45 protein-coding genes and 1 pseudogene (2 of these 46 running past the window's edge) are annotated in these 57,671 nt (G+C 68.7%); 20 read left to right on the top strand and 26 right to left on the bottom strand.

Annotation, left to right across the window (positions count from 1 at the left end; all coding sequences use genetic code 11):
• The 10 genes from HUA75_RS14830 to HUA75_RS14785 all read right to left on the bottom strand — a co-directional run.
• Positions 1 to 566, bottom strand: the 5' portion of a protein-coding gene (locus HUA75_RS14830; RefSeq protein WP_217439534.1) for a methyl-accepting chemotaxis protein. 760 nt of this gene lie to the left of the window's left edge; only the first 566 of its 1,326 coding nucleotides appear in the window; it begins with the start codon at positions 564 to 566; its stop codon lies off the left edge, out of view.
• Positions 567 to 699: 133 nt separating this feature from the next.
• Entirely contained in the window at positions 700 to 1,632 is a 933-nt protein-coding gene (gene thiL / locus HUA75_RS14825; RefSeq protein WP_174460862.1) for a thiamine-phosphate kinase, read from the bottom strand.
• Between the two features lie 55 nt (positions 1,633 to 1,687).
• Positions 1,688 to 3,217, bottom strand: coding sequence for a hypothetical protein (locus HUA75_RS14820; RefSeq protein WP_174486759.1), 1,530 nt, complete (start codon positions 3,215 to 3,217; stop codon positions 1,688 to 1,690).
• A gap of 139 nt (positions 3,218 to 3,356) precedes the next feature.
• On the bottom strand, positions 3,357 to 5,255 hold the full coding sequence (locus HUA75_RS14815; RefSeq protein ID WP_174486758.1) for a Hint domain-containing protein: 1,899 nt from the start codon (positions 5,253 to 5,255) through the stop codon (positions 3,357 to 3,359).
• A 221-nt stretch (positions 5,256 to 5,476) separates the two neighbouring features.
• Positions 5,477 to 7,090: a hypothetical protein gene (locus HUA75_RS14810; protein ID WP_141641974.1), complete on the bottom strand. Its 1,614-nt coding sequence runs from the start codon at positions 7,088 to 7,090 to the stop codon at positions 5,477 to 5,479.
• 316 nt (positions 7,091 to 7,406) lie between these two features.
• Positions 7,407 to 8,429, bottom strand: a complete 1,023-nt coding sequence (locus HUA75_RS14805) for a hypothetical protein (protein ID WP_141641973.1) — start codon at positions 8,427 to 8,429, stop codon at positions 7,407 to 7,409.
• Positions 8,430 to 8,517: 88 nt separating this feature from the next.
• Complete coding sequence (locus tag HUA75_RS14800; RefSeq protein ID WP_141641972.1) at positions 8,518 to 9,000, bottom strand: SRPBCC domain-containing protein; 483 nt, start codon at positions 8,998 to 9,000, stop codon at positions 8,518 to 8,520.
• A gap of 19 nt (positions 9,001 to 9,019) precedes the next feature.
• Positions 9,020 to 9,367, bottom strand: a complete 348-nt coding sequence (locus tag HUA75_RS14795; RefSeq protein ID WP_141641971.1) for a helix-turn-helix transcriptional regulator — start codon at positions 9,365 to 9,367, stop codon at positions 9,020 to 9,022.
• Positions 9,368 to 9,383: 16 nt separating this feature from the next.
• A complete protein-coding gene (locus tag HUA75_RS14790; protein ID WP_174486757.1) occupies positions 9,384 to 9,809 on the bottom strand; it encodes a VOC family protein in 426 nt (141 codons plus the stop codon).
• A gap of 145 nt (positions 9,810 to 9,954) precedes the next feature.
• Positions 9,955 to 12,816: a tetratricopeptide repeat protein gene (locus HUA75_RS14785; RefSeq protein ID WP_174486756.1), complete on the bottom strand. Its 2,862-nt coding sequence runs from the start codon at positions 12,814 to 12,816 to the stop codon at positions 9,955 to 9,957.
• Between the two features lie 26 nt (positions 12,817 to 12,842).
• Here HUA75_RS14785 and HUA75_RS14780 point away from each other — a divergent pair, with 26 nt between their 5' ends.
• On the top strand, positions 12,843 to 13,553 hold the full coding sequence (locus HUA75_RS14780; protein ID WP_141641968.1) for a sigma-70 family RNA polymerase sigma factor: 711 nt from the start codon (positions 12,843 to 12,845) through the stop codon (positions 13,551 to 13,553).
• 30 nt (positions 13,554 to 13,583) lie between these two features.
• Here the strand turns inward: HUA75_RS14780 and HUA75_RS14775 are convergent, their stop codons facing one another.
• The 3 genes from HUA75_RS14775 to HUA75_RS14765 all read right to left on the bottom strand — a co-directional run bounded on the left by HUA75_RS14775 (position 13,584) and on the right by HUA75_RS14765 (position 16,508).
• Positions 13,584 to 14,171, bottom strand: coding sequence for an NYN domain-containing protein (locus tag HUA75_RS14775; protein ID WP_141641967.1), 588 nt, complete (start codon positions 14,169 to 14,171; stop codon positions 13,584 to 13,586).
• 109 nt (positions 14,172 to 14,280) lie between these two features.
• Positions 14,281 to 15,792 (bottom strand): ATP-binding protein, encoded by a 1,512-nt coding sequence (locus HUA75_RS14770; RefSeq protein ID WP_141641966.1) that lies wholly within the window; start codon positions 15,790 to 15,792, stop codon positions 14,281 to 14,283.
• Positions 15,789 to 16,508: an ATP/GTP-binding protein gene (locus HUA75_RS14765; RefSeq protein WP_174486755.1), complete on the bottom strand. Its 720-nt coding sequence runs from the start codon at positions 16,506 to 16,508 to the stop codon at positions 15,789 to 15,791. Before HUA75_RS14765 ends, HUA75_RS14770 begins: the two co-directional genes overlap by 4 nt.
• A gap of 287 nt (positions 16,509 to 16,795) precedes the next feature.
• Here HUA75_RS14765 and HUA75_RS14760 point away from each other — a divergent pair, with 287 nt between their 5' ends.
• From HUA75_RS14760 to HUA75_RS14745, 4 genes are all read left to right on the top strand, one after another.
• Positions 16,796 to 17,335, top strand: coding sequence for an N-acetyltransferase (locus tag HUA75_RS14760; RefSeq protein WP_141641964.1), 540 nt, complete (start codon positions 16,796 to 16,798; stop codon positions 17,333 to 17,335).
• A 248-nt stretch (positions 17,336 to 17,583) separates the two neighbouring features.
• Positions 17,584 to 19,290 carry a type IV pilus twitching motility protein PilT gene (locus HUA75_RS14755; RefSeq protein ID WP_174486754.1) on the top strand — a complete coding sequence of 569 codons (1,707 nt, stop codon included), beginning with the start codon at positions 17,584 to 17,586 and terminating at the stop codon, positions 19,288 to 19,290.
• 1 nt (position 19,291) lies between these two features.
• Complete coding sequence (locus tag HUA75_RS14750) at positions 19,292 to 20,398, top strand: type IV pilus twitching motility protein PilT (protein WP_141649074.1); 1,107 nt, start codon at positions 19,292 to 19,294, stop codon at positions 20,396 to 20,398.
• 1,007 nt (positions 20,399 to 21,405) lie between these two features.
• Positions 21,406 to 21,936 (top strand): GNAT family N-acetyltransferase, encoded by a 531-nt coding sequence (locus HUA75_RS14745; protein WP_254627574.1) that lies wholly within the window; start codon positions 21,406 to 21,408, stop codon positions 21,934 to 21,936.
• 40 nt (positions 21,937 to 21,976) lie between these two features.
• Here HUA75_RS14745 and HUA75_RS14740 read toward each other — a convergent pair whose 3' ends face one another.
• The 4 genes from HUA75_RS14740 to map all read right to left on the bottom strand — a co-directional run bounded on the left by HUA75_RS14740 (position 21,977) and on the right by map (position 26,855).
• Entirely contained in the window at positions 21,977 to 22,624 is a 648-nt protein-coding gene (locus HUA75_RS14740) for a hypothetical protein (RefSeq protein WP_217446075.1), read from the bottom strand.
• Positions 22,625 to 23,292: 668 nt separating this feature from the next.
• Positions 23,293 to 25,056 carry a hypothetical protein gene (locus HUA75_RS14735; protein ID WP_174486752.1) on the bottom strand — a complete coding sequence of 588 codons (1,764 nt, stop codon included), beginning with the start codon at positions 25,054 to 25,056 and terminating at the stop codon, positions 23,293 to 23,295.
• The gene (locus tag HUA75_RS14730; protein WP_174486751.1) at positions 25,053 to 25,679 is read right to left on the bottom strand and encodes a hypothetical protein; all 627 of its coding nucleotides are present in this window, start codon (positions 25,677 to 25,679) and stop codon (positions 25,053 to 25,055) included. The genes HUA75_RS14735 and HUA75_RS14730 overlap by 4 nt, the downstream gene beginning before the upstream one ends.
• Positions 25,680 to 26,045: 366 nt before the next feature.
• Positions 26,046 to 26,855, bottom strand: a complete 810-nt coding sequence (gene map / locus HUA75_RS14725) for a type I methionyl aminopeptidase (protein WP_174486750.1) — start codon at positions 26,853 to 26,855, stop codon at positions 26,046 to 26,048.
• A gap of 104 nt (positions 26,856 to 26,959) precedes the next feature.
• Between map and HUA75_RS14720 the strand changes: the two genes are divergently transcribed.
• The 7 genes and pseudogenes from HUA75_RS14720 (at position 26,960) to HUA75_RS46195 (ending at position 36,097) form a co-directional block, all read left to right on the top strand.
• Positions 26,960 to 27,238 (top strand): LysR family transcriptional regulator, encoded by a 279-nt coding sequence (locus HUA75_RS14720; protein ID WP_141646277.1) that lies wholly within the window; start codon positions 26,960 to 26,962, stop codon positions 27,236 to 27,238.
• Between the two features lie 258 nt (positions 27,239 to 27,496).
• Complete coding sequence (locus HUA75_RS47520) at positions 27,497 to 28,363, top strand: hypothetical protein (protein ID WP_371746113.1); 867 nt, start codon at positions 27,497 to 27,499, stop codon at positions 28,361 to 28,363.
• Positions 28,350 to 29,771, top strand: a complete 1,422-nt coding sequence (locus HUA75_RS14710; protein WP_174486748.1) for an ATP-binding protein — start codon at positions 28,350 to 28,352, stop codon at positions 29,769 to 29,771. Before HUA75_RS47520 ends, HUA75_RS14710 begins: the two co-directional genes overlap by 14 nt.
• The gene (locus HUA75_RS14705; protein ID WP_174486747.1) at positions 29,768 to 32,308 is read left to right on the top strand and encodes an AAA family ATPase; all 2,541 of its coding nucleotides are present in this window, start codon (positions 29,768 to 29,770) and stop codon (positions 32,306 to 32,308) included. Before HUA75_RS14710 ends, HUA75_RS14705 begins: the two co-directional genes overlap by 4 nt.
• Positions 32,309 to 32,743: 435 nt before the next feature.
• Positions 32,744 to 34,666, top strand: a complete 1,923-nt coding sequence (locus tag HUA75_RS14700) for a TonB-dependent receptor (RefSeq protein WP_371746112.1) — start codon at positions 32,744 to 32,746, stop codon at positions 34,664 to 34,666.
• A 293-nt stretch (positions 34,667 to 34,959) separates the two neighbouring features.
• Positions 34,960 to 35,376 (top strand): annotated as a pseudogene (locus tag HUA75_RS47915) (DUF1016 N-terminal domain-containing protein); the annotation flags it as partial.
• 103 nt (positions 35,377 to 35,479) lie between these two features.
• Positions 35,480 to 36,097, top strand: a complete 618-nt coding sequence (locus tag HUA75_RS46195) for a PDDEXK nuclease domain-containing protein (RefSeq protein ID WP_217446074.1) — start codon at positions 35,480 to 35,482, stop codon at positions 36,095 to 36,097.
• A 3-nt stretch (positions 36,098 to 36,100) separates the two neighbouring features.
• On the opposite strand, the gene HUA75_RS14690 is transcribed toward HUA75_RS46195, so the two are convergent.
• The 4 genes from HUA75_RS14690 to HUA75_RS14675 all read right to left on the bottom strand — a co-directional run bounded on the left by HUA75_RS14690 (position 36,101) and on the right by HUA75_RS14675 (position 41,427).
• On the bottom strand, positions 36,101 to 37,441 hold the full coding sequence (locus HUA75_RS14690) for a hypothetical protein (protein WP_174486746.1): 1,341 nt from the start codon (positions 37,439 to 37,441) through the stop codon (positions 36,101 to 36,103).
• Positions 37,442 to 37,542: 101 nt separating this feature from the next.
• A complete protein-coding gene (locus tag HUA75_RS14685) occupies positions 37,543 to 39,540 on the bottom strand; it encodes an ATP-dependent DNA helicase (protein WP_141646281.1) in 1,998 nt (665 codons plus the stop codon).
• Positions 39,541 to 39,673: 133 nt separating this feature from the next.
• The gene (locus HUA75_RS14680) at positions 39,674 to 40,435 is read right to left on the bottom strand and encodes a hypothetical protein (RefSeq protein WP_141646282.1); all 762 of its coding nucleotides are present in this window, start codon (positions 40,433 to 40,435) and stop codon (positions 39,674 to 39,676) included.
• Positions 40,432 to 41,427 carry a site-2 protease family protein gene (locus HUA75_RS14675; protein WP_141646283.1) on the bottom strand — a complete coding sequence of 332 codons (996 nt, stop codon included), beginning with the start codon at positions 41,425 to 41,427 and terminating at the stop codon, positions 40,432 to 40,434. Before HUA75_RS14675 ends, HUA75_RS14680 begins: the two co-directional genes overlap by 4 nt.
• A gap of 215 nt (positions 41,428 to 41,642) precedes the next feature.
• On the opposite strand from HUA75_RS14675, the gene HUA75_RS14670 reads away from it, so the two are divergent.
• The 3 genes from HUA75_RS14670 to HUA75_RS14660 all read left to right on the top strand — a co-directional run bounded on the left by HUA75_RS14670 (position 41,643) and on the right by HUA75_RS14660 (position 43,654).
• Positions 41,643 to 41,990 carry a hypothetical protein gene (locus HUA75_RS14670; protein WP_141646284.1) on the top strand — a complete coding sequence of 116 codons (348 nt, stop codon included), beginning with the start codon at positions 41,643 to 41,645 and terminating at the stop codon, positions 41,988 to 41,990.
• 101 nt (positions 41,991 to 42,091) lie between these two features.
• Positions 42,092 to 42,892: a hypothetical protein gene (locus HUA75_RS14665; protein WP_141646285.1), complete on the top strand. Its 801-nt coding sequence runs from the start codon at positions 42,092 to 42,094 to the stop codon at positions 42,890 to 42,892.
• A gap of 42 nt (positions 42,893 to 42,934) precedes the next feature.
• Positions 42,935 to 43,654: an HAD family hydrolase gene (locus HUA75_RS14660; protein WP_174454102.1), complete on the top strand. Its 720-nt coding sequence runs from the start codon at positions 42,935 to 42,937 to the stop codon at positions 43,652 to 43,654.
• A 59-nt stretch (positions 43,655 to 43,713) separates the two neighbouring features.
• Here HUA75_RS14660 and HUA75_RS14655 read toward each other — a convergent pair whose 3' ends face one another.
• Positions 43,714 to 44,196, bottom strand: a complete 483-nt coding sequence (locus HUA75_RS14655) for a transcriptional regulator (protein ID WP_174454101.1) — start codon at positions 44,194 to 44,196, stop codon at positions 43,714 to 43,716.
• A gap of 185 nt (positions 44,197 to 44,381) precedes the next feature.
• Here HUA75_RS14655 and HUA75_RS14650 point away from each other — a divergent pair, with 185 nt between their 5' ends.
• Positions 44,382 to 45,251, top strand: coding sequence for a calcium-binding protein (locus tag HUA75_RS14650; protein WP_174486745.1), 870 nt, complete (start codon positions 44,382 to 44,384; stop codon positions 45,249 to 45,251).
• A gap of 131 nt (positions 45,252 to 45,382) precedes the next feature.
• Here the strand turns inward: HUA75_RS14650 and HUA75_RS14645 are convergent, their stop codons facing one another.
• Positions 45,383 to 46,225 (bottom strand): immunity 52 family protein, encoded by an 843-nt coding sequence (locus tag HUA75_RS14645; protein ID WP_371746111.1) that lies wholly within the window; start codon positions 46,223 to 46,225, stop codon positions 45,383 to 45,385.
• A 399-nt stretch (positions 46,226 to 46,624) separates the two neighbouring features.
• On the opposite strand from HUA75_RS14645, the gene HUA75_RS14640 reads away from it, so the two are divergent.
• Both HUA75_RS14640 and HUA75_RS14635 read left to right on the top strand, forming a co-directional pair.
• Complete coding sequence (locus HUA75_RS14640; RefSeq protein WP_246137550.1) at positions 46,625 to 47,536, top strand: lipid kinase; 912 nt, start codon at positions 46,625 to 46,627, stop codon at positions 47,534 to 47,536.
• 52 nt (positions 47,537 to 47,588) lie between these two features.
• A complete protein-coding gene (locus tag HUA75_RS14635) occupies positions 47,589 to 50,471 on the top strand; it encodes a carboxypeptidase regulatory-like domain-containing protein (protein ID WP_174486744.1) in 2,883 nt (960 codons plus the stop codon).
• 61 nt (positions 50,472 to 50,532) lie between these two features.
• Here the strand turns inward: HUA75_RS14635 and hrcA are convergent, their stop codons facing one another.
• Positions 50,533 to 51,564, bottom strand: a complete 1,032-nt coding sequence (hrcA, locus tag HUA75_RS14630; protein ID WP_141646294.1) for a heat-inducible transcriptional repressor HrcA — start codon at positions 51,562 to 51,564, stop codon at positions 50,533 to 50,535.
• Positions 51,565 to 51,849: 285 nt separating this feature from the next.
• On the opposite strand from hrcA, the gene yedA reads away from it, so the two are divergent.
• Both yedA and HUA75_RS14620 read left to right on the top strand, forming a co-directional pair.
• Positions 51,850 to 52,803, top strand: a complete 954-nt coding sequence (yedA, locus tag HUA75_RS14625; protein ID WP_371746110.1) for a drug/metabolite exporter YedA — start codon at positions 51,850 to 51,852, stop codon at positions 52,801 to 52,803.
• Positions 52,804 to 52,923: 120 nt separating this feature from the next.
• Entirely contained in the window at positions 52,924 to 55,215 is a 2,292-nt protein-coding gene (locus tag HUA75_RS14620) for a hypothetical protein (RefSeq protein ID WP_174460843.1), read from the top strand.
• Between the two features lie 26 nt (positions 55,216 to 55,241).
• Here HUA75_RS14620 and HUA75_RS14615 read toward each other — a convergent pair whose 3' ends face one another.
• Positions 55,242 to 57,227 carry a PAS domain S-box protein gene (locus tag HUA75_RS14615; protein WP_141646819.1) on the bottom strand — a complete coding sequence of 662 codons (1,986 nt, stop codon included), beginning with the start codon at positions 57,225 to 57,227 and terminating at the stop codon, positions 55,242 to 55,244.
• A 114-nt stretch (positions 57,228 to 57,341) separates the two neighbouring features.
• Positions 57,342 to 57,671, bottom strand: the end of a protein-coding gene (locus HUA75_RS14610; protein ID WP_217446117.1) for a HAMP domain-containing protein. The gene runs 6,849 nt beyond the window's last position; 330 of the gene's 7,179 nt are visible here — the last part of the coding sequence; its start codon lies beyond the right edge, outside the window; the stop codon is at positions 57,342 to 57,344.

Here is a 57,671-nt window from a genome sequence, read left to right as displayed (position 1 = left end):
ATGACCTTGGACGCCTTGGACACCAGCTGCGACTGCGACTCCGCGCCCCCGGCGATGATGTTCATCGACGAGCCCACTTCCTCCGTGGACCCGTTGACGTTCTCCGCCGAGCGCTGCAGGTCGATGGCGGTATCCGCCACGCTCTTGGCCGTCTCCTGAATCTTGCCCACCAGCTCCCGCAGGTTCTCCTGCATGCGGATGATGGCGCCCGTCAGCTCGTCGATTTCGTCGCGCGTGCGGCCACCCTCGGCGGCCACCGGCTTGGACAGGTCTCCCTGCGAAATCTCATAGGCGGAGCGGCTGAGCACCTTCACGCGGGTGATGCGCACCAACCAGGAAGGCAGCAGGAACGCCGCGGTGAGGGTGAGCAGGAGCCCCACGCCCAGCCGCACTCCGTCCTTCCACGCCGCGAGCTGGGGGAACACGTCCTTGAAGAGCGCGTCCGCCAGGAACATCCAGCCGATGAGCACCAGCCCCAGCATGACGTAGCCATTGAAGATGACCTGGCGGAGGGAGACCTCTTTGGTCGCACGGGGACCCTCCACGGCGCGAAGGAGCCGCTGCATGGGCTCGCGGCGAGGGGTCAGGCCAGGGGCAGTGTCGTCACGTAGGGGACGGCGCACGGGATGCTTTCGGGGGTGGTGCGGAAGCGCCTTGGGTTTAGCCTTGCTGTCGGACAGGGTCAATCCACCTGGGATGCTACCGGAAGTGGTCGAACCCGCCCGGCCGGCGCACCGCGCGTCCCGCTTCATCGTGGATCACCCACCCCGCGCCCTCTGACAGCACGCCCACGCGCGTGACGACGTGCCCGCCGCGAGCACACGCCCGCTCGAATGCCCGCCCGCGCCCCGGTGCCACCGCCAGCAAGAGCTCGTAGTCCTCGCCTCCCGCCAGCGCCCCTTCCGGCCCCAGCTCCCGCCGCACCGCCGCGGACATGGGCAGACGCGCCAGCTCCACCACCGCCCGCACTCCCGATGCGGTGCACAGGTGACCCAGGTCTTGTGCAAGCCCATCGGAAACATCCAGCGCAGCGGACGCAAAGCGCGAGGCGAGCTGGCCCAGGGCCACGCGCGGCACGGGCCGGCGCTGGCGGCGAACGGCGGCGCCGCGTTTCAAACCGGCCTTCAAGTGGGCAAGGCCGAGCCTCGCGTCGCCCAGCGTGCCGGACACATAGAGCCAGTCCCCGGGCCGGGCGCCCGAGCGGGTGAGTGGTGGACGCGACAGCTCGCCCGTGGCGGTGATGGTGACGGACAGCTCGCGCGCGGAGGTGAAGTTGCCGCCCACCAGGTCCACGCGGTGCTCGCGCGCCAGCGCGGCCATGCCCCGGGCGATTCCAGACAGGTGGGCCACGGGGAAGTCCCGAGGCAGCGCGAGCGCGCAGACGAACCAGCGCGGCGTGGCGCCCATGGCGGCCACGTCGGAGAGGTTCACCGCCAGGGCCTTGTGGCCGATGTCCGCCGGGGAGAAGCCCGCGCGGGTGAAGTGCACGTCCTCCACCACGGCGTCGGTGGTGACACACAGCGCGCCGCGCGACGGCGCGAGCACCGCGCAGTCATCGCCCGGCCCCACCGGCACGCGGGCCTTGGGGAAGTGGTGCAGGAAGCGGCGGATGAAGTCGAACTCACCAGGCATCGCCCGGCAGGAAAGACCAGCCGCCGCTTCCAGGCAACGCGCGCGTGCGCGGCGGCTACTGGAACACGCTGACGCCCAGGCCCGGCACCTCGCCGCCATGCAGCCACGTGGCCACGCCCACGCCCGTGGGGCCCACGGAGAGCCGGGGGAAGCCACTCTGCGCGGACGGCGCCGTGTCGAGCAGCAGCGCCCTGCCCCACCCCTGGCTGGCGGTGTAGCGGCTCGTCGCGACGCGATGGCCGCCCTCCAGTTCGTGCGACCACACCACGAGCGCCTGGTTGCGGCTCAGGGACACCACCTGCGGGTCCGTGGCGTGTCCCAGCGTCAGGGGCTGCGCGTCCACGTCCCGCCGCTCGCGGAAGCCGTACGTCGCGAAGTCATAGGCCTGGGCGGACAGCCGGGTGAAGGACGCACGGGCGCGGGGCCAGACCACCATGGCCCGTCCGCCCTGCTCCTGACTGGCCTGGGCCGCGCCGGAGCTGCCCAGCGCTTCCTCCACTCGCTGCGCCTCACCCCAGCCGGTGCCGGGCACGAAGGGCCGCGCCCACAGCTCCACGTTCACCCCGCCCAGCTCGCTCCACAGCGCGAGCACCGCGCCGCCCGGGCCCGCGAGCGGCTCCGCGTAGAAGCTGTCCACGCCGTCCGGACTGGTGCGCTCCGCGGCGCTCCAGCCCTCGGCGGGTGTCCACCGGCTGAACCAGGCCATGCCAATGCCTTCCATCTCGTCGAACCGGTACCAGCCCACCACCGCGTGGCCGTCACCGCTGACGGACACCTGCGGCTCCAGGGAGAAGCCCGGCATCGGCGTGTCGATGCGGCGTGCGTCCTCGAAGCCCGTCTCGGGCGAGCCCCGCGTCACCCAGACATTCTCGCTGAGCGTGTCCCCGTCGAACTGCGTCCACACCGCCGTGACGGTGCCCGCCGCGTCGCGAGAGACCTCCAGGTACGTCGCGTCTCCCAGCGAGCGCGACAACACGCGGTCCGGCTTGCTCCACCCCTCCCCCGGCGCGTGGCGGGAGTACCAGAGCTGCGCCGCCCCGGAGCCTTCGCTCTGCAGCCACACCGCGAGCGAGCGCCCCTGCGTGTCGGCGACCACCTGCGGCTGACGCACCCGAAGCGCGTCTTCCGGGAACTCGCGCGACAGGCCCACCGTCTCGGCGGGAGTCCAGCCCGTCTGGGGCACGTACTCACTGAACCAGAGCCGCTCGTCGAGGCCGTCCTTCTCCGTCCACACCGTCACCGCGCGGCCATCGTCGGCCACCGCCACCCGGGGCGTCGCCACCTGCAGGCCCGGCGTGCCCATCAAGCAGGGTGAAGCCCACCAGGCCCGGCTCTCCACGCCTGGCTCACCGGGGTCCTGGGCGCGCGTGAAGGCCGTCATGGTGGCGAGGTTGCGGCGCGCAAGCCACGCCTGGGGCAGCGGGCGCGCGCGCACCAGCAGGGGCGCTTGACCGGGCACGGGCTCCTGGGCGGCGGGGCGCTCCGGACAGAAGTTCGGAGGAGGCGGCGTCGGCGGGTCTTCCCCGCAGGCCGACACTCCCAGACCCATCACCACCAGCACGCTCACGACGACCGTGTTTCGCATCCGCCCTCCTGCCACTGCCGGTTGGACTGTTGACTCGATAAACAGACGCCCCACCGTCGGACGAGCCGTCGGTGGGGCGCCGGGTCCGGGCCTCTTCAAGGGAAGAAGCCCGGAAGCTCTTTCACCGCGAGCAGCCGCTTTAGCGCTGGCCGGCCACGAACGACGCGGAGCGCGCGTAGTCCTGGTGCCACGAGGCCGGCAGACGCTCCAGCACCGGGCGGGAGTCGGCCACGGGCGCCGTCAGCTCGCCCTGCATCGCGTTGTCGCCCACGCGGAAGCCGTTGGCGAACAGCGTGTTGGCGCCCTTGCCCGCGCGCGCCAGCTCCTCCTTGGTACCCAGGTTGAAGTTGAAGACCTTGCCCGCGTACTTCTCACGGGTGACGGAGGTCAGCGTCGCCACGCCGTCGCGGGTGCTGACGCGGTCGGCGACCTTCAGCGTGCCAGCGGCCACGGCCTTGCCGTCCGCCATGATGACGGGGTGCCTGTCGGTGAGGCTGACCGCGTGGCCCTTGTCGTCACGCAGGTTCACCATCGGCTCCACTTCGCCACCCGTCTGCACGTCGGTCACCGTCAGCGTCTCGCCCTTGGCGTTCGTCACGATGCGGGCGCCGCGCTTGACGTCCTCCACGTTGGCGATGGTGCCGTCGGCGAGCACCACCTTCGTGCCCTCGGCCATGCAGCTGTTGTAGACCATGACGCCATAGCGATAGCGCGCGTCGCTCAGCATGCGCACCGTCACCGTGGCCACCGTGTTCGCCGGGGTGCCGCAGTTCACCTTGGTGCTCACCGTGATGACGTACTCCACCGCCTGGTTGAGGACCGTCTGGGTGCTGCAGTTCTCCGTACCGGTGCCGGCGATGGACGTCTCACGCGACAGGTCCGCCAGCAGCTTGACGGTGGCCGTCTGGCTGTTGATGGAGCTGGTCAGCGAGGGGACCAGGTCCGCCTGGCTCATGCACGTGCCGCCCGTGACGGGCTTCACCATGCGCACCTTGGAGCCCGGGAGGATCTCCTTGATGAGGCAGGCGACGCCGTTCTTGCTGCCCGCGTTGAAGGTGAACTTGGTGGGGATGTAGATGTGCGTGAAGTTCCAGGGCGCCGTCACCGGGAAGTTGTTGGCCGCGTCACCCACCCAGCTGGTCGTGACGGTCGTGTTGCGCAGCGCGATGCTCGCCGGCGTGCTGCCGCCCGAGGGAGCCAGCGTGGCGCCCACCGCGGCGTAGTCACAGTCGATGCCGCCGCGCATCTGGCACAGCTCCGTGTTGAGCTTCATGCTCGTGGGAACCGACAGCCGCGGGTGCTCCAGCGACAGGTCCGCGCCGCCCGTCGTCGTGCTGGACTGGCCGCGCACGAAGGTGACGACCTCCTCGCCGGTGTTCTCGTTCATGGCGATCATCATCGAGTCGAGGATGACCTGCCGGTCCTGGTTCACCGGGATGGCCGGCCGGACGATGACGTCGTCGAAGCTCTGGCCGGCGGCGTACTCCTCACCGGACGCCGAGTCGACCACGGTGGTGTCCGTCTCCGCGTTGTTCGCGTTGAAGGCCACGATGTCCGTGTACACGTAGCTGGCGCCGTTGAGACACGCGGCCCAGGGGTTGCTCTCGTAGACGCGCACCGCGCCGGCGGTGACGCCGCGGGTCAGGTTGAGGAAGTGGTCACAGCCCCAGTTGTTCACCAGGGACGCGCCTTCCGCCTCCTTGCCAGAGGCCTTGAGCGCCAGGGCCTTCTCGCGCGCCAGTCCCAGCCGCTGGAACAGCTTGGGCGAGTTGGTGGCCGTCTTGCCGGAGCCACGCAGGCGGTTCATCACGAAGCGGTACTGGCCCGGGTCCGCCAGGTCGATGGCAACGGCTTCACCCGTCGCGCCCCGGGACTTCTCCTCCAGGACACGGCGCATGTACTGCGAGTCCTCCACCAGGGTCGCGCGGTCCAACCCCCGGTCCGGGGAGCGCAACGGCCCGGCCCAGGCTGACGTCGCGAGCGCGACGAGCGGCAGGGCCGCGGAAACAGGCACCGAGAAACGCGAGTACGGCTTCATTTGTAACCCCCTCTGCTGCAGTGGACTGCCTTTGCCAACGACAACCACAACGCATCCGATGACTTCTCTTGAGACGGGCCCCCTCCTCACCAACGAGGAGAGAGCCCTTGACCCCCTGGGCATGGGGCACCTGCCCATGCCCGCTCACGACGGGACTGCTCGGCGCCCCGGCGGACGTGGGGGTGCGACGACCGCCAACCGGGACACCGGAAGACTCCGCGCTACAGCGCGTTGCAGGACAGACCGCAGACGTCCTGGGCCTGGTCCACGCAGATGACGTCCCAGCTGCCCGTGCAGCAGAACGGGTCGCCTTCGCACACGGACGCCGCGCAAGGCGAGCAGTGCGTCGCGATGGGATTGCCCGGGTTGCACACGTTGTGGCACGGGCGCGGACGGCTGAGGTACTCCTCGAAGACCGCCTTGCGGTGCGGCAGGAAGACGTTCTCCAGCGCCGGGGAGATGCGGAAGCGCGTGCCCTCGGGCCCCGCCTCCGTCAGCTCGCTGATGTGGGTGAAGCCCAGCGAGTTGGGCCACGTCAGGCCGCCGCCCAGGCCGTTGCTGTTGCTCAGGTCATGGCAGCCGGCGCAGGACAGCGCCTTGGCGCGGTTGACGATGTTGACCGGCGTCAGCGTGCTGCCGATGCGGTCCAGCTCGCCCTGAATCAGCGTGCGCAGCGCGGACGCGTTGTTGCCGAACTGGCCGGTGTAGTTGTTCTCTCCGCCCTGGGCATCGCTCTGGCCGCCGTTGAACTGGTCCTGGACGTCCATGTTGAAGAGGTTGATGTCGTTGCGGGCCAGCGCCTCCACCTGGGTCGCGAAGAAGAAGCGGAAGTCCGCGGCGCGGGCGTGGGTGGAGTTCGGGTTGAACAGCCCACCGAACGGGTTCACCTTGTCCGTGGAGATGATGGCCTTGAGCGAGGTGCAGGTGCCCGAGGCGCAGGTCTTCTGCAGCTTGAACTCACGCAACAGCCAGTTGCTCTGCATGAACTGGTTGGTGCGAATCTGGCCCGCGATGGTGGCCGGGTCCGCGCCGTAGTTGTCGATGTGGACGACGGGACGGAAGCCCGGCAGGCCCGTGAAGTAGAAGTTGCGCAGCTGCTGGGTGCGCGACGCGGGGTCCGCGTTGGCCGTCAGCCGGTGCCAGAACTCCGCCACGGGGAGGCAGCCATCCAGCCCCTCTTCCGGGTGGGGGTTGGGCAGCACGGCCTCGAAGATGATGAAGTTGCGCGACAGGATGTTCGTCTCGCCCGACTTGCGCGCGAAGATGATGCGGTACTCGCCGCAGTTGGCGCCGTCCGCGGGCGCCAGGTCGAAGCGGTTGAACAGGCCCACCGCCTTGTAGGCGTTGGCGGAAGCCGGGTTGGTGAACGGGTCCTGGGAGGCCTGCGAGCCTTCCTGGGTCCGGCACTGGTACGGGAAGCTGTTGAAGACCGGCTGACCACTGGAGGTCAGGTCATTGCAGTGCTGGCCCTGATTGAGTCCCGGCCGCGCGTTCTGCGTGTCCCAGAGCTGGCGGTAGATGGCCAGGCCCGTCAGGCCCGCGACCCCGCTCTGCGCGGCCAGCTGGTCGAACACCTCCCGCATGGAGAAGTTGTTGACGATGGCCGTCTCCGTCACGATGAGCGAGCGGAACGTGTTCACCGTCACCGTGGCCATCTGGGACTTGTCACCGGACTCGTGCAGCAGGCCGATACCGCCACGCTCGGAGTGCAGTGGAGCGGTCCGCGCGGGCGGGGCCTCCTCCGGCGCCTCCAGCAAGTCCTCCTGCGTGCTACAGCCCGCAAGAGCCAGAATCGATGCAAAAGCAAGACACGAGCGCCGCACGCGCTTGTCCATGTGCTCCCCCTCTTCGAATTGACACAGCTGGTTTCACCGCTTCTGTGCAGCGCGCGCCCTTATGAAGCATTCAAGAAATAATTACAAGACATAATCGGAATTACCACAATACCCACATAAGCCAGTTCATGCGTACACACATAAGTATTCCCCACGATACGCGAGCCTTTGACCCTGGGTGCGTCAAGACTGCACACCCCTCGCGTCCGGGCGGTACGCCGGGCGCGTCCTCCCGGCACGCGGGAGGATGCGAGACAAAGACAATGTCGCGTTCAATCCGTACGCACCGGTGCGTCTCACCGGTACGCAAGGAATGTCACTGAAGCTCCATGGGACAGGCGGGGAGCATGTCGTTCTCCGGGGTGCGCACCACGTTCTGCGTCAGGCACATGGGCCGACAAGTCCCCCCGATGCAGTAGTCCCCTTGCGCGCAGCACCCGCCGTTGCAGAGCACCCCATTGGGGCAGCACACCCGGTCGCCGCCGTAGCAGGCCCCGCCGTAGCAGGCATCCCCCTGGGTGCAGGAGTCGCCGTCGTTGCACGCCGTGCCCGCCGGCCGCGCCGCGTAGCCACACGCGCCCGTGGCGGGGTTGCAGGTGCCGGGGCTGGCGTAACAGGTGCCGGGCGCGCTGTTGCAGCTCACCGTCGTCCCCACACAGCTCCCCGTCGCCCCACACTTGTCGTTGAGGGTGCAAGCATTGCCGTCGTTGCAGACGGCGCCGGCGGTCAACGGCGTGTAGACACACGTCGCCCCCGAGCAGCTCCCATAGGGGGAGAAGCAGGGCCCCGGTGGGGTGTTGCAGGGGCCGCAGGTGGACTCCACGACGAGGATGTTGAGCATGAAGCGGCCGCAGGAGCCGTTCTTCCCATCCACGGTGATGCGCACCTCCTGGTTGCGCGCCAGGTTGAGGATGGCGGAGGACGTGAGCGTGGAGGCCGAGGCGTTGTCGTTGCAGCCCAGCGAGGCGCTGCTGTGCCAGTCCGTCACCTGCACCACCGTGTCGTAGTCGGTGGTGTCGAGCGGGTCCGTGACGAAGGTGTAGCTGCCGTCATACGGGGCGATGAAGTGGAAGCTCAGGTCAGGTCCGCTGCCACCGCCGCAGGCGGGCGTCACCTCGTTCGCCGCCCCGCAAGTGCGGCCCACCGCCACGCCTCGGCCCACGCGCAGCCGCAGGTCCACGTAGGAAGACGTGACCACGCGGGCCTCCTGGGTGACCAGGCTCTCCGGGGCCACCGGCTCCGCGCCGGCTCCACCCCCGGGGGACTGTGTGCAGCCCAGCCCCAGCAGCAGCACCCAAAGAAAGACACCGTTCCAGTGTCGATACTTGTTCTCCGCCATGACTGTCCCCCCTGCGTTCAACTCCCAACAGTATACACACTCACAGTGGGTATTACTATAATTCTACGACAGGGCGGTTTTCAGGCAGTCATTCAACGCGGGGAGTCGCCTGGGAGCGCAGGCTGGTGGCGAGTCCTCCCCACCACATCCCCATCATCGCGAGGAAGGCCGGGACGTCCTGGCCATGGCGGACGGGGTGGTCCGGACGGAGCGCCTCCCAGCCCCGGTGCTCCAGGACGACCCGGGTGCCGCCCTGGGAGGGCTCGAAGCGGACGTCCACCTGGGTGAGTTCGCCCGGGGCGAAGTTGCGTCCGCGCCACTCGAAGCAGAGCCGCGCGCCGGGCTCCCACGTCAGCACGCGGCCAATCTCGAAGGTGCCGGCGCCGTCCTCTTCGATCAAGCGGCCTCCGGCGCCTCCCTCGAAGCGCACCACGCTGTCGGCCGCGTGGGAGCCCCGGAAGCGTGGCCCGCGCCGCCACCAGAGGTTGGTCTCCTCGGTGAAGACGGTGAAGGCGACCCCTGGCTCCACCTCCAGGAAGGTCGTCACGCGGGCAATCTGCTCGGTCGTCATGTCGGGCCTCGCGAGGGACTCATGGCCGCTTCTTCGCGCGCGTGCGCTCGGCGTGTTCCTTGAATGACTGGAGCTGCTCGCCCCAGAAGGCCTCCACCTCATCGAGCCACGCGCGCAGCTCCGAGAAGCGCTCCGGCCTCAGCCGGTACAGCTTGACGCGAGCGTCGTCCTCCACGGCGTCCTCCTGGACGAGCCCCGTCTTGCGCAGGACACGGAGGTGCCGGCTCATGGCGGGGGGAGACATGTCGAAGGCGGCGGCCAGCTCTCCGGCGCGAAGGGGCTGCTCGCGCAGCAGGTCGATGACCCCACGGCGGGTGGGGTCGGCCAGGGCGGCGAAGGTGTCGTCGAGACGTCGGGCGGCTCCCATGGTGTGCTTTCGGGGCTCAGCCCTTCATGCGCTGGGCGAACCACCACGCGTGGCCCTCCAGGTCCTCCGCGCCGTAGCCCCGGTCCGTCCAGTAGTCGTCGCCGTAGTTCGTCGTCTCCGGCTCCCGGGTGATTTTCGCGCCCGCGGCCTTCGCCCGCGCGCAGTGCGCGTCCACGTCATCCACGTAGAGCATGAGGTAGGCGGCGCTGGTGCCTCCCGCCGCGGTCGGCGTGCGCCCCGGGTACTTCGCGCTGAGCGAGCTCAACATGATGACGCCCTCGCCGAAGACGAGCTCGGAGTGGACGATGACGCCCGGCCCTCCCTCCACCTTCAGCCGCGTCTGGAAGCCAAAGGCCCGCTCCAGCCAGTCGATGGCGGCCGGAGCATTCACGTAGAACAGCCCGGGGGTGATGCGCGCACAGCCCTCTGGAACCTTCGTCATGGCGGGTCTCCTGGCAACGAACTTCGTTGCCTCCATGGGCAATATTTAACGCTGACGTTAACCATCTGCAAGCGCGAAGGACGCGTCCCCGCCGGGCGAGGAAGCGGCCATCGTCAGGACGGAGGGCTGCCGGGGCTCCAGGCGTTCAGCGGGCCGCGAGCCACGCCTCGACCTCGCGGGTCTCCTTCACGCGGGCCTTGGGGAAGCGCCGGTAGACCTCGAGCGTGGACTGAGCCAGGTCCCGTGCGCGCCTGGCTTCACGGGGTTGGTCCACCAGGGCGCGCGCGACCAGGAACCGCATGTCCGCGAGGATGAGTTCGTCGGAGCCGAAGGCGCTCTTCGCATAACTGACCAGGGCGCGCTCCAGGTAGGGGAGCGCCTTGCGCGGCTGTTTCATGGCCAGCAGCGTCTCCCCCACGAGGGCCCGGTCATACGCCGCCTCCAGGGAGTCGGGCCCCAGGGCCTTCTCGCGAATCGACAGCGCGCGTTCATGGAGCGCGAGCGCCTCCGTGTGTCGGCCCAGGTCGCGAAGCATCTGCCCCAGGCCCGCCAGGGAGCTGGCGAACTGGGGGTGCGCGGAGCCCAGGACCTTCTCGCGAATCTCCACCGCGCGCCGGTAGTGCTCCACGGCCTCCTCGTCGTGCCCTGGAACGCTGCGGAGCATGTTGCCGATGTTGTGCAGGGCCGCGGCCACATCCAAGGAGACCTCCCCATAAACGCCCCGGTCGATTTCGAGCGCGCGGCGCTGGTGGGCGAGTGCGTCCTCGTACCGGTCCAGATAGGTCTCCTGGACGGAGAGGTTCTGGAGGACAACGGCCACGTCCGGGTGGTTCGGTCCGTAGTAGGCGACGTAGTGCACCTCGGCTTCCTTCAGGTGCGCCACCGACTCCTCGAACCGACCGGTGATGCTGAGCATATGCCCCGCGGTCAGCAGGGGCGTCGAGAGCCGGACGTCACCCTTGGGGTACACCTTCCGGGCCAACTCCAGCGCCCGCAGGCCCTGGGCAACGGCCTCCGGCAGCCGCTTCTTCGTATGGAGGAGACTGGCGAGGTTGGTCGCCAGCGTGACCTCCAGCTCCGCGTTGCCCCCGAGCCGCTGGACGGCGGCCATGGCATGGTTCGCGTACTGGTCCTCCGGGTCTGGGTTCTCGAGGAAGCTGGCGACCCGCAACAGCGACACCCAGGCATCCGCCACGTGCCAGTCGAGCCCCGCCGCCTGGGCGGTCTGGATGAGCTTGTGCAGCGTCTGCACGGCGTCCTTCTCCGAGAAGGACGCCTGGGACTGGGCCAGCACCGCGAGCATCTCCACGCGCACCGGCGGGTAGTCGAAGCCCTCCATGCGCGCGGGCAGCGTGGAAGCCAGCTCGAGCGCGGCCTTGCGCTGGCCCGCATGCAGCCTCGCGCGGACCGTCGCGACTTCTTTCTGGAGGGCCTCCAGCTCGCGCCGAGCCTCCGGGTCCTTCGGCGGCGCGCGTGGAGAGGTCAGCGTCTGCAAGTCGGAGCAGCGCGACAGGTCCTCCAATCTCCTCACCGCGCGGGCGGCATTCTGAAGCACCCCGTTGTCCGCCGACGCGAGCACTTCCACCAGCGAGGAGACGTCCTTGCGCCGCTGGTCCAGGCACAGCAACTGCCGCTCGAACATGCTTTCCGTCTGCCGGCCGTGGACACGCGTGGCTTCGCACGCCTGCTTCGACGCCGTCATCCAATCACGCGCGTAGACATCCAGCGTCTGTTCCACCACCCGCCACGTGTCCGCCGCATAGGGAAGATTGCCCTTGAACACCGCTGACCGCACGCTCTCCCGCGCCTTCGCATCCCAGACGCCGTTGAAGGCGCCAGGGTCGTCCGCGCACAGCGCGGGTCTCGTGGAGACGAAGACGCCCGCCCCCACCGCCATGAGCAGCACCGCCGCGGCGGCGCCCATGAGCAGCTTCTGCCTGCGCGAGCGAGGCTCCTGCCGCAGGGCCCGCAGCAGCACCTCCATGGAGGCGTGACGGTCTCCGGGGGTCGGCGACAAGCCCTTCAACACCGCGACGTGAACCCAGTCAGGGACCCCCGCCTCGCGCTGGAGGGCACGGACCTCGCGAGCGCGCTCGGCGGGCGTGACGTCCATCTGACAGGCCCGCGCGGAGGGCCTGACGCCATAGAGCGCCTCGAGGAGCGCGACGCAGAAGCTGAACTGGTCGCTGCGCGCGTCGGGCCGCTCGCCTCTCGCCTGCTCGGGGGACATGTAACCCGGCGTGCCCAGCAGCGCCCCCGTCTGGGTGAGAGACACACCGGGCACGGATGGGGCCACGAGCGCGGGCCCGGACTTCGGCGGCTCTTCGACACCTTCGTCGAGGATGCGCACGAGTCCGAAGTCGGTGATGCGAACCCGTCCCGCATTGTCGATGAGGACGTTGTCCGGCTTGAAGTCGCGGTGCACGAGTCCCGCGGCGTGCGCGGCGGCGAGCCCCTGCCCCGCTTGGAGGAACAGGCCCAGCACCTCGCGCCAGGGCATCCGTCCCGCGCGCATGCGGGCCCCCAGCGTGGTGCCCTCGACGAACTCCATCGCCAGGAAGACGCGCTCGTCGACGCGGCCGAAGTCGTGGATGGCGACGACGTTGGGATGCACGACGCGCGCGGTCGCCTGGGCCTCGCGCAGCAGCCGGCCCTGGGCTTCCGCGAGACGGGCGGGCTGGATGGTGTCGAAGCGCAGAATCTTGAGGGCGACGCGGCGGTCGAGCTCCGGGTCCCGCGCGGAATAGACGACGCCCATGCCCCCCGAGCCAATGCGCGCCATCACCACGTAGCGACCCAGCGAGGTGCCGGGACTCAACGGCTCCCATGGCGGTGTCGGCGAAGCCGTGGGTTGGCTCGCGTCGCCGTCCACGGAGGCCACCGCCTCCGCCACCAGCACGCGGCATGCGGGGCAGCCATCCAGGTGCTCCTGCACCACCGTGGCCTCTTCACCGCGCAACAATCCCCGACCGAAGGCGAGGAGGTTCTCCGTGGTGGGACATTGCATGAGTCCTCAAGGTAGGCTTCGGGTGGATGGCCAAGACACCGGACACCGAGGTCCATGAAGAGGACCTTGCGCTCGCGAGAGCCTGCGCGCACGGTGACACCGTGGCCCTGGCCGCGCTCGAGGCGCGCATCATTCCCCAGGTCCGCGTGGCATTGAAGCGCCGTGGAGTGGACGAGACGACAACCGACGAGGCGCTCCAGGTCTTTCGCGCGCGTTTCCTCGTCGCCGACGGCGCCATGCCACCCCGCATCATGGAGTATTCCGGGCGCGGTCCGCTCTCCGCCTGGCTCCGGATGACCGTGCTGCGGCTGGCCTGGGGGCTGGTGAACGAGCGCAAAGGGCCGGCCCTCCCCGATGACACGCCGTTGGAGGCGCTGAGCGCCGCGCCCCACGACATGGAGCTGCAGTACCTCAAGTCCCGTTACGGGGCGGACTTCAACGCCGCCTTCCAGGAGGCGCTCGCGGGGCTGGAGCCGCGCGCGCGGACCCTGTTGCGAATGCATCTGGTGGACGGAATGGGCACCGCGCGCATCGCGGAGGCGTACGGCGTGGACCGCTCCTCGGTGAAGCGCTGGCTCGCCACCGCGCGCGAATGGCTGCTGGACCAGACCCGCACGCGCTTCGCGGCCCGCGTGGGCGCGCGCGTGCCGGAGCTGGGCAGTCTGCTCGCCCAGCTCCAGAGCCAGCTCGACCTGAGCATCCGCCGCCTGATGACGACGGAGGGAGACGCGCCATAGCGCGGCCCCCCTTTCGTGCCCGCGAGCGGACTACACGAACATCATCGGGTCGAACTCGTCCACGTTGACCGGCAGCAGCCGGGGCAGCGGGCGCTGGAACACCTTCGCGTTGAGCTCCAGGTCGACAATCTTCAGGCCCGAGGGCACCAAATCCCTGAAGCGCTGGCTGACGTACTCGCGCAGGCCGAGCACCGCCACCTGGCGCTTCTCCTCCAACATGGGCTTGAGCGCCTCGGCGAAGTCTCCGCCGTCATGGCTGGCCAGGCCCACCGCCGCCTTGGGGCGCTGGACGCGAATGGACTCCAGCAACTTGAGGATGCCCAGGTCCACCACCTTCTGGTCCTGCCGCCCGTACAGGAGCGCCACCTCGCACCCCGCGGACTTCAGCGCGCGGATGAAGCCAATCATCATGTCCGGCAGCTGCTCGCCCCGCGCGTTGAGCACCACAACGCAGCGCACGGGCGCGGGGAAGTAGCTCTCGCAGAAGGCCACCAGCCGGTCGAACTGGACGCGGTCCTGTGACTCGGGTTTGCGGCCGACAACGTTGGACACGGCCCAGTCGATGTTCTCCGCATCGATGAGCACATAGGAGGCGGCGGGGGGACGTCCGGTGAGCATGGGCGCGGACAATACGCTCGCGCGCCATTTCCAGGGGGGATTGCGTGAGCGCCGCGAGCCGCCCTGGCATGTCACGAACACCTGACGCCACCTCAGGCGACCTGACGCGTCAGAAGCGGTCCGGCCCCGGCGGCATCTCCGGCAGCGGCGCCAGCGCGGCCAGCAGGCCATGCTCCGGAATGGGCGGCTGCATGGGCAGCACCACCGTGAAGCGCGAGCCCCGTCCGAACTCGCTCTCCACGAACACCTTGCCGCCGTGGCCCTCCACCAGGCTCTTGACGATGGCCAGCCCCAGGCCCGCGCCGCCGTGCTCGCGCGTGGAGCTGCCGTCCACCTGGTAGAAGCTCTGGAAGATGCGCTCGAACTGGTCCTCGCGGATGCCCACGCCGGTGTCTTCCACGCTGACGCGATAGCCGGACATCCCCAGCGACTCCTGCGGGCCCGCTTCCGACAGCACCACCGACACCCGGCCCCCGGAGGCGGTGAACTTCAGCGCGTTGGCGAGCAGGTTCACCAGCACCTGCCGCAGCTTGTCCGCGTCCCCCGCCAGCCGGGGCCTGGGCAGGGGCGGCAGCCGCACCTCCAGCTCCACGCCCTTGCGCTGCGCCTGCGGCATGACGGAGGACACCGCCGTCTGGATGACGCCGGCCAGGTCCACGGGAGAAATCGCCAGGCGCAGCTTGCCCGCTTCAATCTGGCTCAGGTCCAGGATGGAGGAGATGAGGTTGAGCAGCGACTCACCCTTTTCGACGATGGTGCGCACGTAGAGCAGCTGCTCCGGGTTGAGCACGCCGGCCAGCCCCTCCGCCAACATCTCCGAGTAGCCGATGATGGACGCCAGGGGCGTGCGCAGCTCGTGGCTCACCGTGCCCAGGAAGGTGGACTTCAGCCGGTCCAGCTCCTTGAGGCGGGTGTTGACCTGCGCCAGGCGCGAGTTCTGCGCCTCCAGCTCGCGGTGCGTCTCCAGCATCGCCTCGATATGCAGCTGCGTCGTCAGGTACGTGCGGTGGCCGCTGGCCACCAGCGCGGCGAGCACCTGGCCAAAGTGCGTGAGCACCTGCGCCGCCGTGCGCTCGGGCGCGCGCCGCACCTTGGCCACCAGTTCCTGGGCGCGCGTCAGCTCCAGCCCGGAGATGTCCGTGAGCGTGTCGGGGAAGTCCCCCAGCTCCTCGGGCGTGAAGGGCCCCAGGATGACACGGCCCAGGAAGTCCCCCTCCCAGCGCACCGGCATCACCAGGTAGCGCAGGCCGGTGAAGCACGGCAGCGCGATGAGGCCCGCCTCCTCCGCGCCATCTCCCTGAGCCACGCGTGCGCCCTGCAGCGGGTGCACCGGGCCGTCCTTCACCCGCGCCACCGTCGCCGTGCAGCGCGTGCGGCCATCCGGGAAGGAGAAGACGTAGGCGCAGAAGTCGCCGTGGCCCACCTTCACGTCGGCCAGCTTGGTGCCTCGGGCGTCCAGCACCTTGATGCCCACGCGGTACAGCTCGCTGAAGCTCTTCACCACCTCGGAGAAGGAGGGCAGGTCCAGCATTTCGCCCAGCGACAGGCGACGCTGGAGCACCGACTCGCGGCGCGAGCCCGTGGCGCCTTCCGGTGGCGCGTTCCCCTGATAGCCGCTCATCGCCCGCCCCCCAACTGCTCGTCGCGCCCCACCGCCGAGTAGCGGCCCGCCAGCGTGGTGCCCGCCAGGTCCATCCGCCCGAAGACCTGGGAGAGGAACTCCGTCTCGGTCAGCCCCACGTTGCGCGCCAGGTGCGCCCGGGCATCCAGCCGCCGGTAGGCCGCCTGCGCCACCGCGTGGAAGGTCTCCAGCACGCCCTCGCCCTTGAGCGCCACCGCGCCCACGACGGCCTCCCCGCCGCGCTTGCGCGCCTCCTCCAGCTCCGCGTCCGTGCGCGCGTCGGGCAAATCCCGCTTGTTGAACTGGATGACGACGGGCACCTGATCCACGTCCAGGCCGTTCTCCTTCATGTTGTCCTGGAGGTTTCGCCAGTAGGCGTTGTTCTCCGCCGTCGCCCCGTGCCGACTGTCCGCGATGAACACCACCGCGTCCGCGCCCTGGAGCACGATGCGCCGGGTGGCGTTGTGGATGACCTGGCCGGGCACGGTGAAGAGCTTCACCTTCACCTTGAAGCCGGACGACGTGGAGAAGAAGACGGGCAGCAGATCGAAGAACAGCGTCCGGTCGTCGTGCGTCTCCACCGTCAGCAACCGGCCCCGCACCTCGGGGGACGCCCGGGCATGGAGCTGGCGCAGATTCGTCGTCTTCCCGCTGAGTCCGGGCCCGTAGTAGACGATCTTGAGCGTCAGCTCTCGCTGGGCGTGGTTGAGTTGCAAAGGATGGCTCGGGCAGGCGGGGTCTAGATGAGGAGGCCAGCCCTCCGTGGATGACCAGGGTTTTTATAGTGGGAAGGCGCCCCGCGCGGAAGGCCGGCTGGATGCCAGCCGTGGAAGCGATGCCCATTCTTGGAATGGGACGGGCCAGAGTCGGGTTGACCGGAATCCGCCCCTCACAACCGCGGGGGAGGCAATCTCCTCACTTGGGAAGACAATGTGCGCGGAATGACCGCGTGCACCGGTGGCGGGGGTGCGGTTAGGATCGCAGAGCGACGGAGGAGATGGCGATGACGATGAAGCAGGTGGACCCGGGCGTGGAGATGGCCCCAGCCCCGGTGCTGGAAGCGGCGGTGGGCCTCCCCAACGACCTGATGGCGGCGGTGAAGTTCACCCTGCCCACCGACGAAGACATGACGGCGGTGGCGGCCCTGCGCGCCAGCTCCGAGCCCTGGAAGAGCCGGGGTGAGACGCAGGAAGACAGCCTCAAGGCCCTGGCCCAGCTCAAGCCCTTCATCCACGTAGCGAAGCTGCAGACGCAGATCGTCGGCTACGTCACGGTGGAGCGCGACGGCCCGGTGCCCGGCGCCGCCTACCTGCGCAACATCGTGGTGAAGACGGAGCTGCGCAAGAAGGGCCTGGGCGCGGTGGTCCTGGAGCAGGCGCTCCGAGCCGCTCGGGACATGTACCGCAAGACCATTGCCCTGCGCGTGGACCCGTCCAATGCGCCCGCGGTGAGCTTCTACCGCAAGGCGGGATTCACCACCGTGGCCACGGTGGTGTCCAAGAAGTCCGGCAAGCTCCGGCTCCTGATGTCCCGCGAGCTGTAGTTCCTGGACCTGGCTGGCGGGAGGACGCTTGCCTCCCGCCGCCTTCGCTCCGAGCGGGCCTCCTGGCCCCGGAGCCCCTCTCTTCAACCCTGGCGGACATGGCCCGGCCCCCTCGACAGGGTGGGTGTGGGGCCCACCGCGCTCAGCGCGGCGTGACTCCGTCCCAGGGTGGGCGCTTTTGCGTCAATGTCGACTATCCTGCGGTCCCCCGCGCTCCGCGCTCCGTCACGGCCCGAGTTCGAATCCGCATGAGACCCCTTGCAGAGCTGTTGCGCCATTTGTCGCGGCCTGGAGTGACGGAGCTGACCCTGGCCACCGGGCGCCCTCCCATGATTCGGGGCAGCAACGGCTACGAGCCGTTGGACCCCGCCGCGGTGACGACGGACGACGTCGTCCGAGCCCTCCAGGCCATGGTGGGTGTGGCGCGGGCATCCAGCGTCTCCGACGCACCCTCGAACTGGTCCGTCAACGCCAATGGACTGGGTGCCCTGTCCATCGCCGCGATGCGTCGGGGAGACCTCATGCACCTGAGGTTGTCCCGCGCGGCGGAAGTCGCGGCCAGCGCCCCGGCCGCCGTGGCCCCGCCCGCCCAACCCGTGGCGGCGCGGGCGGCTCCGGTTCCCCCCACACCCCAGCCGGCGCCTGTCGCGGCGCAAGCCGCCGCCCCTCAGAGCGGTGGGCCCGGGTATGCCTCCGCGCCCACCACATCCGGGAATACCGCCGCGCCTCAGAGCGCCGGGTACGCCCCCTCGGGAACCCAGGAGGCCGCGCGCTCGCTGGCGACGTCGCGCCTGACGGGTGGAGCCAGGGACCTGGCCATCGTGCTGGAGCAGGGCCGCAGCAGCCGCGCCAGCGACGTGCACGTCGTGGCCGAGCGCCCCGTGCTCTTCCGCCTCGCCGGAGAGCTGGTGCCCCAAGGTGGCGCACTGGATGCGGCGCGGGTGGAGGGCATGTTGATGCCGGTAGTGCCGGAGCGACTGCGCCCGGTGCTGGAGCGCGACGGCAGCTGTGACTTCTCGCTCGACTCGCCGGAGATGGGGCGCTTTCGCGTCAACGTCTCGCGGCACCGCACGGGCCTCAAGGGCACCTTCCGGGTGATTGCGCGCGACATCCCCACGTTGGAGTCGCTGGGGCTGCCCGTCGAAATCGCCAAGGCGACGCACCATCATCAGGGACTCATCGTCGTCACGGGCCCGTCCGGTCACGGCAAGACGAGCACCCTGGCGGCACTGGTGGACCTCATCAACCGCGAGACGTCCCACCACGTGCTCACGGTGGAGGACCCTGTGGAGTTCGTCCACCCGCGCAAGAAGGCGCTCATCAGCCAGCGCGAAGTGGGCGCGCACACGAAGACGTTCGCCAGCGCGCTCAAGGGCAGCTTGCGCGAGGACCCGGACGTCATCGTGGTGGGCGAGCTGCGCGACACGGAGACGGTGCGCATGGCGCTGGCGGCCGCGGAGACGGGCCACCTGCTCATCAGCACCATGAACACGCCGAGCGCGGCGAAGACCATCGACCGCCTCATCGACCTCTTTCCGCCGGCGGACCAGCAGCAGGTGCGCCTGTCGCTGTCCAGCGGCCTGCGCCTCATCGTCAGCCAGCGGCTGATGGCGAGCGCGGACGGCAAGGGCATGGTGGCGGCGGCGGAGGTGCTCCCCGGCTCGGTGGCGCTGGGCAACCTCATCCGCGACAACAAGACGTACCAGATTCCCTCGCTCCAGCAGCGCGGCAAGAGCCTGGGCATCATCCGCTTCGAGGACTCGATGGCGGACCTGGTGCGCGCGCAGAAGGTGAAGCTGGAAGTGGCCAAGGGCTTCGTGGACAACCCGGACGAGTTGGAGGCGGTGGTGACGGGAAAGAGGCCGGGCACGTCCGTGGCCGCGCCGGAGACGCAGCAGGACAGCGCCCGGCTCTTGAGCAAGATGGGCTCGTTGATGGGAAGGAAGGGGGGCTGAGATGAGCACCACGCCGCGCATCTCCGCGCTCTTCGACATGCTGCTGGAGCAGAAGGGCAGCGACCTGCACCTGAGCACCGGCTATCCCCCCATGGGCCGCATCCGTGGCGAGCTGACGCCGCTGCACGAGTTGCCCCTCACGCCCCAGGAAGTCGAAGGGCTCCTGTTCGAGCTCATCAACCCGCAGCAGAAGCGGCAGATTGTCGAGGAGCTGGACCTCGACTTCGCCTACGGCTACGGCACGAAGGCCCGCTTCCGCGCGAACTACTTCTACAAGCAGACGGGCCTGGGCGCGGTGTTCCGCACGATTCCCAGCAAGGTCCTCACGCTGGACGACCTCAAGACGCCTGAAATCGTGCGCAAGCTGGCCGAGCGTCGCAGCGGGTTGGTGCTGGTGACGGGCCCCACGGGCAGCGGCAAGTCCACGACGCTCGCGGGGATGGTGAACCACATCAACCAGACGCGTCCCGCGCACATCCTCACCATCGAGGACCCGGTGGAGTTCGTGCATGAGTCCGCGCGGGCGCAGGTGACGCACCGTGAGGTGGGGCCGCACGCGTCCAGCTTCGCCACGGCCATCCGCTCGGCGGGGCGCGAGGACCCGAACGTCATCCTCATCGGCGAGCTTCGCACCAACGAGACGATGAAGCTGGCGCTCCAGCTGGCGAGCTTCGGCGTGCTGGTGTTCGCCACGGTGCACACCAACAGCGCGCCGGCGACCATCGACCGCATCATCAACTCGTTCCCCGCCGACGAGCAGGCGCAGGTGCGAGGCATGCTGGCGGAGAGCCTGGCGGGAATCGTCGCGCAGCAGCTCATCAAGACGGCGGACGGCAAGGGCCGCGTGGCGGCGCTGGAGATTCTCGTGGGTGGCGCGGCCATCGCCGCGATGATTCGCGAGGGCAAGGTCTTCCAGATTGCATCCAAGATGCAGGCGGGCCAGGGCCAGGGCATGCAGACGCTCGACATGCACCTGGAGCGGCTGGTGCGCGACAACATCGTCACGCCCGACTCCGCGCTGGAGAAGGCCCAGGACAAGGAGAACCTGGCCAAGGTCATCCAGCGCCTCAAGCCGGATTGGGTGCTGCCGGAGTCGATGAAGGCGTAGTCGCCCCAAGCCCGCCCGCGACGGCGGAAATGTCTGGGCGAGAGGGAGACCTTTTCCGCCGGTGTCAGGAAGGCAAGGCCGTGGCGTCGCTGGGCCCGCAAGGGAGTCCTGGATGCGCTACGGCGATGACAAGTCCTTCGAGATGGCACGCAGTCTGTTGCCTTCCACTCACCGGCAGGCAGCTCGCAAGAGTCGCGCGAGCCTGCACCGGCGCTCCCGCCGCACCTCGAGGACCCGGGTCGCCCAGCTCATCCGAGACCCCGAGTTCGCCGAGGACTGCGCGGAGCTGGATGAAGACACCTCCTCCGAGATGCGGGGGCTGGTGTGGGAACGACAAGCCTCGGACAAGGTCAACCCCTTCATCCGCTGGGCGGAACAACGAACGTTGGACCAGCCTCGCGACCTGCGCGTGGAGCTGATGCGCAAGGTTCTCCCGGCAGGACTCATCGGTCATCACGCGCTCTCGCATCTGAAGCAGCAGAAGCACTTCCTGAGCAGCCTGGAGCTGCCGCGCGGGACCGGCCGCTCCAGCAACCCATGGCGGAGAAAGCCCCTCTCGGACCGGGGGGTGATGGCGCAAATCCTTCGCGGACTGCTGCGAATCCCCGACGGACAGAAATCCTTCAACGGCTACCTCAAGCGAGCCTGTGCCAGCAGTTGGAGTTGGAAGCAGGGACACGACGGCCGCTGTCACGTGGTGCTCCACGGACACAAAACTCCCAGGCTGCTGATGGGGGTGCATGACGTGCTCACCTTCCTGGATGACGTGGGCGTTCATCCCTGGCCTCCTCACTCGCCGCAGCCCAGGGGCGAACCCGCCTCGACGCGCGAGCCAGCCCTCACCTTTCTGCGAGCCTTCCATCGCCTGGGTGGGGACCTCACCGCCACCCTCGCAGCTCTTCCTCCGGTTCCCCGACTGAGCACGCTGCCACGCGGAGGCACACACGGGCCGTGGGTGAGACCTGGAACCGCGACGAACCGACGTGCGCGAGCAGGCGACGCGGAACATGATGCACACCATGCTTCACGGCTTCGAGAGCACGACGACGGAACGGCTGCTGCTTCGCCCGTTTCGAGAGACCGACCTGGACGCGGTGTTCACACTCCATGGCGACCCGGAGACCTCTCGCTTCAACCCCTCCGGCCCCTTGCGCTCGTTGGACGCCGCGAAGGAGCTGCTGGCGCTGTGGCTGAGTGATTGGGCGAAACACGGCGTGGGGTACTGGGCCGTGGAGCAACGAGAGACACCGGGCGTCGTCGTGGGCGTCTGCGGCGTGCGCCACAAGCTGTTCGAGGGTCGGACGGTGTTGAACCTCGCCTATCGCTTCGCGCCTCGGACCCAGGGGCTGGGTTATGCGACGGAGGCCGCGCGCGTCGCCGTGGAGAAGGCCCGGCGACACCTCCCCGATGTGCCCCTCGTCGCCATCATCCATCCGGAGAATGCACCGTCCCTCCGCGTCGCGGAGCGACTCGGGCTGCGGTTCGAGCGCATCACCGACTATGAAGGCACCCCGAGCCGCGTGTACGGGGTCGACTGAGCTTCGACGCGTCCGCGTGGCCTCCCGAGACACAGGAGGACTACAGCTCCTCGCGGAGCCCCTCTCGGAACACCGTGAACACCGCCTGCCCGCAGCGGTCCGATGTGTCCGCCTGCGCTCTCGCCACGCGCACCTCGTAGCGGACACCTCCCAGCAGAAGTCGCTTCGTCTCTCCAACAGAGACAGTGACGGGTGATGCGCCACGCTTCCGGGCATCCTCGAACCGGAGCCGTGCGCCCTGGGTGCGTGTGTCCTTTCGCCGCTCGCAGTCAGCAAGTTCCCACCGGACTCGCAGCTCCGGCACGAGTCCCGTGGGCAGCAGGACTTCGCCTTCCGGCGTGGTGGGCGCGCTCGGTACCGTGAGCAGCAAGAGCCCTCCGTCCGCGTCGCGGAGTGTGTCGCCCGAGAGGAGTTCGGGATGCTCTCCGTCGCTGGAGACACAGCTCGCGGGCTCGCGGTGGCTGACCCAGCCCACGGTCCGTCCCGTCAGGTCCGCCAGGACCTCTGGCACGGCGAGTCCGTAGCTCACGCCTCCGCGCGTCTCGCCTGCCTCGTACTCCAGCACCGAGGCCCACTGGTCCCCATGGCGGTATGCACCTCGAAGTTGTCGGGCCACGGTGAACCGTCGCTCCAGCCGTGGGCCGGTGCGCTGGATGGAGCGCGTCTCCGGCGTCTCCTTGAAGGCCACGTTAACCCGGGCCGCGCGCCACACGTCCGCGCACGCGAGGGAGCCAGGTGACTCCGACGCGCGAGTACCTCCATCTGGCGTCGATTCCGCGGAGGCCCCCGACACCGTGATTCCGTCGGCGGACGAGGGCACCGCGCGCCTGGAGTCACGCGAAGCCACGTCGGACGGAGCGAGGCCACCAGCAGGCGGCTCACGAACCTCGCCCACGGCTGAAGACAGTGGAGTCGCGGACCGCGCCGCGACAGCAGAGCCTGCGTCCGTCGAGGGAGGCTCAGGGCGAAGCCAGCAGGCACCGTGCATCAGCAAGAACCCCAGCGCACAGCTCCGCGCGCCCAGCCGGTGTGGTCCTTCCGACTTCGGCATCACGTGCTCCTCTGCAGGGCAAGTGCCCTCCGCCTCCGCCGACTTTCGCCCTTCTAATCAAGGGAGGCCAGCGATGCGGCGGCATGTCTGCTTCGCGGCTTTCGGTCACCGTGCGCCCCACCTACTCTCGCCCATCCGAGGAAGGACCCGCATGACGACACGCGACAACTCCAGTACCCCTTCGACGATGGGGTGGCGGATGTCCCCGTGGACGTCTAGGGAAAGCCGGGCCAGGGACCGGCGGTGATTGACGCGGGCTGGGGCACCCTGCTCCCGACGAACCTGACGCATCCTGACCGTCGAGGTCAGAGGCATTCCGCGTACAGCAGCGTTCCATCCGCCGACACGTGGAAGTCGCGTCCCTCCACGCGGCCCCGAGACAGGAGTCGCTCCCGCTTGCGTCGGACGTCGTCACGCCGTCGCACCAGCGAGGACTCTTCGTGCGGCACCCTCGGCTGGAAGCGCGCGGGGCCACCCTTGTCATCCGGCGCATAGCGGGTCAGCAGTGAGCGCTTCGAGCCTCGGCCCGCGCCGTCATCCGCGTCGCCGTCATCGGAGAAGTCGAGCTCCAGCGAGCCCCACTCTCCCACGTCGCAGTCGCAGGAGCCGCAGCCCGGGAAGCCGCAGCCCAGGAAGCCATCGCGGCAGGAGACACACTCCGCCTTCGGTGACGACCCGCACGCCGCGCAGCCGTTGTCGCCAAATGAGTACGAGTGCCACCCCGAGTTGCTCACGCCCGCGAACTGGTAGCGGTAGTTCATCACGCTGTCGTGCACCACGCTGTACTGCCCCGGCACGTCATTGCCGTTGTGGTCCAGGTTCAGGTTGTGGCCCAGCTCGTGGATGAACGTGCCGCGCTGCTCCTGGATGCTCGGGCTGCTGAAGCAGCCCATGCTGATGATGAGGTCGTTGCCCAGCAGTTCGGCCTTTCCCGACGAGCAGCTCGTGAGGCTCGTGTGCCGGTTGGCCCACATCGCATAGTGGAAGTACGGCCGGCGCTCGGGGTTCGCGGACGAGAACGCGCTCTGCTTCAGCGCGTAGAAGTCGACGCCGTTGGCGCAGCTCCCGTAGCAGACCACCTCATGCCAGGGCAGCGCGCTGTCGATGAAGGCATGCAGCCGCACGCTCCCACCCGTCTCCTGGGCGAACACCGCCGCCGCGTCCGCCACCAGGCCGGCGTACGGCTGCCGCGTGAGGTACGGGTTCGTGGGGTGCTGCATCCAGTCGACCTCCACGTAGAGGTCCCTCGCCGTGGGGCTGCTCCACTCGGAGAAGGAGAAGCCGTCATTGCCGAACACCTCCAGCGTGTCCGCTATCGAGTCCCCATCCGAGTCCTCGTTGTTCTGACTCAGTCCGATGAGCGGCTCGAGCGAGTCCGAGAGCCCATCCTCGTCACCGTCGTTGTCATCGAAGATGGTGGACCAGAGTTCCTCGTCGTGGACGAAGCTGGCCGTTCCGGCGCTGCCCGGGAAGCGCCCCACCACCACGCGTTGCGTGCCGACGTTCTGCGTGCTCGTCGCGGTGACGAGCGGGTAGTACTTCGGCCCGCTGTCGTCATCGTGCTGGAGGTACTCGGTGTTGGAGCGCAGCAGGAAGAGCAGATGGTCTCCTCCCCCGGGACTGGTGGCCGAGGCCCGGAAGGTGTCCTTCGCGTTCCACGCGAAGAGGAGCGGCACGCCTCCGAAGGGCTGCTGCGACAGGAGCAGCGTCCCGTTGCGATACAGGCTCGCCGTGCCACCGCGCCCATCCGCGTACGCTCGCACCCAGACGCGGTAGTAGCCGGAGTCCGGCGCGACGAAGGTCACACACGAGCGCGTGGCGCCCTGGCAGTCGTCGCCCACTGCGACCTGACTCCAGCCATTCCTGTCGCGCAACACGTGCAGCACCGTGTCCGGCGCGGAGCCCGTCAGGTCTCTCGTCTCGAAGGTGTACGTCTGTCCCGCGTCGAGCCAGGTGCTCAGCCAGATGAAGCTGCCCCAGTCCCGCGATGCCACGTAGTGCGGCCCCGCCCACGCCATCATCGGCGCCAGCAGCAACACCACGCGAAGCGCCCCCATGAATGACTTCATCGCTTCTGCTCCCCCTGGAAGAACCACTCCTTGAATGTCTCTTGCGCGCGGTCGCGCTCCCCGGGCGAGAGAGTTCTCCACTTCACCTGCTCCTCTGCGAGCGCGCGCTGGTAGCGAGCGTCCTCGTCCCGTGCACGGGCGTCTTCCGGAGGTGGGGCGGAGAGCTTCGCGACGAGATTGAGCGCGGCGAGATAGCGCTGCTCTTGTCGCCCCCGGGTCTCAGGGCTCGCATCCTGGAAGGCTCGCTCCGTACGAGTCACGAGCGCGGTCAGGTCGTCGCTGGGCTCCTCGCGCAGCAGTGCTTCCTCATCTGGAGTCAGGGGAACCAGTGCGTCCTTCGCGAACCTCGTCAGCGAGGACGTCGCGGGGGTGGACCTCGCCACCTGCACCGTGAGGCCATCAGGTCCCTGGACCTGCTCGAGGTGAAGTACGGGCTCCGGCGAGTCCTTGCGCGGGTCTCCAGGCCGAGCCACCTCGGCTGGCTCCTGGTGCACCGTGGCCGGGTTCGCGGTGGAGTCCTCGCGTGACAGGTGCCGAGGCACCAGCAGGGGGATTCCCGCCGCGAGCAGTACGACGCCCAACACCACGCTCCCGACTCCGACCTTGTCGCCTCGTGCGCGCATGCGGCCCCCACTCGCAGGCCACACGTCTAGCCGCAATTCGCGCCGGCATCAAACAGCCGGAGTCTCGGAAGGATTCAGCCCGAGACAGGCGTGGGGAGGACTCCCCTCGCCCACCGGCATCAAACAGCCAGAGTGCGGAGACATTCAGCCCGGGACAGGTGTGATGAGGACTCTCCTCGCCCACCAGCATCAAGCAGCCGGGGTGCGGAGACATTCAGCCCGAGACAATCTCGCGGAGGAGTGTCACTCGGTCGGAGATCGGGGCAGCACGACGGGTGTCATCGAACGGCCCGGTGCGCCTCCGGACGGCGTCAGCGGGAAGACCTCGACGGTGCTGCGTCGAACACGTCGTGCGCCAGGCTCAACTCAACGGGCCTCGGGCTGTGACGTCAGGAAGGGTGGCTCCACCACCGGATGAGCACCGGGATATGGGGTGAGCACCTCGCAACCCTCGCGCGTCACCAGGATGGTGTGCTCGAACTGCGCGGAGAGGCTTCCGTCCTCCGTCACCACCGTCCAGCCGTCCGCGAGCATTCGAATCTCGGGACGGCCCAGGTTCACCATCGGTTCGATGGTGAGCACCATGCCGGAGCGCAGGGTGATGCCCGTCCCCCGCGAGCCGAAATGCGGAACATGGGGCGGCGCGTGCATGGAGCGTCCGATACCGTGTCCTCCGAACTCCCGCACGATGCTGCACCCTTCCTTCTCCGCCAGCTCCTGGATGGCCGCGCCGATGTCGCCCATCCGAGCACCGTGACGCACGACGGAGACACCGACGTCACGACATCGACGTGCCACGTCCACCACATGCCGAGCGTCGGCGGAAACGTCACCGATGCAGAACGTGGCCGACGTGTCTCCGTGGTAGCCGTTCAGGCAGGTGGTGACGTCGACGTTGATGATGTCACCGGGGGCCAGCCGTTCGTCCGGGCGTGGGACGCCGTGACAGACGACGTGATTGCGGCTGGTGCATACCGTCGCGGGGAAGCCGTGGTAGCCCAGCTGGCTGGGTGTGCCGCCTCGGCGGGCCGTGTCCTCGCGCACCCACTGGTTGATGTCCTCCGTGGAGATGCCCGGCGTCAGCTTCCCCGCGACCCAGGCGAGCGTGCCTGCCGCCGCCTCGCCCGCACGACGCAGACGCTCCACCTCGGTGCCCTTGAACAATGGTGTTCCCATGGGGAGCCAAGGTGTCCCTGGGGGGCGTCAGCGTCCAATGCTGTTTCGGTATCGCGCTCGAGGGCGGGGGTGCAGGACAGGGGCGCTCGCGGTAATCTGGGGCCGTGAGCATCACCCACCTCCAGTCCTTCGTCGCGGTGGCCGAGGAACGCCACGTGGGCCGCGCCGCGCGCCGGCTCCACCTCACCCAACCGCCACTGAGCCGCCACATCCTCGCGCTCGAGGACGAGCTCGGCACGCGCCTCTTCGAGCGCACTCGACAGGGCATGCGCTTGCTGCCAGCCGGAGAGGTCTTCCTGCACCACGCGCGACGCATCCTCGCGGAGGTGGACACCGCGGTGCTCACCGTGCGCGGCCTCTCACCTCGTGACGCGGGCGGGTGAGGCTCGGCGCATACGGCCCCTGGGCTTCTGTTCCCCACCAAGAAGCGTGAGCAGCGGACCCGTGCAATCCAGCACGCTGGACTGAATTTCCTGTTTCCTGGACTGGACTTAGCCCACCTCGCTGGATGAGCCGTGGTGAGGAAATTGCTCCTCCCGGCCGACCAACGCGCGGAGCGGCTTGCCAACAAACCAGTTGTGCAACTAGCTTGTTGTGCAACTGGCCTGTTGTGCATGGGCCATCCGCAGAGGGAGGGCGTGGTGCCAGCCTCCGAAGCATGGATCACCGAAGCGCGCCGCCGCCTTGTCGACGACCACTTCCCCTGGGACGAGGTGAGCGGGCGCCCAGAGGCGTGGGAGGAGCGCCTTCCCGAGGTCTATCGCTGGCTGGAGAACCACACCTCTCTCTACCGGCTTATCGCCACGGGCTTGCTCGCGCGAATCGAGCCGATTCTCGAACAGCTCCAAGCGGAGGTTCTCGAAGTCGAGCGAGACCGACTCTTTGTGAAGGTGGACGCGAGCCACATCACCAAGGCGCCTGAGAGCATCCTCGAGAAGATGGCGCGGCGATGGCCAGGACCCGAGCAGACACCGCCCGTCAGCTTTCACAACATCGATCAACTCAACGACCTGGGCCGGTTTCGCATCGTCGCCAACTTCCTCGGAGACGTGGACGACATCACCCGGCACCTCTCCGAGCCCTACGACGCAACGAAGGCTTCGCAACTCACCCCGGCCCAACGGCTCCTTCGGGAGGAGTTCAGCCTTCACGACAACCGTTTCGAGGACCTCATCCTCATCCCGCCCAATCAGCGCACGAGCGGGGAGCGTTGCCGCAAGGGCCGGTTCAGCCCGAGGCAACCTGAGCTGCGCGGACACCAGGTAGAGGTGCAGATCGTCACACTGCTCCAGGAGGCGTGGGACAAGAAGGACCACTGCCTCATCTACGAACGCGTCCGTCGCGGCGAACAGGTCCCGCTCATACATCGAATCACCTGCACCGACCTGAGCGCCCAGCTCTTCGTGGCGGACTCCCAGTTCGAACAGATTCGACGTGAGGGGCTTCCCCTTCGAAAGAAGCCCGCGAGCACCTCCGAACCCCAGGAGAGTCAACGTGCGCCTGCGTAACGAATCCCTGGCGACCGGCAGTCTGCTGGTCCTCCCGCCATCGGGAGCCACACCCAGAACCCACAGCCTGCTGTTGCTGGTCGAGGGCGCCGCTGACATCCGCGCACTCAGAGATATCGAAGTGGCGTGCGCGCCCATCGTGGGGCGCGAGTTGAAGTGGCATACCGTGGCGAATCAGAGAGACCTCGCGACCATCTCGCCGCGGCCAGACCCCTCCCGGATTACTCGCGTGGAGGTCGCTGAACTTCGAGGGCTCTCTGTAGAGGTGCTTCGCCAGTTGCTCGCACCTGCACTCCTGTTGCTCCAGCAAGGGCAGCCATGCTTTCCGAGCGCGACCCGCACGGAGGGTAGCGTGGTTCACGGCGTGGACTTCCTGGGCCGTGACTCCGAGCTCACGACGCTCCGAGAGTTCGTCATGTCGGGTCAGCATGTCCTCCTGGCGGCACCACGCAGGTCTGGCAAGACGTCCCTCCTGCGCCGGTTCGCGCAGCAGAACACCTCCGAGCTGAACACCGTCTTCGTGGACGTGGAGTCGTTCCAATCCGCCGAAGCCTTCACCACCGAGCTGGTTGCCCGAAGCAGGGGTCAGGTTTTCACAACGGAGACGCTGAAGCAGGTCCGTGTGCGTGGATGGAAAGCTGCCCTGCGTGAGGCCATTCACACGCTCGCCTCGGGCTCCAGACCCTTGGTGCTCATCCTCGATGAACTTGTCTTCTTCATCGACAATCTCCGGCGCACACCCGAAGACCTCCTCGCCGTGCTCTCCACATTGGATGGCGCCCTCTCGGAAACCGGGGCCCGACTGGTGGTCGCGGGCTCAATGCCCCTGGAGCAACTCAGTGGCGACCTGAACCTGGGGCGCCTGCCCGGTGCGTTCGGCGCACTGCGACGCTACGCCCTTCCGCCGCTCGCTCATGACCGGCTCGACCTCGACTTGAGACGCGTCCTGCTGGGCACGGGGCTTGTCGCCGAAAAGGGCGACATGGAATGGCTTCTGCGCCACGTCGATCTGTCGATGCCCTACCCCGCCCTGCGATTCGTGGCGCATCTGGCGTCATCCGCCTATGAGCGGCCCTTGAGTATCGCGACACTCGAAACGGAACTCGAAGCCTTCCTTTCTCGAACGGGTGCCTTCACGGAGCTTCTCGGTCAACTCCGGCAAGAGGCACAAACGAGCCTCTCCACCGCACAGGATATCGAGAGCATCCTTGACCGGCTGTCGCGGCTGGACTCCGCCATGGACGCCGCGGACGTTCGGGGCTTGCTCGGAGGGTCCGAGGAGGCGCAAGCACAGCGCTTCGCATGGCTGATGGAGCACTTCCCACTCACGCTCGACGGTCATCGAGTCCGCATCGCCTCCCGACTCTTCCAGCAGTTCTGGCGCATTCACCGGGGTCTCACACCATGAGCGGCACCATCTCCCTCTACAACCCACGTTCCACGCCTCCGAAGCAGCTTGAGGCGATGCTGGTGGGACGGGATGCGCTGTTAAAGGAACTGCTCGACAACCTCCGCGAGCAGTCGCGTTCGCGCACCCGCCAACACTGGCTCCTTCGCGGACCGAGAGGCATGGGGAAGACCCACCTCACCGGGGTCCTCCACCATCGAGTCCGCGGGGACGCGCAGCTCTCGGAGAGCTATCTGCCGCTCTGGCTGGGGGAGGCTGATGTCTACGAGGTCTACTCTCCAGCGACGCTCTTGGAGCGCATCGCGGAGCGACTGGTCGAAGCTGTCCCCGAGGCGAAGCTCGCCATGACCTTACGGACCTTGGAAGGAGTCGGTGACGAGGAGAGTTTCTTCCAGGAGCTCGCCAGTCATCTCGGCGAGGAGGCCGAGCGACAGGGCAAGACGCTGCTGGTGATGATGGAGAATCTGGACGCGCTCCTGGAGAGCTTTGCTCCTAAGGAACGCGAAGTTCAGGTTCGCCAGCTCCGCTCCCTGCTTCTCCACGCCCCTCACTTCCTGTTCATCAGCACCACGCCCACCCGCTACATGGTGGAGCTGACCGACCCGAAGAAACCCCTCTACAACCAGTTCAAGGAGCGGGACTTGCGCCCCCTGAGCGTGGAAGAGGTCGGCGTCGTCTTCTCGAAGCTGGTCGAACTGACGGGACGAAAGGGGTTGGAGGTCGTCCTCGGCGACGAACAGGATGGAGTCCTCCGTCGCAAGGTGATTCATCAGCTCACGGGTGGCTTGCCGCGCTCGGTGGTCATGGCCTTCGAGGTGATGCGGGACAAGACTGGCATCAAGGCCCTGGTGGAAGACCTGCGTCGATTGCTGGACGCACAGACGGCCTACTTCGAAGCCCGACTTTCCCGGCTCGCGCCTCGTGAGCGCTCCATCGTGACCACGATGGCCCTGGCGTCCAGCAACCTCACCCTCAAGGAGATCGCGACCCGGAGCCGGCTCCCCGAGCGGACGCTCTCCACGCTGATGGCCCGACTCGTCCAGGATGGGCACGTCGAGTACACCTCGGGCTCTGGTGGAAAAGGGTCGGTCTATGGCTTGAGCGAAGGGCTCTTCCGGCTGTGGTACCAGTACCGGAAGGGACGGCTGCTGTTGGAGCCCCTGGTCCGGTTGCTCGCCTATCTGTTCAACCCCAGCGAACTCCAGGACACCATCGCGATACTCCAGCGGCACGTCGAGGAGAGTCGGCCCGAATCCCAGGACTCGGCTCACCTGGCGCTGCGGCAGGCGGAGGAGGCCCTGCGACTCGCGACGTCGGAGGAAGGGCGGCTCGACCGGGAGCGACTGTGGAAGGAGTGTCAGGAAGAGGCCACAGCCACTCGGGAGCATCGCCAGATCATTGAACGCCTGACTGCGTTCATCTTCAAATACAAACACAACAAATCGACCCTCCCAAAAGAACTTCCCCCGATCATCGAGGAGACCTTCGAGGCCATCCAGCGACTACCAATCCCACTCGCTTCGGACTGTATAGACCTGCTCGACATCAGCCTGTTCTTGCTTTCACGAAGCAACCCTACCCTGGGGCTACCGCAACAACACCGCCTCGTGACATTTCTAGAACATCAGAAAACCTCACTCCGCAACGCCAGTCCCTTCACTCACCTCTCGCTGGCCTTCATTTACTCCGAAACCAACCAAACAAAAGAGGCCATGCGCCACGCCAATGCGGCGCTTCGTCACGAGGAAAGGTGCAAACCGAATCCACGACAACTCCCTCTTGAGATGGCGCGCTGGACTCGGGCCGTGCTGTTCGTAAAACTTGGCCGCATCCCTGAGGCCATCCGAGACCTCACGAGCTTCACGGAAAGCGCCCTCGCGTCTCGCCAGATTCCAACCACCTTCGGCATACAGGCCGCTCATGAACTTGCAAGACTCCACCAGGGAATTGAGAACTGGGAGCAGGCCAAGCAGGCCCTTCAAGGCGTGCTCAAGCTTTCTGCCAACGTCGCCCTCAAAGAACGAGACGTTGCCCTCCAAAGTAGCGCCAGGCTCCGCCTCATTATCTCCAACATGGCTCTTCGAGAGATTTCGCCGGAGTCAGCCTGCGCAGCCATTGAGCAGTGGAGTACTGACTACCCGGACCACCGCCTCAACGGTGTCGCGCGAGAATTCTCGGCCGCCCTGACCCCTATCTTGAGAGTGCTCACTGAGGTAGACCCGTACCGGGATGCAAAGGCGTTCCTAAGCAACCCCACCAGCTTCTACAGGTACCTGAAGCCCGAGCAACTGCACCACCTTTTCGGAGAGTTCGAGAAGGCTCTTCCGCCTGAGGAAGCGGCCCCTCTGCACATTCACGCGTTGGTCGTCGAGGCACTCGACGCGGCCATACACAACACGCCGGGAGCAAGGGCCCGTCTGAATCGCGCACTCGGACGGCTCCCGACGGAACTGCGACAGGTGGTTCGTGAGCGCATCACTCAGCAGCAGTCGCCCGCCCCCTCTCCTCCCACGAAAACCAGGCGGAACTCCACGTAGTCCGCTCCGACGCATTCCCACGTCTCTGAGTTCGACCGCGAACACGGAGACCCCATCTCGCTGTCATCCGCCGGGGGATCGCGCCTGACTGGGCGCGCTCGATTCGGCACCTCACTGCGTTTTTCGTCTCGCTTGACGTAGGGGCTCATCCGCTTGCTGGGAATCACTCTACTGCTCGCAACAGTCTCCCTGGCAGATGCCGGACTTCCTGGCGACGAAGCGCCAGCAGTCGACCTGCCTGTCCACTTGGCGGTCAGCCCTGGTGCGCCCAGTGGCGAATCCCCTCCTTCCACAGTCTCTGAGCCGCCTACTGCTCCCATCGCCGATGCGTCCACCGCGCATGAGGTTCCATCAAGCACGACGCTGCCCACAACGACGCCGGAGACAAGCGCATCCTCGCGAACCGTCGTCACGGGCACGCGCCTTCCACGTCCCGTGCGAGATGTGCCCGCCACCACCGTGGTGCTGCCTCGCGAGGAAATAGACCGCAGTCCCTCGCTGACGCAGGACACCCTCGTCCGCTCCCTGCCCTCGGTCGCCACCTTCCGCCGCACGCCGAGCCTCGTCTCCGACCCGACCGCCCAGGGCCTCAACCTGCGCGGTCTCGCTCCGTCCGGTGTCGCGCGCACGCTCGTCCTCCTCGACGGCGTCCCCGTCAATGACCCGCTCGGGGGCTGGGTCTTCTGGCGCTCGCTCCCGCGCCTTGGACTGGACCGCATCGAGGTCGTCCCCGGTGGCGGCTCCGCCCTCTATGGCAGCTCCGCGCTCGGCGGCGTCGTGCAGCTCATCTCCCGCCCCATCACCGGCCCGGCGCTCGACGCGGACCTCTCCGCCGGCAACCGCGACACGGGCCTCCTCGCCGCGCGCGGTGCACACCGCTGGGGCCCCATCGCCGCCGCTGTCGAAACCGAGCTGCTCACCAGCAGCGGCTATCGCATCGTCACCCCGGGCCAACGCGGCGTCATCGACAGCGACACGCCCAGCAACCATGTCGTCCTCAACGGCCGCGTCGAAGCTCAACCTTCCGATGCGCTGACGCTGTCCGCTCGCGCCAACCTCTTCCGTGAGAACCAGAACGGAGGCACCCGCTTCACCACCGCTCGCGTGGAGCTGGCGCACTTCGGCGCGGGCGCGCGATTTCAAACCGACACACTGGGCACCTTCTCCCTGGACCTCTACGGCCGTGCCCTTCGCTTTGAACAGAACCGCGCACGCGTCGCCCAGGACCGCGCCGCTGAGTCGCTCGCCGCGTCCCAGGACGTGCCTGCTGATGACCAGAGTGCCTCACTCGTGTGGACCGCGCCGAGCTGGACGGCGGGTGGCACCCATCAGCTCTCCGCGGGCCTCGACGCTCGGCGGCTGGCGGGCACATCCCGCGAGCAGCTCTTCCCACCCACGCAAACTCCCGACACCGTTCTCACCCGTGAAGCCGGCGGCACGCAGTGGACAGGTGGCGTGTTCCTCCAAGACCTCTACGCCATCACTTCCGCATTGGAGCTGTCGGCCGCGCTCCGCTTCGACGTCTGGCGCAACACGCAAGGGCTCCAACGTGTCGAGCGAGCCAGCGGCGCGGTGGACACCACTCCTTTCGACGACCGCACCGAGCACCAGCTCAGTCCACGCCTGGGCGTGCGCCTGCGTCCCTGGGACGCCGTCACGCTGCGTGCCTCCGGGTATCGAGCCTTCCGCGCACCGACGCTCAACGAGCTCTATCGCCCCTTCCAGGTCGGCACCGTGTTCACCGCCGCGAACGCGAACCTCGGCGCGGAGCGCCTGTGGGGCGCGGAGGCTGGCGTGGAAGTCGAGCCCCTGCGCACCCTCACCGCCCGCGTCACCGGCTTCTGGAATGTGCTCGAGGACCCCATCACCAACGTCACCCTCCCCGACGGCACGGGCCGCGAGCGGCAGAACCTGGGTCGCGCCCGCGTGCGCGGCGTGGAGGCCAGCATCGACTGGCGACTGTCACGCCAGTGGACGACGCTCCTCGGATACACCTTCGTGGACCCCACCGTGACGGATGCGCCCGGCCAGCCGGCGCTCGTGGGCCGACAGCTCGCGCAGGACCCCAGGCATCGAGCCGCCGCCAGCCTCACCTTCGAGGACCCGTCCCTCGTCACCGCCACCGTGCAGCTCCGAGTCACCGGGCCTCAATACGAGGATGACCTCAATGAGCGCGGCATGGGTGGCGCGCTCGTCGTGGATGCGGCCGTCAGCCGGCGGCTCTTCTGGAAGGTGGACCTCTTCGCCGCGGTGGAGAACCTCTTCGACCGCGAATACCTCGCGGGCCGCGCGGGCGTGGACACGTTGGGCCCGCCCCTGCTCGCGCGCGTGGGCCTGCGACTTCGTGACGCGCCCTGAGCCTCCGAGGCGGTCACACGGCATCCCCGGCAGCACCGTCACACCCATCCAGTAGGGTGGACCTCTCCGCCGCCAGGAAGAATGGTGGCACTCATTCAGCACAGAGGTGGTCGTTGACGACGAAGCAGTCCCGCCAGAAGACCTCGAAAGCGAAGGGCAAGAAATCCTCGGCGCCACGGAGACAACAGTCGACGTTAGCGGGGTCCAGAGCGCCCGACGTCGGTTCCCTGCTCGAGCGCGTGGTGGCGATTCTCGAGAAGTCCCGCGCGCAGGTCCTTCGCTCCATCAACAGCATGATGGTGCTGGCGTACTGGCAGATTGGGCGAGAACTCGTCGAGTTCCATCAAGGCGGCGCACACCGAGCAGGCTATGGCGACCAGCTCCTCGAAGCCCTCTCCGCCCGCCTTCAAGAGCGAGTAGGTCGGGGCTATTCCACGACGAATCTCCGCTACTTCAGGACGTTCTATCTCGCGTACGCAGACCGCTCCCCTGAGATTCGCCACATCGAAAGTGGCGAATCTTCAAGGGCGTCCTCGGACGCATCAACTGGCCCCGAGCGTGAGGTCCGCCACAAGGAACGAGGTGTGCTCCAGGACCTCGCGCGAGCACTCGGGCACCAGGGCGTTCTCGAGGGTTTCTCGCCGATGCTCGGCTGGTCACATTATCGGTTGCTCATGAAGCTCGAGCACGAGGCCGAACGGCGCTTCTACGAAATCGAGGCCGAGCGCGGCTCCTGGCCCGTCGAGCACCTCGAACGACAGATTCACACACCTCTTCGCGCGCCTGCTCAAGAGCCGCGACAAGCACGGCGTCATGGACCTCGCGACCCGGGGACAGGTCCTCGAGAGACCAGCCGACGCCATCAAGCACCCCTTCGTCCTCGACTTCCTCGACCTTCCCGAGAGCGAGCTGCTGCGCGAGAGCGACCTGGAGCGCGCGATTCTCGGCAAGCTCTCGCACTTTCTCCTCGAGCTCGGCAGGGGCTTCGCCTTCGTGGCGAGACAGAAGCGATTGTCCTTCGAGGACGAACACTTCTACGTCGATCTCGTTTTCTACAACGTCATCCTGAAGTGCTACCTGCTCATCGACCTCAAGCTTGGCAAGCTCGCGCACCAGGACGTGGGCCAGATGGACAGCTATGTGCGGCTGTTCGATGCGCAGGGGCGAACAGAAGGCGATGGCCCCACGATTGGGCTCATCCTCTGCGCGCAGAAGAACGAAGCGGTGGCCCGCTACTCCATCCTCCACGAGCATGAACAACTGTTCGCCGCCAAGTACGTGACCTATCTGCCGAGCGTCGAAGAACTGGAGCGAGAGCTGGCCCGCGACAAACGCCTGCTCGAAGCGCGCGCCCCGGGCATTCGCACGCCGAAGGGGCAACACCCGCGGCGACCTCGCAAGCGAGCTGGCGGAGGACGAGCGACGCGGTAATGCTCACGGACACTGGCGCGAATAGCCGATACGCCGGAGCATTCGCATCGGCTCCTGGGCTTCGACCAGTTCCGTGTACATCACATGCGCGCGGCCCTGTGCATCCACCTCCAGGGCCCAGTCGAAGAAGGGGGAATCGAGGAGGCTGGACTCCAGGTCGATGACCGTCTTCGGCGCCCAATCCCCCCGCGCGTCATTCCGGTACTCCAACCGCTTCCCGAGATTGCGCAGCACGTGAATCACCCCCGAGGCGGAGAACCGCAGCTCACCAGAAGACGACTCGAAGGGAAGGATGCTCGTCGACCACTCGCCTGGAGCACTCCGGCTGCTCAGCGACAAGACGCCCGCCTTCGCCCAAAGGATGTGTGGCACCCCCGCTGGGGACACCGCGATGACCGGATTCGCACCCGCCGCGGCCACCTGCTCCCTCACCCACGTCCCCGAGGCGTTCGTCGCGTAGAAGATGCCAGCGCGTCCAAGCACGGCGTCGTACTCATACGTCACATGGGCTTTGCCCTGGCCATCCGCGCGCAGCGACACGCGCGTGGAGAGCGACCCAAGCTCGATGCCCGTATCGATGACAGACAAATCACCAATACGCCCCTGCACATGGTTGAGCCGGTGCTTCACCGCATCCACCAGGCTGATGGCATGCAGCCTTCCCTGCGCATCCAGGTCATAGGCCCGCACCAGTCCACTCATCAGCCGAGCGTGCTCCCAGCGTCCCCCTGTGTGATGGAGGAAATCGGTGGGGACCACCTGCGCCAGGTCATCGGACCGCGGGCTGATGGCCAGGTGGACCTCACCCGCCGCATCCACGCGGATGCCACCCAACCACCACTGCCCTCCCGCGAAACCCGTCTCGGCGAAGACGCGCCAGGGCTTCGTCGTCACCACTCGCAGGACCGCGTCGGTGTACTCGACGAAGTACGCCTCGCCGTCCGCATCCAGCCCGAACTGCGGATACCCCCTGTCTGCTCCCAGCGGCAGCACCGTGCGCGACTGCCAGCCGTCCTCGCAGTCGCTCCACGCCGTCATCCGCGCATCCACACCGCCATCTCCCAGCGGCCGGACGGGGACATTCGGCCCAGCGTCAGTCCCCGCGTCCTCGGAAAGCGGAATCCCACCATCCGTCCCACCGTCTGGCCCCGCGTCCGGCGAACCCGACTCCCCTCCATCCGGCCCCTCCTTCCCACCGAGTTCCTCCCCTCCGTCCGGTGAATCGCTCCCCGAGTCAGGGGGAGGCTCCACCATGGGCACCAGCGAGATGGGCTCACACGCACACACCAACGCCACCGCGGCGAGCAGGACGAGGCGCAGGAAGGGAAGGACCAGACAGTCCACGTCAGGGCTCTGGGGTGTGCGGGGACAGCCGGTGAAACAGACCCGGCCGAAGGCATACGAAATGAGCGGAATTCTCGGGCAATTTCGCCCGGAAATTCAGCTCACTCCACCGAACGCAAGGACCGCACGGGGCGCACCGGGCCGTTGAACCAGCGGCTCAGCTCCACCAGGTCGTCCATCCGCCGCGCGTCCGGCAGGCTGGCCAGGAAGACCTGCCCATACGCCTTGGTGAGGATGCGCCGGTCCAACATCGCGACGATGCCCTTGTCGGACTGGGTGCGAATCAGGCGCCCGAAGCCCTGACGCAGCGCCAGCGCCGCCTGGGGGAGCTGGTACTGCTCGAAGGGCTCCTCGCCCCGCGTCTGGAGCTGCTTGATTCGCGCGGCCACCAGCGGGTCACCCGGCGAGGCGAACGGGAGCCGGTCGATGATGACCAGGCTCAGCGCATCCCCCGGCACGTCCACGCCCTCCCAGAAGCTGTGCGCCGCGAAGAGCACGCTCGGCGTGTCGCGGAACGCCTCCAGCAACTGCGCCTTGGGCCGCTCCCCCTGGAGCAGCGCCTGATACGGCAGCCGCCCCGCCGCCAGCTCGTACGCGCGCACCATGTTGCGCAGCGACGTGAAGAGCACGAAGGCACGGCCCCCCGTCACCTGGCAGAGCTGGACGATTTCCTCCGCGGCCGCCTCGATGAAGCCAGGGGCGCTCGGGTCCGGCAGGTGCGTGGGCAGATACAGCGCGGCCTGGCGCGGGTAGTCGAACGGGCTGGGCACCGCCAGCGTGCGCACGCGCGTCACCGTCTGGCCATCCTCGCCATACAGCCCCATGCGCCGGGCGAAGAAGTCGAAGCGGCTCTCCGCCGCCAGCGTGGCGGACGTGTACACCACCGTGTCGAGCGCGCCATACATCCGCTCGCGCAGCTCCTTCGCGACGTCGATGGGACTGGCGCGCAGGAACAGCCCCTTGCCGCGCTGCTCCGCCCAGTACACGTGGTCCGACGACTCGGCCTTCTCCAGGAAGGAGAGCTGCTCCTCCAGTTCGTCCGCGCGGCGCGTAATCGCGGCCAGCTCCGGTTCGCGCTCGCCCGCACTGAAGGCGGACAACGCGGCCAGGCCCTCGCGCACACCGCCCAGCGCGCTGGACAACTTGCCCATCGCCTCCGGCTGAATCGAGACGGAGGCCTCGTGGCCCGACAACCCCAGCGCCCGGGGGGCCTGCGCGAAGAAGGCGTCCGCGCCGGTGCGCAGCCGCGCCGCCAGCGCGCGCAGCATCGCGTGCCGCGAGTCGTCTTCCTTCAACGACGCCACCGCGTCGCGCGCCAGCTCTTCCATCCGGTAGTTGGAGACCCCCACGCCGAAGTGGCCGCTCGCCGCGTCCTCCAGCGCATGCGCCTCGTCGAAGACGACGGCCTCGTAGTACGGCAGCACGCCCTCGGTGCGCTTGCCGGAGCTGCGCAGCGACAGGTCCGCGAAGAAGAGGTGGTGGTTGACCACCAGCAGGTCCGCGCTCTCCGCGCGCTTGCGCATGCGCGTGACGAAGCACGGCTCGTACAGCGGGCAGCGCGTGCCCACGCACGTCTCGGACGTGGTGGACAGCCGAGCCCACGCGCTGAACGACTCAGGCAGGTCCAGCTCGCTGCGGTCCCCGGTCTGCGTGTCCTCCGCCCACGCCTTGAGCTTGGGCCAGTACCGCGCCTCGTCGCGAGAGCCGAACTGCGGCTCCTTGGCGAAGGCCCCGTAGCGATGCAGGCACAGGTAGTTGTTGCGACCCTTGAGGTAGGCGGCCTCGAAGGTGAGCCCCATCTTCTCGCGCAGGAGCGGCAGGTCCTTGAAGAAGATCTGGTCCTGCAGCGTCTTCGTCGCCGTGGACACCACGACGCGGCGGCCCGACAACAGCGCGGGCACCAGGTAGGCGAGCGTCTTGCCCGTGCCCGTGCCCGCCTCCGCCAAGAGGTAGCTGCGCTCCGCGAAGGCCCGCTCCACGGCGCGCGCCATCTGGAGCTGCTCCGGCCGGTGCTCGTACGCGGGCAGGGCCACCTGGAGCGCGCCCCCCGGACCGAGCAGGCTGTCGACGGTGAGTGACGGAGAGACGGGAAGCGTCATCGGGAGTGGCGAGCCTCGCGGGAGCGGCCCGACACGATAGCAGCCAGCCGCGCCCCAGGCCCGTTTCCATCCACCATCCATGCCCCGCGCCCGCATGGCCGGCCGCCCCGCGGGGGAGTCGCCGCCCGCCGCGTCAGGGCAGGTCGCTGAAGAAGAGCAGCCGCACGCGCTGGATGATGAACGTGAAGAGCACCAGCACCACCAGCGAGAGCGCCGCGATGGCCGCCGCTCGCAGCCGCCGCTTGCCTGGCGACACCTCCGAGGACTCCACCTCCGTGGGCACCACCAGGGTGGCCCGCCGCACCACTTCCTCCCGCGCCCGGTGCGCCACGGCGTCGTCCGGCGCCCGCGCCAGCCGCACCCGGTACAGGCGGCCCGCCGAGGCCAGCTCCCCGCGACCCATGGCCAGGGTCAGCAGCCTGTCGTGCGCCTCCCACTCCTCCCAGTGCTCCGCCAGCGAGCGCCACGCCCCCATCAGGTCGTCCGAGGGCTTGTGCTCCTCCGCCATGAAGTTGGCGTACACCAGCCCGCACTGCGCGCAGGATGTGTCCACCTCCCGCCGCGGCGACACGCACTTGGGACAGTGTCCCGGCGGAGGCGTGAAGAGCGCCTCGTCGTCCAGCGTCACCGGCACCGCCGAGCCCCGCACCACCCGCAGGGCCGGCGTGCTGGCGCGCGCGGGCAGCGGCGGCACCGACGCCGTCGCGTCCTCCACCGAGGACTGCGTCGAGCCGGAGCCCTCGCCCGACAGCGCCGGGGACACCGAGAGCGGCAGCGACGCACGCGCGCGGCTCTCCGCGCCACACCGCTGGCACGACACCACCAGCCCGCCCCCCTCCATCCGGAAGGACTCCAGGGGGATGAGCCGCTCACAGGCTTCACACTGGAACTTCATGACACCACCTGACGCAGCGGCACGGGCATCGCGCAGCCGATGAGGGCCAAGAGGCACAGCGCGCAGATGAGCTTGCGCGTGGGACTGAGGGGCTCCAGCGGCGCCACGACGTCAGGGTGCCCGAAACCCACCACCTTGCTCGTCACCAGGAGCCACAGGCCCCAGGACGCGGTGACGAAGAGCGTGAGGAACAAGAGCAGCGCGGCCATGGCCCGCCCGACCCAGTGCGCGTGACGGCCCAGCAGCGCGAAGGCCAGGTGCCCGCCGTCCAGCTGTCCCATGGGCATCAGGTTGAGCAGCGTGACGAGCAGGCCGAACCAGCCCGCGATGACCACCGGATGTACCAGCACGTCCTTTCCCTCCGGCAAGGGCCCCAGCGCCAACCACGTCAGCCCCCGCATCAGCAGGCTGTCACCAAACAGGGTCTGCACGCCATGAAACGTCTCTTCCGGCGCGGCGGGCGCGTGCGTCAGCTTCGCCATCACCCAGGTGAACAAGTCCTTGCCGTACGCCCACAGCGACATCTCGCCGGGGAACTGCGAGGGCACGTGGGGCGCGTCCACCACCGTGGAGTGCGCAAGCCCCCAGTAGAGGATGGGCAGCGCCACCACCAGGCCCGCCAGCGGTCCCGCCGCGCCAATATCCACCAGCGCGTTGCGGTGCGGGATTCGGTCCCGGATGCGGATGACGGCGCCCAGCGTGCCCACGCCCAGCACGGGCAACGGGATGAAGTACGGCAGCGACGTGTCCACGCGGTGGATGCGCGCGAGCACGTAGTGGCCCATCTCGTGAGTGCCCAGGATGGCCAGCAGCGACAGGCTGAACGACAGCGCGCGCATCGCCGCTTCCCTGGAGACCTCGTCCGGCGAGTACGGCCGCTGGAAGTGGAAGTACAGCAGGTACGAGGTGAAGGTCGTCACCACCGTCAGCAGCAGCAGCAGCAGGTGAATCCAGTACCGGGGCGCGGGACGTGCGGCGGGGACGATGTCCATTCGGAAGCCTCGGGGTTTGGGGCTAGCAAGGCGAGATGTGCATTGCAACGCGAGCGCGCTCACCCAACGGGCGTACAGTGTGTCCGGACGGACCTTGACATGGAGTCGACATCTGGTACGTACCCCGGCGCTTGAGGTCCCATTCAAACGGACGAGCGCTCCCTCCACGGGGGTGCTCGACCACCGTCCAAGCAACACTCAACGAGGGGAAAACCATGAAGAAGCTCATCCTGTCCGCCGTTGCCGCGTCCAGCCTCATCGGCTGCACCAGCGTCGAGAGCGCTGTTGTCTCCGGCACCGAAATCGCGGCGAACGGTGAGGCCGTGGCCGTCATCCAGACCAACGCGCTGGGCCTGACCGCCATCTTCCACATCATCGACATCGTCCAGAGCGACCTGGACACCGTGGTGAACAAGCTCCTGATCGCCGAGGCGAAGGCGATGGGCGCGTCCAAGGTCGACCTGAAGTCGGCGTCCACCACCCCCCGTCACGGCATCTACGCCCTGTTCGGCACCATCATCGGCATCACCTCCTCCACGGCCACCGGCGTGGCGGTGAAGTAGTCAGGCCGCCGGCCCTCACGGCGGCACCTTTCGGGAGGCCCCCTGGCGACAGGCGGGCCTCCTTGCTTTTCAGCCCCCCTCCTGCCTCACTTTCTCATTCCATGCGCCTGCGCCTCTTCGTGCCCTGTGTCCTCCTCGCCCTCGCGGGCTGCCCACGAAAGACGGACGACACCGCGGCGCTGGCCGCACAGGTGAAACAGCGGCTGGCGGAGCGGGACACCAAGCTCGGCGGGTATCACATCGCCGGCACGGTGAAGGACGAGGGCCAGGACGAGGTGCCCTTCTCGTTCGACTACCGCGCGCCTCAGCGCATGCGCGGCACGCTGGGCACGCCCGCCACGCGCATCTTCTCGTGGGACGGCACCCACCTCTTCGAGCAGTTGGACGGCGAGAAGCGCTTCACCACGTTCAAGTCGGAGCTGCCTCCCGCGAAGCTCGCGGGCTTCCTCACGGAGACCTTCGGCGTCTTCACGCCCGAGGGCTTCCGCGCGCCGCTCGTGTCCCACGGCGCCACCCTGCGCCGCGTGAAACATCCCCGCGCGCCAGAAGCCGTGGAGCTGGCGGTGACGCTGGGGGGCGAGGCCCAGGGCCTGGAGCTGGTGTACGTGCTGCGCTGGCCGGGGCTCGACTTCCTGGACAAGCGCTCGCGCGCGCCGGACGGCACGCAGGCGGAGGTCCGCATGGAGGAGGAGCACTGCGACGCGGCCCTGGCACTGTGCGTCCCCCGGCGCCTCACCCGGTGGCTGGGGGGGCGGAAGGTCGGGGAGACGGTACTCTCGCGTGTGGAGCTGAACAGCCCGCCGCCCAATGACACCTTCACCCTCACGGCACCAGAGGGCTACGATGTGAAGACACGAACACTGGTGGAGGCGACCCCAGAGAACCCGCCCACGGGCGGTTGACCGCCACCTGGGGCGTCCCCACTTTGGCCCGGGAGGCGCGCGATGGTGGAGAACGTCATCTTCGACGTCGATGGAACGCTGGTGGACTCGGTGGACGAGCACGCCGAGGCGTGGCGACGTGCGTTCCTGCACTTCGGCAGGGATGTCCCGTTCGCCCATGTGCGCAGTCAGATTGGCAAGGGAGCCGACCAGCTCATCCCCGTCTTCTTCAACGACGACGAGCTGGAGCGCTTCGGCAAGGAGCTGGAGGAGTACCGCTCCGCGCTGTTCCTGCGGGAGTTCCTGCCCAAGGTGAGGCCCCTGCCTCGCGTGAGGGAGCTGTTCCAGCGGCTGCGTCAGCACGGCCGACGCCTGGCCCTGGCCTCCAGCGCGAAGGACGAGGAGCTCCAGTACTACGTGCGGCTGTGCGGCATCGAAGGCCTGTACGAGACCCAGGCGAGCAAGGACGAGGTGGACAAGAGCAAGCCTCACCCGGACATCTTCGAGAGCGCGCTCGCCAGGCTGGGCCGCCCCGCGCCGGACGTCACGGTGGTGGTGGGCGACACGCCCTATGACGCGCTCGCCGCCGGCAAGCTGGGCCTGTCCACCGTGGGCGTGCTGGCCGGAGGCTTCTCTCCGGAGGACCTGCGTTCCGCGGGCTGCCGCATCCTGGTGAAGGACCCCTCGGAGCTGCTGCGGCTGGCCGAGGACTCCTCGGTCGACTGGCCGTGGAATGGACCCGGCGCCACGCCGCCGGCCTCCAAGGACGAAGAGCCTCGCTGAAGCAGCGCGTTCGCGCCCCACCTCGAGCACACCGAGGATGGGGCGCGAGCCGCGCGCGACTACCTGCGTGAGCCGCCCCGGCCGCGTGAGCCGCGCGTTCCGGTGGTGCCGCGACGGGAAACACCTCGGGTGCTCTTGCGAGCCGTGCCGCGCTTGGAGCGCGTGCTCGTGGAAGTCTTGCGAGCCGTGGCCCGGCGTCCGGCGACGCGACGCGCGGTGGACTTGCTCCCGGAGCGCGTGGCGCGCACGGGCTTGCGCGTCCTCGAAGCAGCCGCCTTGCGAGCCGACGCGGACCGCTGCGCGGCGGTGCGCTTGCGCGCGGCCTTCTTCGCGGCGGCGCGCACCTTGGGGCGGCGCCGGGCCATCTTGGCCTTGCTGCCGGAGCCACCCTTCATCCCACCGCCGGTGGCCTTGTTCACCGTGGCCCAGGCCCGAGCCGCCGCCGTCTTGTCCGACGTGCCGCGAGCCTCGTAACCCTTCTCGATTTTCTCGGCCATCCGCTTCTGTTTCGCCGTGTACTTCGCCTTGCTTCCTCGTGCCATGCATCGCCCTCCAGGCCTTGCGCTTCACCGGCGCGGAGCCGGCCGCGCCTGAAAGGTGTGCAGCCACCCTGGCACATGGAAGGGGCGCGACGGCCACCTCTGTCCCTCCGCAACTTCTTCCGACGCACCGGGTTTCAGCAAAGCGAGGCCGGACACCGCCGCACTTCGAACCTGGAGCCATCCCCATGAAACGAGTCACCGCTCACCGTCGCATCCTCGCCGCCGCGCTGTGCTTCACCCTGCCCTTCGGGCTCACCGCCTGCGGCGATGACGTACCAGACGAGACCACTCGGTACGTGGGCGAGGCCGCGTCGTATCTCACCGCGGCCGAGGAAGACGGCGCGCTGGGCGCGGACGCGGTGGCGGACACGGACGCGACGCAGCAGGGGGCCATGGCCGATGAGGACGTGAGTGGCCTGGAGACGGAGCCCACCGACGACGGGAAGGCGTGCGACTTCAGCGAGCACCGGCGGACGGTGATGGCGAAGTACGACGACGACGGGGATGGCGCGCTGAACGCGCGGGAGCTGCGCGAGCTGAAGGCGGACGTGGGTGAGCGGCGCGACACCTTGCGCCCCCGGCTGGCGCAGCTGGGCCGACGCGCGCGGCACTGGGCCTTCTGGCGCGTGCGCTGGGCCTTCGACGAGAACGGCGACGGCGCGCTGTCCGCCGAGGAGCGCACCGCGCTGGTGGACGCCATGGAGGCGCGCTGCCAGCGCCTGCGCACCGAGCGCCTGGAGCAGCACGACGCCAACGGGGACGGGACGCTGGACGAGGCGGAGCGGCAGGCGGCACAGGAGGCTCGGCGCGCCCGCTGGGAGGCCCGGCGCCAGGAGCGGCTGGGCACGTACGACGCGAATGACAACGGTGTGCTCGATGCGGGTGAGCGTGTCGCGCTGAGGCAGGACCGGGTGGAGTCCGCCCAGGAGCGCCGGGCGACACTGCTGGCCACGTACGACACCAACGGTGACGGCCGCCTGAGCACGGAGGAGGCCCTCCCGCTGCGTCAGGACATCCAGCGCCGCATCATCGAAGGACGCGACGCGGAGGGCTGAACCTCTGCACGAGACAACCCAATTCCGAGGCAGGAGCGCCCTGACCCGCGACTTTCCTGGGAGTCTTGGACCTCCGCCGTCCCGCCCGCGTTGAGGAGCCGAGCAGCGGGCGACTCGGCTCCCCCACTCTTCTACGGTGGGGGCTGAAGCGGCTTCACGAGCCCGGCCCGCGCCAGCAGCTCCCGCACGCGCCTCGACAGCGCCACGTGCTCCGGGTTGGCCACCGTGAAGCGTTCCGGCGTCAGAACGATGAGCGTACCCTTGTCCTCGACCGGCTCAACGCGCACGGGAGCGGGAAGCGGGGGCACCGTGCCCCAATGACGGGCGAGGTACGTCACCCAGCCCACCCAAATGTCGGCTTTGCCTTCTTCATCGTCCATATCCCGGTGCGCACGAGACATGACCACCGCCCAGTCAGGCTCCCAGGCCACCGCCATGCCGCGCACCACTTCGGTCAGCACGGATGCCGCGAGGATTCGCTCCGCGTTCTTCCCTGGGTAGGGAAGTGACAGTAAGCATGCATTGTCGGTGCTGCATCCGACGTAGCTCCCGCACTGCATTCTCACAGAGACAAAGTTTGAGCCGGTGCCGTCGTTGTATGCCGAGACGGTCCAACCCAACTCTTCAATGAGGGGCCCGCCGGAATCTCGGTTGACGCCGCGCCGGAACGCCTCCGTCAAGGTGGAGAGGTCAGGGGGCATGAGGGGGATTTTCCGTCCCTTTCGCGGCTTGGGAAGCTTGTTCCAGTGCGCCAGCAGGGGGTCACACGCGGCCAGCATGTTGAGGAAAGTCCCTGCTCGTCGGGCGCACTCCTCTGGGGATTCCCGTCTCGGCCCCCAGTGGGCACCAGCGTAGTAGCTCTCGGGGTAGGCCCTGGGCGCGGATGGAACGGTCATGATTCGCTCTTCTGAGGGTACCAGGGGACGTGCCAGGGTGTGGATGGCGGTGATCTCCTTGTAGCCATCGAACTTCACGCCACCGCTGTTCCTGCCCACGCCACCCACCCAGGAGGCGTCATCGTAGGAGTGTCCTGAAATCTGTTCCTGGTACGCCCGAGCACGAGGGGACGCGCCCTTGCTCGCGCGGGGCCATACAGGGGCAACGGCCGTGGGGTGAAAGGCCCGCGACCGCTGAGGATTGCGAACCCTTTCAAGTGGACGCGGAGGGCTGAACCCTCGCCTCCCAGCTCGCCCCCCCGCGTCCCCGGGGATGTCGCATGACCGCTGTCTTTCGGTCCTCTTCCCCCAGAGACCGCTGGCCCCTTCGGCTCCGCGTGCACACCTTTTCCGGCACGCAGCAAGGAGGAGGTCCCCCTGGAACCCGCGCTCATCGAGCCTCCACGCCGGCTGGCCCCGGACGACGGGCCGGCGGCCCTGGTGGTCAACACGCAGTCTCGCTCGGGCAGGGAGGCCTATTCGCTCGCCCGGGATGCCCTCGCCTCGCGGGGCGTCATCCTGACGGAGAGCCACGCGCTGTCGAAAAGCGGACGGCTGCGCCGCGTGCTGGAGCAGATGCTGGCGCGTGGCACGCGCCGCATCCTCGTCGGGGGCGGAGACGGAACGCTGAGCGGCGCGGTGGCACATCTGCTGGGGCGCGACGTGACGCTGGGCGTGCTGCCGCTGGGCACCGGCAACGACTTCGCTCGCTCCCTGGGCATCCCTCCCGACGTGGAGTCCGCGTGTGACGTCATCGCGAAGGGCTATGCGGCGCGCGTGGACGTGGGGCTCGCCAACGGACGCCCCTTCCTCAACGCGGCGAGCCTGGGCCTGGCCGCCGCGATTGCCCGGCGACTGACGAAGCGCCTGAAGCAGCGCGCGGGCAAGCTGGCCTATCCGGTGGCCGCCGCCGCCGAGGCGAAGGACCTGCGGCCCTTCCGCATCCGCATCAAGGCGGATGAACAGGAACTGGAACTGGATGTGCTCCAGCTCGTGGTGGGCAATGGGCGCTACCACGGCGCGGGCAACATGGTGGCGCCCGATGCGCGCCTGGATGACCGACGGCTGCATGTCTACGCCGTCGCCGCGCCCTCCTCGACCTCCGGCCGGGACGGCACGGGCCTGGGCCAGCTCCAGGACCTGGCCACGCTCGCGCGCGTAGCGTTGTCGGTGCGCTCCGGGGAGCACGGGGAGAACCCCGCCGTCACCTCGCTGCTCGCCGTGCGGCTGTATGTGGAGGCCACGCCTCCGCAGGAAGTGAACGCGGACGGAGAGCTCGTCGGCATGACGCCCATGCGCTTCGAGGTGGCCCCCGCGGCCCTGCGCGTCTACGCGCCCGCGCCCTCCTGAATTCCGAAATGACCCAGGCTGTCCTAGGCTGGCGTCCTCCCGAGGACGAGCCATGCGCCTGCGGTCCCAACGTCCCATCTTCTTCGCCGCCCTCCTCGCCATCGGCGCGGTGCTGTTGCTCTGGTTCCGCGTGCCGAGGCCCGGCACGCCCTCCGACCCGGCGCCCTCCGCGCCTCGCGAGACGCAAGCCTCCTCCAGCGGCGGTGGCGTCACCGCCCGCGCCGAGTCCGTGTCCGCCGTGGTTCGCGACGAGCCCGCGGCCCCCGACGAAGGCGCCTTCGTGGTGCGCGTGGTGGGCGCGTCCGGTCCGGTGGCGGGCGCGAACGTGCGGGCCTGGCGCAAGCAGTCGAAGGACCTCGTCGATGCGGCGGCGTCCTCCTGGCGGCTCGCGGCCGAGGGCACCACGGGCGAGGACGGCACGCTGCGCCTGCCCACCCGGCCGGGCGACTACCTGCTGTCCGCGCACGCCGAGGGCCATGCTCCCGCGCGGCGCGAGGCGACGCGTCCCGCGGGTGAAGCGGAGACATCCGTCGAGCTGACGCTGAGCGCGGGCGTGACACTCCAGGGTCGCACGGTGGCGGAGAACGGCGGTGAGCCGGTGCCGCTGGCGGAGGTGACACTGCATCCGTACCCGGGGGCCGCCATCGCCTGGGCTGAGCCCGCGGCGATTGCCGAGGAAGCCGTGACGGCGACGAGTGACGAGCGCGGCCAGTTCCAGTTCACCGGACTGGCTCCAGGCCGCTATGGCCTCACGGCCGAGGCGCCGGGCTTCAGCCGCCGCACGCTGCGCTTCCTCCATGTGCCCCAGCAGGGAGAGCTGGTGGTGGGGTTGTGGGGCGCGGGCACGCTGGAGGGCTTCGTGGTGGACGGGAAGGGCCAGCCCGTCACCGGCGCGCAGGTGACGGCCTCTGGAGGAAGAGCGCCCGTGAGCACCACTTCGAGCGAAGGCGGCGGCTTCGCGCTCGAGGTCGGCGGTGGTGACTGGGTGCTGTCCGCGCGACATGGCGACGCGGTGGGCCGCGTGCCCGGCACGCTGTTCGTGGCGCCGGGCGAGACGTTGCGCGGCCTCACCGTCGCGCTGGGCTCGACGAGCGGACTGACCGGACAGGTGAGGTCTACCGGCGATGAGGCTCCGGTGCGCGGCGCGGTGCTGGTGGTCAGCCCCACGGGAGCCGACGGTGAGCTGGCGCGCACCACGTCCGGAGGCGAGGGCATCTACCGGCTGGGCCTGCCTCCCGGTGAGTACGACGTGCAGGTCCACGCTCCGGGCTTCGCCAGCGCCACGCATGACGGCGTGGTGGTGTCCGAGGGTGCCCACGCGACGCTCGACGTGAAGCTGGAGCCGGCCACCGCCGAGGTCGAGGGCGTGGTGGTCAACCCCCAGGGTCAGCCGGTGGCGGGCGCGGAGGTGCGAGCCCAGCCGCCGCGCAACGGCGGGGGCGCGGCGGCCACCACTCGCACGGACTCACAGGGTGCGTACACGCTGAGCGGGCTGGTGCCCGGCCGGACGTCGGTGCGCGCGCGGCGCGATGGCTCGCAGGGCTGGACCAGCCGCGTGGAGACCTTGAAGGCCGGCACGCGCACGCGCGTGGACCTGACGCTGACCGAGTCCGGCATGGTCCAGGGAGTGGTGACGCAGTCCTCGGGCAAACCCCTGTCCGAGCCCGCGGTGGTGCGCGCGGTGCCACGCGGCGCGCCCGGCGGCACCTCCGACCTGGCGTGGGCGGAGACGGACGCGGCGGGGATGTACCAGTTGGAGCTTCCGGCGGGCGTGTACCAGCTCACCGCCGTGCTGCCCCGCGCGCGCTTCATCTACTTCCAGGATGACGACCCCAGCGTGACGGTGCAGGCGGGGAGCGCCGTGCAGCAGGACCTGGTGCTGGTGGAGGAGCGCGGCATCTCCGGCACGGTGCGCGAGCCCTCTGGAGCGCCCAGCCCCTTCGCCGTCGTGGCCGCGGTGCAGGGGGGAGACATGCCCTTCACCATGCGCGTGCAGGCGGACGAGAACGGAACGTTCGCCATTCCCACGCGGCCGGCGGGTGCGCCGCCGCTGCAGGAGCTGGCGGCCCACAACGGGGGGCGCGTGGTGAGGGTGCCCTCGGTGCGCGAGGGCCAGGGGTTGATGGACCTGCGCCTGAAGCCCGCGGCCCACCTGCGCGGCCGGGTGGTGGCGCGCGGTGGAGCGGTGCCCGCGGGCTTCACGTTGAGGCTGACGGAGGACAACGGCGAGGAGCTTCCATGGGAGCCCCTGGCGCCGTCCACGCGGCGCTTCAGCGGAGACACCTTCGAGATGAGGGATGCGCCCGGGCAGGTGGTGAAGGTGCATGTCCAGACGCAGGACGGGCGCACCGGTTCGGCGAGGGTGGCACTGGAGCCGGGCGGCAGCGCGAACGTGGAGGTGTCACTCTCGACGGGAGGCGCGGCCTCCATCATCGGGCGCGCGGTGTGGAGTCGGGGTGGTGGTCCAGCCGCGGGTGTGGCGGTGTTCCTGGACCGCGCGGTGACGGCCAGGCCCGACACCGTCACCGGAGTCGACGGCCGCTTCCATCTGGACGAGGTCCGACCCGGTCCGCACACCGTGAGGCTGATGCCGCCCGAGGGGCGCGTGGAGACGCACTCCGTGAAGGTGACGGAGGCGGAGACCTCGGACCTGGGCGACGTGACGGTGTCCCCGCGCCGCGCGACGCCAGGCACCGTGGGCGCGGGGTTCAGCGAGGAGCGCGGTCAGGTGGCCGTGGCGTGGCTGACGCCGGATGGGCCCGCCGCGCGCGCGGGTGTGGCGGTGGGTGACCGGTTGCTCGCGGTGGACGGGCTCGTCGTGCGCGACAGGTCGGAAGCGGAGGCGCGCACCCGAGGCGCTCCCGGTACACCCGTGCGCCTCCAGGTGCGGCGCGAAGGCGGAGAGCGCGAGCTGCAGGCCACTCGCGCGGAGTGAGGCGGGCCGCAGCTTCGCTCGCACGCGCGGGGGTCCTCCCCTCCGCGCGATGTGATGCCGGCTACACCTTCTCCAGCACGCGCGACAGCACCTGCGCGGTGAAGTTCACCAGCGGAATCACGCGGCGGTAGTCCATCCGCGTGGGGCCGATGACGCCCACCGTGCCGAGCACCTGCTCCTGGTTGCCGTAAGGGCTGGCGATGACAGACACATCACCCGCGGCGGAGAAGTCGCTCTCCGCGCCGATGAAGATCTGCATCTCGTTGGCGCGCTGCACCTGGTCCAGCAGCGACAGCAGACGGTGCTTCTCGTCCAGCGTCTTGAAGAGCGCGCGCATGCGCTCCACGTCCGCGAACTCCGGCTGCTCCAGGAACGAGTTGGTGCCCTGGATGAGCACGCGCTCCGTGGTCGGCAGGTCCGTGGCCGCGGCCCCCAGCTTGAGCGCCTTGGCCGTCATCGCGTTGTAGAGCGCCTGCTCCTGGTCCATCTCCGAGCGGATGCGCTCACGCGCCTCCTCCAGCGGAACCTCGTGCAGGAGCTCCGACAGGTAGTTGCTCGCCCGCATCAGCTCGTCCGAGGTGATGGGGAAGTCGACAGTGATGGCCTTGTTGTGCACCTGCCCGCTCTGCCCCACCAGGATGGCGAGCACCCGGTCCTCGCGCAGACGGACGAACTCGATGCGACGGAACACCGCGGACTCGGGCCGAGGTGTCACGACGACGCCCGCGTGCCGCGTCAGCGAGTGCAGGAGGCGACTGGCATCCCCCAACACCTCTTCCAGATTCGCGTCGTGGAAGAGGCCCGCGTGGATGAGTTCCCTGTCTCGCGGCGTGGGGTCCTTCAGCTTGACCAGCGTGTCCACGTAGAAGCGATAACCCGCGTCAGTGGGCACCCGGCCCGCGGAGGTGTGCGGCTTCTCCAGGAACCCCAGCTCCTCCAGATCCGCCAGCACGTTGCGCATCGTGGCCGAGGAGACCTCGAACCCAGGCCGGCGAGCGAGCTGCTGGCTCCCTACCGGCCCGCCCGTGGAGATGTACTCCTGCACCACGGCCCGGAGGACTTCCTTCTCGCGTTCACCCAGCTCTTCGGACATCCAGGGGCTCTCACTCTGAAGCATGCGGCCAGCCACCGCGCCGCGAGCGCTCCACGAGACCCAAGTGTAAGAAAGCCTGTCCGTGGGTTCAATCCACGTCGGAAGGAGACATGCGGCCGAAGGGTGGTCCCCGCCCTCGCACCACCCACCAGGGAGCCAGGCAGGCGCCGCCGCATCCAACCTGGCGCGCACTCGCACTGTACCGCCCGACGACTCTACCGACTGTGGGGTACGGCAATGCGCACATGGCCCGTGGGGAGGTCGGACGCTACAAGCCGCGCCACCGTGTCCGCCTCGTCCGCCGCCTCGTCCCTGTCCACGCCTTCCACTCCCGCCCTCTCCCCCGTCGCGTCCCCTGTCGCTGGTGACGCGCTCCAGTCGGGTGCCTCGCGCGGCCGCATCCTGCTGTGCCTCGTGACGCTGTACCTCGTTTGGGGCTCCACCTATCTGGCCATCCGCTGGGTACTCCAGGGTGGCATGACGCCATTCCTCGCATCAGGAACGCGCTTCCTGCTGGCGGGAGCGCTGTTGTTCGGCGCGATGTGGCTCAAGGGCTCGCCGGTGCCGACCGCGCGACAGTGGGGCTCCAGCGCGGTGGTGGGACTGCTGCTCTTGGGTGTGGGCAACGGCGGGCTCGTGTTCGCGCAGCAGTGGGTGCCCTCCGGCGTGGCGGCGCTGGTGGTGGGCAGCCTGCCCATGTGGTCGGCGCTGTTCGGTGGACTGTTCGGCCAGTGGCCCGGAAAGCTGGAGCGCTGGGGGCTGGCGGTGGGGTTTGGCGGCATCGTCCTGCTGAACCTCGGGGGCGAGCTGGGCGGGAGTGGGTGGGCCACGTTGGCCCTGCTGGTGTCGCCGATGAGCTGGGCGCTGGGCTCCGTGCTCGGACGCCGCATGCCGATGCCCCAGGGGATGATGGCGCCCGCGGCGCAGATGCTCTGCGGTGGCGCGCTGATGCTGACCTTCGGGCTCCTGCGTGGCGAGCACCTGACGGCCATGCCGGATGCGCGCGCGCTCGCGGCCTTCGCGTACCTGGTCACCTTCGGCTCGCTGGTGGGCTACACCGTTTACGGCTACCTGATGCGGCACACGAGCCCCTCGGTGGCCACCAGCTACGCGTACGTCAATCCGGTGGTGGCGGTGCTCCTGGGCGTCGTGTTCGCGGGCGAGTCGATGAGCCCCCTGTCGTGGGTCGCCATGGCCGCGATTCTGGGCGCCGTCGTGCTGCTGACCCGCAAGCGCTGAGCGCCGCGCGAAACTCGCGGACCCTGTGTGCTCGAAGGTCCGCACGTCGCGTGACACCCCGGACGAGAAGGGGCAGACGGCGCTTGACGCTGGTGCCCTCCCTCGCTGTTTAACGGGGGGATGGAATCCATCCGCGCGCTCTGTCTCGCATGGCTGCTGGTGGGTGGCCTCGCCGCCGCCGCGCCCGTCGTCCAGGTGCCCGAGGGCGGCGCCGGCGTGCCGGTGGTCTCGAAGGGTGTCGTCTGTGGTCCGCTGCGAGCAGGCTGGACGCTGGCGTCGGACAGTCGGACCCTGCGGCCTCCGCAGCGGGTGGAGCAGGACGACGCGCGCATCCAGGAGTTGAAGGTGGCGTCGTCGGTGGGGCAATGCGAGACGACGGAAGAGCGCGTCACCGTCATCGCCACCGGCGCCTTTCCGCGCGTGGACGCGGCGGCGACGAACTTCTTTCCGGACGAGGGCCGCGTGGAGCTGCGCGGCGCGGGGCTGGACCACGTGGGCATCTCCTGGAGCGGGACGCCCCGGGGTGAGTCCCAGCCCCAGCTCATCGAGGGACAGGACCGGTGCCTGGCGCCCTCGACGGAGCGGGGGCCGGCGAGCTGCACGGTGCCCGTGGCGCGCGGGCTGCCCACGGACGCGGCGCTCTACTGGACACCGCCTCATGGTCGGCATGGACCGGATGTCACGACGTATGACGCGTCTGGCAACGTGGTGGACCCGGAGACGTTCCGGCTTCGCCCCGGGCGCGTGGTGCTGACCCAGCCGCTCATCCAGTCGGGTGGCGTGGATGTGTCGCGAGGGCCGGGCTCGGTGGCGCTGAGCCACTCGGAGGCACTGGCGTCGGTGGACTGCGGGCCGGTGCGCTGCGAGGTGAACGAGGGCACGGTGTCGCTGCGCAACGTGCCGGGCGTGGACGTGAGCGTGACGCTGCGCCTGCGCCTGGCGCCGCGCATCTACTTCGCGCGCGGCGAGGTGCTGGAGCAGGTGCTGCTGGAGACGCTCCCCGTGCTGGCGTGTCCGCTCACGGCCGTGGAGGGCACGGTGCTGCGCGACGCGGAGAACGCGGCGATGGTGGTGCGGCTGGACACGTCATGCCAGCACGACCCGCGCAAGCTGTTGTGGTCGATGAACGACCAGCGGGCTCGGGTGGAGCGCGTGGTGAAGGCGCAGGACGGCGTCTATGTGTTGCTGCGCACGGGAGGCACGTCCGAGCAGCAGGTGACGGTCATCGCGCAGACCTCACGGGTGGAGGGCTCGGTGGTGGCGTCGGATACGACGAAGACGCAGCCGCTGCCCGTGCCGCGCGCGTCGCTGGAGCTGTCGGACCAGGGGGCCATCGACTTCATCCCCATCAACCGGCCGGCGGAGCTCATCGTGGCCTCGAGCGGAGAGCAGGGGCGCTTCGTTCCGCGTCCGGTGGCCGGGGCCTACAGCATCATCTCGCGGGACGGGACGACCTATGTGCAGGGCGAGCCCACCGCGGGCGGCTTCGTGTCGCTGCGCTTCGGCTATCAGGTGTCCACGCTGCCGGGAGAGCTGGCGACGGCGGACCTGTTCGTCGTCAACGAGCGGGTGCAGCGCTCGGTGCGCGAGGCCAGCGTGCCCATCCGCATCGAGAGCGTGGTGGAGCTGGTGTGCGCGGACAAGGAGGGCAAGGACCAGGTGCTGGAGCCCAGCCGTCCGCACCGAATCAACTACGAGATGCGCAACTCGTGTCGGGTCATCATCCACCGGGAGCGGCTCAAGCCCGAGCAGGGCACGCAGGAAATCGTGCTGCGCATCGACGTCACCAAGGCGGACGGCTCGGCGCGAGGGGAGAGTCACGTGGAGCAGCGGATGTTGCTGCGTCCGCAGGGCGAGGCCCGGACCATTCCCGTGCCGGGGCAGCTGGCGCAGTTCGACCGGATTCTCGTCCAGGTGTCGCTGGTGGCGGACGAGTCGCGGTACGCGCTGAGCACGTCGGACCGCTCGGGGCTGCCGTCGGCGCAATGGACGGCCATCGTCAGGGGTGGGCGCTTCCGGCTGTACACGACGGCGACGATTCCGGCGGGCCTCTACCGGGCGACGGAGCCCAGCGGGCAGCTCATCCTCAACTTCGGCGTGGTGTCGCGACTGGCGCTCTTGAACAACGAGGGACAGGAGCGGCTCCTGGGTATCGAGATGGGGCTGATGGGCATGGGGTTGATTCCCCAGTCCGGCGACATCGAATTCCCGCCGACGCTGGCGGTGGTGCTGGGGCTCAGCTTGCGCGTGCCCATTGGACCGGGAGCGGCGGTGGGGGCGCAGGCGTGGGTGGCGCGCGAGTTCCGGGACGACATCACCCGCCGCTCCGACGGCTCCGTCGTCCCCTCCAGCCGCTGGTCCTTCATCTTCGGGCCCAGCATCTCCGTGGGAAACGTGGGCTTCAATCTCTGACGCCGCGCTCGCGCGCCGGCGCCCTGTCAGCTCGCGGTGCGCGTGCCGTGCTCGTGATGCACGCCGACTCCGGGGGACTCCGTCTCACGGGGCAGCCAGACGTTGAACGTGGACCCCTGGCCCGGCACGCCCTGGGACTCCACCCAGATGCGTCCGCCGTGCTGCTCGACGATGCCCTGGCTGATGGTGAGCCCCAACCCCAGGCCGCCGTACTTGCTGCCGTGCGCGCGCCCGAAGCGCTCGAAGATGAGCGCCTGCTTGTCCTTGGGAATCCCCACGCCGCTGTCCTTCACGGACAGGTGCACCCCTTCCTTCCCCTCGCGCACCAGCCGCACCAGCACCGCCCCACCCTCCGGTGAGTAGCGGATGGCGTTGGACAAGAGGTTCGTCAGCACCTGGTCCAACCGACCCCGGTCCCACGTCCCCTCCAGGTGCTCCGGCGCCTCCACCTGGATTTCATGCCCCTGCGACAACACCGCCATGCGGTCCCGCGTCTCCTGCACCAACTGGCCCAGGTCGAACTTCTCCAGCTCCAGCGACAGCCGCCCCGCCTGCAGCCGGCTGATGTCCAGCAGGTCCTCCACCAGCTTCGCCATCCGGTCGATTTGCCGGTTGATGATTTTCAGCGACTTGCCCGGCCCTGCTTCCGTCTCGCCGCCCAGCTTCAAGAGCGCCAGATGCGCGTGCCCCTTGGCCGCCGCCAGCGGCGTGCGCAGCTCGTGGCTCGCCGCCGCGAGGAACGCGTCCTTCGCCTCGCTCGCCAGCCGCAGCGCGGTCTCCGCGCGCTGACGCTCGGTGATGTCGCGCGCCACGGAGATGAACCGCCCCCCGGGCCCCTCCGCCGCCGACACGAACTGGAGCACCACCTCCACCGGCACCTCGGTGCCATCCCTGCGCCGGTGCGTCGTCGAGTACGTCTGGCTGGGCAACGTCCCACTCACCAACGGCGCCAGCAGCTTGCGGAACCCCGCCTCGTCGAAGGCGCTCTCCACCTCCAGCACCGACAACCCCACCAGCTCGTCCGTGCTGCTCGACAGTTGCTTGGCCGCGCCCGCGTTGGCGTACGTGAGCGTCAGCGAGTCCGGCGAGAACATCAGGACGCAGTCCAACGTCGCGTCCAGCGTCATCTTGAAGCGCCCCAGCGCCTCCTCCGCCCGCCGCTTGTCGTCGATGTCCGTGGCCACGGCAATCCAGCCCACCACGTGCCCGGACTCGTCCCGCTCCGGCACCGCGCGCGCCAGGTGCCAGCGATACACGCCGTCGAAACGCCGCAGCCGGAACTCACGCTCCACCCGCTGGCTGGAGCGGATGGCCGTCTCCCACGCCGAGCGCATCTCCTCCCGGTCCACCGGGTGCACGAACTCCAGGAACGTGCCCAACGACAGCGGATGCTCCTCGTGGATGCCCGTGTAGTCGCGCCCCGCCCGGTTGGCGTAGGTGAACGAGCCGTCCGCCCGCGCCGCCCACATCACCTCCGGCAAGGACTCCGTGAGCCGCCGGTAGCGCAGCTCGCTCTGCCGCTCCACCGCCTCGCGCTCGCGCTGGCGCAACATCGCCGCCTGCCGCTGGATTTGTTGTTCCTTGAGGAACAAATCCACGAAGACGCTGACCTTCGAGCGGAGGATTTCCGGGTCGAAGGGCTTGAGCAGGTAGTCCACCGCGCCGTGCGCATAACCCTTGAAGATGTGGGCCGCGTCGCGGCTGAGCGCGGTGAGGAAGATGATGGGAATGGTGCGCGTGCGCTCCCGCTGCTTGATGAGCGTGGCCGTCTGGAAGCCGTCCAGGCCCGGCATCTGCACGTCCATCAGGATGACGGCGAAGTCGCGCTGAAGCAGGAACTTGAGCGCCTCCTCGCCACTGGTCGCTTTGACAAGCTCCTGCCCCAACGGCTCGAGGATGGCCTCCAGCGCCAGCAGGTTGGACGGGTGGTCGTCCACCATCAGGATGCTCGCCCGGGGACGGCTTGCGCCGTCCTGGGGGCGTTCGGCGGAGATGTGTTCGCTAGGCGTCATTGAAATAGGAGCAAGGTATGCCCCGACCGTTCACTGGCGGGACAGGCTAGGCGCGACCCCCGCCGTCCCCAAGCCCGGCGGTGACGAGTCGTGCGCTAGCCATCATTCGACCTTTCAAGCCGACACCCAGAGACGGATGAGTTCCAAAAGCTTGTCCGTATCCACCGGCTTGGGCAGGTAGTCACTGGCCCCCGCGGCCATGCACTTCTCCCGGTCGTCCTTCAGGGCCTTCGCGGTGACGGCGATGATGGGCAGGCTGGCGTACTTCACGTCCTTGCGGATGGCCCGCATGGTCTCGTACCCGTCCATCTCCGGCATCATCACGTCCATCAGCACGATATCCACGTCGCGGTGCTGCTCAAGCGTCTCGATGGCCGCCCGCCCGTTCTCGGCGAAGACCACCTGCATGCCGTGGTTCTCCAGCACGCTGGTGAGGGCGAAGAT

Source organism: Myxococcus sp. CA040A, from assembly GCF_013336725.1.
Lineage (GTDB): Bacteria > Myxococcota > Myxococcia > Myxococcales > Myxococcaceae > Myxococcus > Myxococcus llanfairpwllgwyngyllgogerychwyrndrobwllllantysiliogogogochensis.
Note: the sequence above shows the minus strand (reverse complement) of the source record. Positions and strands in the feature narration are given on the sequence as shown.

What these genes read in the sequence shown, in the direction of transcription:
- HUA75_RS14800 (WP_141641972.1), bottom strand. Translation starts at nt 9,000, where the DNA reads ATGACGACCGAGCAGATTGCCCGCGTGACGACCTTCCTGGAGGTGGAG.
- HUA75_RS14670 (WP_141646284.1), top strand. Translation starts at nt 41,643, where the DNA reads ATGAAGAAGCTCATCCTGTCCGCCGTTGCCGCGTCCAGCCTCATCGGC.
- HUA75_RS14795 (WP_141641971.1), bottom strand. Translation starts at nt 9,367, where the DNA reads ATGGGAGCCGCCCGACGTCTCGACGACACCTTCGCCGCCCTGGCCGAC.
- HUA75_RS14780 (WP_141641968.1), top strand. Translation starts at nt 12,843, where the DNA reads ATGGCCAAGACACCGGACACCGAGGTCCATGAAGAGGACCTTGCGCTC.
- HUA75_RS14755 (WP_174486754.1), top strand. Translation starts at nt 17,584, where the DNA reads ATGAGACCCCTTGCAGAGCTGTTGCGCCATTTGTCGCGGCCTGGAGTG.
- HUA75_RS14750 (WP_141649074.1), top strand. Translation starts at nt 19,292, where the DNA reads ATGAGCACCACGCCGCGCATCTCCGCGCTCTTCGACATGCTGCTGGAG.
- HUA75_RS14650 (WP_174486745.1), top strand. Translation starts at nt 44,382, where the DNA reads ATGAAACGAGTCACCGCTCACCGTCGCATCCTCGCCGCCGCGCTGTGC.
- HUA75_RS14615 (WP_141646819.1), bottom strand. Translation starts at nt 57,227, where the DNA reads ATGACGCCTAGCGAACACATCTCCGCCGAACGCCCCCAGGACGGCGCA.
- hrcA (WP_141646294.1), bottom strand. Translation starts at nt 51,564, where the DNA reads ATGTCCGAAGAGCTGGGTGAACGCGAGAAGGAAGTCCTCCGGGCCGTG.
- HUA75_RS14675 (WP_141646283.1), bottom strand. Translation starts at nt 41,427, where the DNA reads ATGGACATCGTCCCCGCCGCACGTCCCGCGCCCCGGTACTGGATTCAC.
- HUA75_RS14735 (WP_174486752.1), bottom strand. Translation starts at nt 25,056, where the DNA reads ATGAAGTCATTCATGGGGGCGCTTCGCGTGGTGTTGCTGCTGGCGCCG.
- HUA75_RS14685 (WP_141646281.1), bottom strand. Translation starts at nt 39,540, where the DNA reads ATGACGCTTCCCGTCTCTCCGTCACTCACCGTCGACAGCCTGCTCGGT.
- HUA75_RS14815 (WP_174486758.1), bottom strand. Translation starts at nt 5,255, where the DNA reads ATGAAGCCGTACTCGCGTTTCTCGGTGCCTGTTTCCGCGGCCCTGCCG.
- HUA75_RS46195 (WP_217446074.1), top strand. Translation starts at nt 35,480, where the DNA reads ATGGACCTCGCGACCCGGGGACAGGTCCTCGAGAGACCAGCCGACGCC.
- HUA75_RS14770 (WP_141641966.1), bottom strand. Translation starts at nt 15,792, where the DNA reads ATGAGCGGCTATCAGGGGAACGCGCCACCGGAAGGCGCCACGGGCTCG.
- HUA75_RS14680 (WP_141646282.1), bottom strand. Translation starts at nt 40,435, where the DNA reads ATGAAGTTCCAGTGTGAAGCCTGTGAGCGGCTCATCCCCCTGGAGTCC.
- HUA75_RS14730 (WP_174486751.1), bottom strand. Translation starts at nt 25,679, where the DNA reads ATGCGCGCACGAGGCGACAAGGTCGGAGTCGGGAGCGTGGTGTTGGGC.
- HUA75_RS14820 (WP_174486759.1), bottom strand. Translation starts at nt 3,217, where the DNA reads ATGCGAAACACGGTCGTCGTGAGCGTGCTGGTGGTGATGGGTCTGGGA.
- thiL (WP_174460862.1), bottom strand. Translation starts at nt 1,632, where the DNA reads ATGCCTGGTGAGTTCGACTTCATCCGCCGCTTCCTGCACCACTTCCCC.
- HUA75_RS14790 (WP_174486757.1), bottom strand. Translation starts at nt 9,809, where the DNA reads ATGACGAAGGTTCCAGAGGGCTGTGCGCGCATCACCCCCGGGCTGTTC.
- HUA75_RS14810 (WP_141641974.1), bottom strand. Translation starts at nt 7,090, where the DNA reads ATGGACAAGCGCGTGCGGCGCTCGTGTCTTGCTTTTGCATCGATTCTG.
- HUA75_RS14785 (WP_174486756.1), bottom strand. Translation starts at nt 12,816, where the DNA reads ATGCAATGTCCCACCACGGAGAACCTCCTCGCCTTCGGTCGGGGATTG.
- HUA75_RS14665 (WP_141646285.1), top strand. Translation starts at nt 42,092, where the DNA reads ATGCGCCTGCGCCTCTTCGTGCCCTGTGTCCTCCTCGCCCTCGCGGGC.
- HUA75_RS14805 (WP_141641973.1), bottom strand. Translation starts at nt 8,429, where the DNA reads ATGGCGGAGAACAAGTATCGACACTGGAACGGTGTCTTTCTTTGGGTG.
- HUA75_RS14620 (WP_174460843.1), top strand. Translation starts at nt 52,924, where the DNA reads ATGGAATCCATCCGCGCGCTCTGTCTCGCATGGCTGCTGGTGGGTGGC.
- HUA75_RS14660 (WP_174454102.1), top strand. Translation starts at nt 42,935, where the DNA reads ATGGTGGAGAACGTCATCTTCGACGTCGATGGAACGCTGGTGGACTCG.
- HUA75_RS14705 (WP_174486747.1), top strand. Translation starts at nt 29,768, where the DNA reads ATGAGCGGCACCATCTCCCTCTACAACCCACGTTCCACGCCTCCGAAG.
- HUA75_RS14635 (WP_174486744.1), top strand. Translation starts at nt 47,589, where the DNA reads ATGCGCCTGCGGTCCCAACGTCCCATCTTCTTCGCCGCCCTCCTCGCC.
- map (WP_174486750.1), bottom strand. Translation starts at nt 26,855, where the DNA reads ATGGGAACACCATTGTTCAAGGGCACCGAGGTGGAGCGTCTGCGTCGT.
- HUA75_RS14760 (WP_141641964.1), top strand. Translation starts at nt 16,796, where the DNA reads ATGACGATGAAGCAGGTGGACCCGGGCGTGGAGATGGCCCCAGCCCCG.
- HUA75_RS14745 (WP_254627574.1), top strand. Translation starts at nt 21,406, where the DNA reads ATGATGCACACCATGCTTCACGGCTTCGAGAGCACGACGACGGAACGG.
- HUA75_RS14775 (WP_141641967.1), bottom strand. Translation starts at nt 14,171, where the DNA reads ATGCTCACCGGACGTCCCCCCGCCGCCTCCTATGTGCTCATCGATGCG.
- HUA75_RS14655 (WP_174454101.1), bottom strand. Translation starts at nt 44,196, where the DNA reads ATGGCACGAGGAAGCAAGGCGAAGTACACGGCGAAACAGAAGCGGATG.